48 protein-coding genes (1 of these 48 running past the window's edge) are annotated in these 57,281 nt (G+C 72.0%); 22 read left to right on the forward strand and 26 right to left on the reverse strand.

Going from position 1 to position 57,281, the window contains the following annotated elements:
* Positions 1-14: 14 nt before the first annotated feature.
* From trpD to ACICHK_RS12485, 5 genes are all read right to left on the reverse strand, one after another.
* Positions 15-1,079, reverse strand: a complete 1,065-nt coding sequence (gene trpD / locus ACICHK_RS12465; RefSeq protein ID WP_406836939.1) for an anthranilate phosphoribosyltransferase — start codon at positions 1,077-1,079, stop codon at positions 15-17.
* Between the two features lie 169 nt (positions 1,080-1,248).
* Positions 1,249-2,889: a cytochrome bc complex cytochrome b subunit gene (locus ACICHK_RS12470; RefSeq protein ID WP_406836940.1), complete on the reverse strand. Its 1,641-nt coding sequence runs from the start codon at positions 2,887-2,889 to the stop codon at positions 1,249-1,251.
* Positions 2,886-3,962 (reverse strand): Rieske 2Fe-2S domain-containing protein, encoded by a 1,077-nt coding sequence (locus ACICHK_RS12475; protein WP_406836941.1) that lies wholly within the window; start codon positions 3,960-3,962, stop codon positions 2,886-2,888. The genes ACICHK_RS12470 and ACICHK_RS12475 overlap by 4 nt, the downstream gene beginning before the upstream one ends.
* Positions 3,959-4,768, reverse strand: coding sequence for a c-type cytochrome (locus ACICHK_RS12480; RefSeq protein ID WP_151469674.1), 810 nt, complete (start codon positions 4,766-4,768; stop codon positions 3,959-3,961). Before ACICHK_RS12480 ends, ACICHK_RS12475 begins: the two co-directional genes overlap by 4 nt.
* 64 nt (positions 4,769-4,832) lie before the next feature.
* Positions 4,833-5,453, reverse strand: a complete 621-nt coding sequence (locus ACICHK_RS12485) for a heme-copper oxidase subunit III (RefSeq protein ID WP_103552077.1) — start codon at positions 5,451-5,453, stop codon at positions 4,833-4,835.
* A 202-nt stretch (positions 5,454-5,655) separates the two neighbouring features.
* On the opposite strand from ACICHK_RS12485, the gene ACICHK_RS12490 reads away from it, so the two are divergent.
* Entirely contained in the window at positions 5,656-6,057 is a 402-nt protein-coding gene (locus tag ACICHK_RS12490) for a hypothetical protein (RefSeq protein WP_151469673.1), read from the forward strand.
* A 29-nt stretch (positions 6,058-6,086) separates the two neighbouring features.
* On the opposite strand, the gene ACICHK_RS12495 is transcribed toward ACICHK_RS12490, so the two are convergent.
* The 4 genes from ACICHK_RS12495 to coxB all read right to left on the reverse strand — a co-directional run bounded on the left by ACICHK_RS12495 (position 6,087) and on the right by coxB (position 10,579).
* Positions 6,087-7,355: an Ig-like domain-containing protein gene (locus tag ACICHK_RS12495; protein ID WP_406836942.1), complete on the reverse strand. Its 1,269-nt coding sequence runs from the start codon at positions 7,353-7,355 to the stop codon at positions 6,087-6,089.
* 130 nt (positions 7,356-7,485) lie between these two features.
* Complete coding sequence (locus tag ACICHK_RS12500; RefSeq protein ID WP_103554809.1) at positions 7,486-7,884, reverse strand: cytochrome c oxidase subunit 4; 399 nt, start codon at positions 7,882-7,884, stop codon at positions 7,486-7,488.
* Positions 7,881-9,617, reverse strand: coding sequence for a cytochrome c oxidase subunit I (ctaD, locus tag ACICHK_RS12505; protein WP_151469671.1), 1,737 nt, complete (start codon positions 9,615-9,617; stop codon positions 7,881-7,883). Before ctaD ends, ACICHK_RS12500 begins: the two co-directional genes overlap by 4 nt.
* Entirely contained in the window at positions 9,614-10,579 is a 966-nt protein-coding gene (gene coxB, locus ACICHK_RS12510) for a cytochrome c oxidase subunit II (RefSeq protein ID WP_406836943.1), read from the reverse strand. Before coxB ends, ctaD begins: the two co-directional genes overlap by 4 nt.
* Positions 10,580-10,844: 265 nt before the next feature.
* Between coxB and ACICHK_RS12515 the strand changes: the two genes are divergently transcribed.
* Positions 10,845-12,227: a cysteine desulfurase/sulfurtransferase TusA family protein gene (locus ACICHK_RS12515; protein ID WP_406836944.1), complete on the forward strand. Its 1,383-nt coding sequence runs from the start codon at positions 10,845-10,847 to the stop codon at positions 12,225-12,227.
* Between the two features lie 95 nt (positions 12,228-12,322).
* Here the strand turns inward: ACICHK_RS12515 and ACICHK_RS12520 are convergent, their stop codons facing one another.
* Positions 12,323-13,297, reverse strand: coding sequence for a carbohydrate kinase family protein (locus tag ACICHK_RS12520; protein ID WP_151469668.1), 975 nt, complete (start codon positions 13,295-13,297; stop codon positions 12,323-12,325).
* Positions 13,298-13,430: 133 nt separating this feature from the next.
* Here ACICHK_RS12520 and ACICHK_RS12525 point away from each other — a divergent pair, with 133 nt between their 5' ends.
* Positions 13,431-13,652: a hypothetical protein gene (locus ACICHK_RS12525; RefSeq protein ID WP_406836945.1), complete on the forward strand. Its 222-nt coding sequence runs from the start codon at positions 13,431-13,433 to the stop codon at positions 13,650-13,652.
* A 208-nt stretch (positions 13,653-13,860) separates the two neighbouring features.
* Positions 13,861-15,984 (forward strand): hypothetical protein, encoded by a 2,124-nt coding sequence (locus ACICHK_RS12530; RefSeq protein WP_406836946.1) that lies wholly within the window; start codon positions 13,861-13,863, stop codon positions 15,982-15,984.
* 118 nt (positions 15,985-16,102) lie between these two features.
* On the opposite strand, the gene erpA is transcribed toward ACICHK_RS12530, so the two are convergent.
* The gene (gene erpA / locus ACICHK_RS12535) at positions 16,103-16,459 is read right to left on the reverse strand and encodes an iron-sulfur cluster insertion protein ErpA (RefSeq protein WP_037623995.1); all 357 of its coding nucleotides are present in this window, start codon (positions 16,457-16,459) and stop codon (positions 16,103-16,105) included.
* A 336-nt stretch (positions 16,460-16,795) separates the two neighbouring features.
* Here erpA and nadA point away from each other — a divergent pair, with 336 nt between their 5' ends.
* A complete protein-coding gene (gene nadA, locus ACICHK_RS12540; RefSeq protein WP_151469666.1) occupies positions 16,796-17,980 on the forward strand; it encodes a quinolinate synthase NadA in 1,185 nt (394 codons plus the stop codon).
* Between the two features lie 141 nt (positions 17,981-18,121).
* On the opposite strand, the gene ACICHK_RS12545 is transcribed toward nadA, so the two are convergent.
* The 5 genes from ACICHK_RS12545 to ACICHK_RS12565 all read right to left on the reverse strand — a co-directional run bounded on the left by ACICHK_RS12545 (position 18,122) and on the right by ACICHK_RS12565 (position 25,150).
* Entirely contained in the window at positions 18,122-21,265 is a 3,144-nt protein-coding gene (locus ACICHK_RS12545) for an efflux RND transporter permease subunit (RefSeq protein ID WP_406836947.1), read from the reverse strand.
* Between the two features lie 155 nt (positions 21,266-21,420).
* Positions 21,421-22,098, reverse strand: coding sequence for a response regulator (locus ACICHK_RS12550; RefSeq protein ID WP_406836948.1), 678 nt, complete (start codon positions 22,096-22,098; stop codon positions 21,421-21,423).
* Positions 22,095-23,405, reverse strand: coding sequence for a sensor histidine kinase (locus tag ACICHK_RS12555; RefSeq protein ID WP_406836949.1), 1,311 nt, complete (start codon positions 23,403-23,405; stop codon positions 22,095-22,097). The genes ACICHK_RS12550 and ACICHK_RS12555 overlap by 4 nt, the downstream gene beginning before the upstream one ends.
* Positions 23,406-24,048: 643 nt before the next feature.
* Positions 24,049-24,327, reverse strand: coding sequence for a PspA-associated protein PspAA (pspAA, locus tag ACICHK_RS12560; RefSeq protein ID WP_406836950.1), 279 nt, complete (start codon positions 24,325-24,327; stop codon positions 24,049-24,051).
* A 28-nt stretch (positions 24,328-24,355) separates the two neighbouring features.
* A complete protein-coding gene (locus ACICHK_RS12565) occupies positions 24,356-25,150 on the reverse strand; it encodes a PspA/IM30 family protein (protein ID WP_406841206.1) in 795 nt (264 codons plus the stop codon).
* Between the two features lie 246 nt (positions 25,151-25,396).
* Between ACICHK_RS12565 and ACICHK_RS12570 the strand changes: the two genes are divergently transcribed.
* On the forward strand, positions 25,397-26,023 hold the full coding sequence (locus tag ACICHK_RS12570) for a DUF3043 domain-containing protein (RefSeq protein WP_406836951.1): 627 nt from the start codon (positions 25,397-25,399) through the stop codon (positions 26,021-26,023).
* A gap of 83 nt (positions 26,024-26,106) precedes the next feature.
* Complete coding sequence (locus tag ACICHK_RS12575; RefSeq protein WP_406836952.1) at positions 26,107-26,808, forward strand: class I SAM-dependent methyltransferase; 702 nt, start codon at positions 26,107-26,109, stop codon at positions 26,806-26,808.
* Between the two features lie 118 nt (positions 26,809-26,926).
* Here ACICHK_RS12575 and ACICHK_RS12580 read toward each other — a convergent pair whose 3' ends face one another.
* Positions 26,927-27,139: a hypothetical protein gene (locus tag ACICHK_RS12580; protein ID WP_151469660.1), complete on the reverse strand. Its 213-nt coding sequence runs from the start codon at positions 27,137-27,139 to the stop codon at positions 26,927-26,929.
* Between the two features lie 113 nt (positions 27,140-27,252).
* Between ACICHK_RS12580 and ACICHK_RS12585 the strand changes: the two genes are divergently transcribed.
* Positions 27,253-28,452, forward strand: a complete 1,200-nt coding sequence (locus ACICHK_RS12585; RefSeq protein ID WP_406836953.1) for a bifunctional adenosylcobinamide kinase/adenosylcobinamide-phosphate guanylyltransferase — start codon at positions 27,253-27,255, stop codon at positions 28,450-28,452.
* 90 nt (positions 28,453-28,542) lie between these two features.
* Here the strand turns inward: ACICHK_RS12585 and ACICHK_RS12590 are convergent, their stop codons facing one another.
* On the reverse strand, positions 28,543-29,610 hold the full coding sequence (locus ACICHK_RS12590; protein WP_406836954.1) for a class I SAM-dependent methyltransferase: 1,068 nt from the start codon (positions 29,608-29,610) through the stop codon (positions 28,543-28,545).
* Between the two features lie 122 nt (positions 29,611-29,732).
* Here ACICHK_RS12590 and cobT point away from each other — a divergent pair, with 122 nt between their 5' ends.
* The 3 genes from cobT (at position 29,733) to ACICHK_RS12605 (ending at position 33,595) form a co-directional block, all read left to right on the forward strand.
* Complete coding sequence (cobT, locus tag ACICHK_RS12595; protein WP_406836955.1) at positions 29,733-30,851, forward strand: nicotinate-nucleotide--dimethylbenzimidazole phosphoribosyltransferase; 1,119 nt, start codon at positions 29,733-29,735, stop codon at positions 30,849-30,851.
* A gap of 202 nt (positions 30,852-31,053) precedes the next feature.
* On the forward strand, positions 31,054-32,871 hold the full coding sequence (locus ACICHK_RS12600) for a phosphatidylglycerol lysyltransferase domain-containing protein (protein ID WP_406836956.1): 1,818 nt from the start codon (positions 31,054-31,056) through the stop codon (positions 32,869-32,871).
* 22 nt (positions 32,872-32,893) lie between these two features.
* Complete coding sequence (locus ACICHK_RS12605; RefSeq protein WP_406836957.1) at positions 32,894-33,595, forward strand: hypothetical protein; 702 nt, start codon at positions 32,894-32,896, stop codon at positions 33,593-33,595.
* Here the strand turns inward: ACICHK_RS12605 and ACICHK_RS12610 are convergent.
* Entirely contained in the window at positions 33,532-34,299 is a 768-nt protein-coding gene (locus ACICHK_RS12610; protein ID WP_406836958.1) for a hypothetical protein, read from the reverse strand. The two genes, ACICHK_RS12605 and ACICHK_RS12610, sit on opposite strands and share 64 nt — an antisense overlap.
* Before the next feature lie 60 nt (positions 34,300-34,359).
* Here ACICHK_RS12610 and ACICHK_RS12615 point away from each other — a divergent pair, with 60 nt between their 5' ends.
* Positions 34,360-35,154 (forward strand): adenosylcobinamide-GDP ribazoletransferase, encoded by a 795-nt coding sequence (locus ACICHK_RS12615; RefSeq protein WP_406836959.1) that lies wholly within the window; start codon positions 34,360-34,362, stop codon positions 35,152-35,154.
* Here ACICHK_RS12615 and ACICHK_RS12620 read toward each other — a convergent pair whose 3' ends face one another.
* The 4 genes from ACICHK_RS12620 to ACICHK_RS12635 all read right to left on the reverse strand — a co-directional run bounded on the left by ACICHK_RS12620 (position 35,155) and on the right by ACICHK_RS12635 (position 41,106).
* On the reverse strand, positions 35,155-35,811 hold the full coding sequence (locus ACICHK_RS12620) for a spherulation-specific family 4 protein (RefSeq protein WP_406836960.1): 657 nt from the start codon (positions 35,809-35,811) through the stop codon (positions 35,155-35,157). It lies immediately after the preceding gene.
* Positions 35,808-37,433, reverse strand: coding sequence for a hypothetical protein (locus ACICHK_RS12625; RefSeq protein WP_406836961.1), 1,626 nt, complete (start codon positions 37,431-37,433; stop codon positions 35,808-35,810). Before ACICHK_RS12625 ends, ACICHK_RS12620 begins: the two co-directional genes overlap by 4 nt.
* The gene (gene pelF, locus ACICHK_RS12630; protein WP_151475003.1) at positions 37,430-38,953 is read right to left on the reverse strand and encodes a GT4 family glycosyltransferase PelF; all 1,524 of its coding nucleotides are present in this window, start codon (positions 38,951-38,953) and stop codon (positions 37,430-37,432) included. The genes ACICHK_RS12625 and pelF overlap by 4 nt, the downstream gene beginning before the upstream one ends.
* A gap of 122 nt (positions 38,954-39,075) precedes the next feature.
* Positions 39,076-41,106, reverse strand: coding sequence for a hypothetical protein (locus tag ACICHK_RS12635; protein WP_406836962.1), 2,031 nt, complete (start codon positions 41,104-41,106; stop codon positions 39,076-39,078).
* Positions 41,107-41,449: 343 nt separating this feature from the next.
* Here ACICHK_RS12635 and ACICHK_RS12640 point away from each other — a divergent pair, with 343 nt between their 5' ends.
* The 7 genes from ACICHK_RS12640 to ACICHK_RS12670 all read left to right on the forward strand — a co-directional run bounded on the left by ACICHK_RS12640 (position 41,450) and on the right by ACICHK_RS12670 (position 52,415).
* Positions 41,450-42,976 (forward strand): leucyl aminopeptidase, encoded by a 1,527-nt coding sequence (locus ACICHK_RS12640; RefSeq protein ID WP_406836963.1) that lies wholly within the window; start codon positions 41,450-41,452, stop codon positions 42,974-42,976.
* A 315-nt stretch (positions 42,977-43,291) separates the two neighbouring features.
* Positions 43,292-44,680, forward strand: coding sequence for a dihydrolipoyl dehydrogenase (gene lpdA, locus ACICHK_RS12645; protein WP_151475000.1), 1,389 nt, complete (start codon positions 43,292-43,294; stop codon positions 44,678-44,680).
* 146 nt (positions 44,681-44,826) lie between these two features.
* The gene (gene sucB / locus ACICHK_RS12650) at positions 44,827-46,629 is read left to right on the forward strand and encodes a 2-oxoglutarate dehydrogenase, E2 component, dihydrolipoamide succinyltransferase (protein WP_406836964.1); all 1,803 of its coding nucleotides are present in this window, start codon (positions 44,827-44,829) and stop codon (positions 46,627-46,629) included.
* Positions 46,630-46,947: 318 nt separating this feature from the next.
* Positions 46,948-47,571 carry a GntR family transcriptional regulator gene (locus tag ACICHK_RS12655; protein WP_151473300.1) on the forward strand — a complete coding sequence of 208 codons (624 nt, stop codon included), beginning with the start codon at positions 46,948-46,950 and terminating at the stop codon, positions 47,569-47,571.
* 296 nt (positions 47,572-47,867) lie between these two features.
* A complete protein-coding gene (gene aceE / locus ACICHK_RS12660; protein ID WP_406836965.1) occupies positions 47,868-50,567 on the forward strand; it encodes a pyruvate dehydrogenase (acetyl-transferring), homodimeric type in 2,700 nt (899 codons plus the stop codon).
* A gap of 152 nt (positions 50,568-50,719) precedes the next feature.
* Positions 50,720-51,691: a helix-turn-helix transcriptional regulator gene (locus tag ACICHK_RS12665; protein ID WP_406836966.1), complete on the forward strand. Its 972-nt coding sequence runs from the start codon at positions 50,720-50,722 to the stop codon at positions 51,689-51,691.
* A gap of 202 nt (positions 51,692-51,893) precedes the next feature.
* On the forward strand, positions 51,894-52,415 hold the full coding sequence (locus ACICHK_RS12670; protein WP_406841207.1) for a DUF4240 domain-containing protein: 522 nt from the start codon (positions 51,894-51,896) through the stop codon (positions 52,413-52,415).
* Here ACICHK_RS12670 and ACICHK_RS12675 read toward each other — a convergent pair.
* Both ACICHK_RS12675 and ACICHK_RS12680 read right to left on the reverse strand, forming a co-directional pair.
* Complete coding sequence (locus ACICHK_RS12675) at positions 52,379-52,681, reverse strand: hypothetical protein (RefSeq protein ID WP_406836967.1); 303 nt, start codon at positions 52,679-52,681, stop codon at positions 52,379-52,381. The two genes, ACICHK_RS12670 and ACICHK_RS12675, sit on opposite strands and share 37 nt — an antisense overlap.
* Before the next feature lie 135 nt (positions 52,682-52,816).
* Complete coding sequence (locus ACICHK_RS12680; RefSeq protein WP_406841208.1) at positions 52,817-53,512, reverse strand: peptidoglycan recognition protein; 696 nt, start codon at positions 53,510-53,512, stop codon at positions 52,817-52,819.
* A gap of 437 nt (positions 53,513-53,949) precedes the next feature.
* Here ACICHK_RS12680 and ACICHK_RS12685 point away from each other — a divergent pair, with 437 nt between their 5' ends.
* Positions 53,950-55,134, forward strand: coding sequence for a MarP family serine protease (locus tag ACICHK_RS12685; RefSeq protein ID WP_151473295.1), 1,185 nt, complete (start codon positions 53,950-53,952; stop codon positions 55,132-55,134).
* A 25-nt stretch (positions 55,135-55,159) separates the two neighbouring features.
* On the opposite strand, the gene ACICHK_RS12690 is transcribed toward ACICHK_RS12685, so the two are convergent.
* On the reverse strand, positions 55,160-55,651 hold the full coding sequence (locus tag ACICHK_RS12690) for an N-acetyltransferase family protein (protein WP_406836968.1): 492 nt from the start codon (positions 55,649-55,651) through the stop codon (positions 55,160-55,162).
* Positions 55,652-55,722: 71 nt separating this feature from the next.
* Between ACICHK_RS12690 and ACICHK_RS12695 the strand changes: the two genes are divergently transcribed.
* Positions 55,723-56,640 (forward strand): TIGR01777 family oxidoreductase, encoded by a 918-nt coding sequence (locus tag ACICHK_RS12695; protein WP_406836969.1) that lies wholly within the window; start codon positions 55,723-55,725, stop codon positions 56,638-56,640.
* A 261-nt stretch (positions 56,641-56,901) separates the two neighbouring features.
* A protein-coding gene (locus ACICHK_RS12700) for an NAD(P)/FAD-dependent oxidoreductase (RefSeq protein WP_406836970.1) crosses the window boundary here: on the forward strand, positions 56,902-57,281 show its 5' end (the start). The gene runs 1,012 nt beyond the window's last position; the window shows 380 of its 1,392 coding nt (coding positions 1-380); its start codon is at positions 56,902-56,904; its stop codon lies beyond the right edge, outside the window.

The following is a 57,281-nucleotide window of genomic DNA, read 5'->3' on the forward strand; positions in this document are numbered from 1 at the left end:
GGATCCCGCGTGGATCAGGCGTTGCTGGCGGCCACCCAGCGGTCCAGGGTGCGCCTCGCGGCCCCGGAGTCGATCGACTCGGCCGCCCGCTCCATCTGGTCGCGGAGCTGGCCGGCGAGCGGCGCGCCGGTCGGCGTGAGGGCCACCAGGGCCGCCGCCGAGTTCAGCAGGACCGCGTCCCGCACGGGCCCCTTCTCGCCGTCCAGCAGGCGCCGGGCGACCTCCGCGTTGTACGAGGCGTCGGCGCCGCGCAGGGCCTCCACCGGGACGGTGTCGAGCCCGACGTCGCGCGGGTCGAAGTACTCCTCGGTGACCGAGCCGTCGCGGACCACCCAGACGTGGGAGCCGGCCGTGGTGGTCAGCTCGTCGAGGCCGTCGTCGCCGCGGAAGACCAGCGAGGAGTTGCCGCGCTCGGCGAACACGCCCGCCACGATCGGCGCCATGCGGGGGTCGGCGACGCCGACCGCCTGGGCCTTCACCCGCGCCGGGTTGGTCAGCGGTCCGAGCACGTTGAAGGTGGTCCGGATGCCCAACTGACCGCGCGCCGCCGCGACATGACGCAGCGCCGGGTGGAACTTGACCGCGAAGCAGAAGGTGATCCCGGCCTCCTCGGCCACCTCGGCCACCCGCTTCACCGGCAGTTGGAGATTGACGCCGAGCTTCTCCAGGACGTCCGACGACCCGGAGGCCGAGGACGCGGCCCGGTTGCCGTGCTTGACCACCTTGGCGCCGGTGCCGGCCACCACGATCGAGGACATCGTGGAGATGTTGACGGTCTTCGCGCCGTCGCCGCCCGTCCCGACGATGTCGACGGTGTGTCCGGGCACCTCGATCACGTTGGCGTGCTCGTACATCGCCCGGACGAGTCCGGTGATCTCCTGGACGGTCTCGCCCTTGGCCCGCAGCGCCACCACGAACCCGGCGATCTGGGCGTCGGTCGCCTCGCCGCGCATGATGCGGTCCATCGCCCAGGCCGTGTCGTCCGCGCTCTGGTCGTGGCCCTCGAGCAGGCCGTTCAGTACCGCGGGCCAGGAACGGCCCGCCGCGGTGTCGCCTCCAGCGGGGTTCACAGCGCTCATGGTCGCTCCTGGGTTCGTAGGTCACGCGGTCGCGGGTGACACGGTCGTGGGTGGCACGGGGTGGATCACCCCGCGGCACCGGGTGAGTCCACCCTATCCAGCCCGGGACACGGCAAAGAGCCCCGTCCATGTCATGGACGGGGCTCCTGCCGTGGCGAACAGCCGGGGATCAGTGGTGGCCGTGGCCGCTCGTGATCTCCTTGTACTCCTCGATGGTGGGCTTGGGGATCTGGCCCTCCTCGCCGTAGAAGCCCTCGCTCATCTTGGCGCGCAGCTTCTGCGCGCCCGAGACCTTGCGCTCGACACCGTTCTCGTCGACCGTCGGGCCGATCTCGACCGGCTTGTACTGCTCGTGCGCGGTGAGCGTGTGCAGCGCGTCCTGGCTGAGCGGCTCGTGGACCTCGATGAACTCACCGTGCGGCAGGCGCTTGATGATGCCCGACTCGCGGCCGTGCAGCACCTTGTCCCGGTCCCGGCGCTGGAGGCCGAGGCAGATCCGCTTGGTGGCGAGGAAGGTGAGCACCGGCACGACGAAGAACGCGATGCGCACGAACCAGGTGATCGAGTTGATCGACAGGTGGAAGTGCGTGGCCCAGAGGTCGTTGCCGCCACCGACGAGCAGGACGAAGTACCAGCTGATCCAGGCGGCACCGAACGCGGTCCGGGTCGGGACGTTGCGCGGGCGGTCCAGGATGTGGTGCTCGCGCTTGTCGCCGGTGACCCAGGACTCGATGAACGGGTAGACCGCGATCGCGACCAGGACCAGCGGGAAGATGACCAGCGGGATGAACACGCCCAGGACGAGCGTGTGGCCCCAGAGGTTGATCTCCCAGCCCGGCATGACACGGATCAGGCCCTCGGAGAAGCCCATGTACCAGTCGGGCTGGGCGCCGGTGGACACCTGGTCCGGACGGTAGGGGCCCAGGGCCCAGATCGGGTTGATCGAGGCGATCGCCGCGATGGCCGCGATGACACCGAAGACCAGGAAGAAGAAGCCTCCGGCCTTGGCCATGTAGACCGGCAGCAGCGGCATGCCGACGACGTTGTTGTTCGTCTTGCCGGGGCCCGCGAACTGCGTGTGCTTGTGGTAGAAGACCAGGATCAGGTGGCCGACGACCAGGCCGAGCATGATGCCCGGCAGCAGCAGCACGTGCACCGAGTAGAAGCGGGCCACGAAGTCGCCGCCCGGGAACTCGCCGCCGAACAGGAAGAACGACAGGTACGTGCCCACGATCGGCACGGACAGGATCGCGCCCTCCATGAAGCGGACACCGGTGCCGGAGAGCAGGTCGTCCGGGAGCGAGTAACCGGTGAAGCCGGTGAACATGCCGAGGACGAACAGCAGGAATCCGAAGACCCAGTTGACCTCACGCGGCTTGCGGAACGCACCCGTGAAGAACACGCGCATCATGTGCACGAACATGCCGGCGAGGAAGATCAGCGCGGCCCAGTGGTGGATCTGACGGATCAGCAGACCACCGCGCACATCGAAGGAGATGTGCATGGTCGAGTTGAACGCCTCGGACATCAGCTGGCCCTGCAGCGGGACGTAGCTGCCGTGGTACTCCACCTCGTTCATCGACGGGTGGAAGAACAGGGTCAGGTACACACCCGTGAGGATGATGATGATGAAGCTGTAGAGGCAGACCTCACCCAGCATGAACGACCAGTGGTCGGGGAAGATCTTGCGCATGTTGGACTTGGCCAGGGAGTAGATCCCGAGACGGCCGTCGGCCCAGTCTGCGACCCGCTCACCGGCGGGCGCCTTCTCGCGCGAGGGGCGCGAGTCGGAGGTGGTGGTAGTGCTCATCCGCGCTCCCAGAATGCAGGACCGACGGGCTCCTTGAAGTCACTGAGCGCCTCGAGGTAGCCCTCAGCGTTCACGCCGATCTGCAGCTGCGGCAGGGCGTGACCGGCCGGGCCGAAGATGACCCGGGCACCGTCGGAGAGGTCGAAGGTGGACTGGTGGCACGGGCACAGCGCGTGGTGCGTCTGCTGCTCGTACAGGGAGATCGGGCAGCCGACGTGGGTGCAGATCTTCGAGTACGCCACGATGCCCTGGTAGGACCACTCGAGTTCCTGCTTGTCCTTGATGTCCTCCGGCTGGAGCCGGATGATCATCAGGGCCGCCTTGGCGATCTCCTTCTGGAAGTCCTCGTCGTGCTCCTCCAGGCCCTCGGGCTTGACGAAGGTGAGCGAACCGACGGCCACGTCCGAGGGACGCAGCGGCTCGTTCGTGTTCATGTTGACGAGGAGCTTGCCCTTGGACCACAGCGTGTGGCGCAGCTTCGTGCCGGGCAGCGGGCCGAGGTCGCGCAGCAGCACGACGCCGGAGAGCGGGAACAGGGCCAGCGCGCCGAACATCGTGTTGCGGATCAGCTTGCGGCGGCCGAGCGCGGACTCCTTGGCGCCGTCCTTGAAGTCGGCCAGGACCTTGGCCTTGACCTCGGGCGAGGCCTCGATCGGGTGACGCTCGTCGGCGATCTCCACGTCGGACATCAGGGTGCGGGCCCAGTGGACCGCGCCCGCGCCGATCGAGAACAGCGCCACGCCGAGGGTCATGCCCAGCGCGAAGTTCAGTGCGCTGATGTGCCCGAGCGGGAAGATGTAGACCGACTTGTCGTTCGGGATCGCCACGTACGAGGCGATGAAGCCGACGGTGGCCACCATCGATAGCACGAACAGCATGGCGACCAGGCGCTCGGACCGCTTGGCGGCCCGCTCGTCGATGTCCTGGATGCGGTGCTCGTGGGGCGGCAGCCCCGGGTCCGCGAACGGGTTCTGCTCGTCCGCGACGGCTACCGGACCGTGACCGTGACCGGCGTGGTCGTCGGAGGCCCGCTCAGCGGGCACGTTCTCTTCTGGAATGTCTTGGCTACTCATGACTTCTTGGCCTTTGCGGTCCGAGCGGCGACCCAGACGGCGACGGCGACCAGGGTTCCGAGACCGAAGATCCAGCCGAACAGACCCTCGCTGACCGGCCCGAGGCCGCCCAGCTCGAGACCGCCGGGGCTCTCGGTGTCGTCACCGTTGACCGCGTCGAGGTACGCGATGATGTCCTGCTTGTTCTTCTCCGTCAGCGTGGTGTCGGGGAAGGACGGCATGTTCTGCGGGCCCGTCTGCATGGCCTCGTAGATGTGCTTCGGGTCGACACCCTCCAGGCTCGGCGCGAACTTGCCGTGCGTCAGCGCGCCGCCCTTGCCGGTGAAGTTGTGGCACTGGGCGCAGTTGGTACGGAAGAGTTCACCGCCCTTGGCGATGTCCGCGCCCTCGGGGCTGACCTGGTTCTTGGTCGGGATCGCGGGGCCGGCGCCGAGCGAGGCGATGTAGGCCGCCAGCTGGTCGATCTCGGCCTGCGTGTAGATCACCTTCTTGCGCGGGATCTGAGCGCCCGGCTGCTGGGCCGGCATACGGCCGGTGCCGACCTGGAAGTCGACCGCGGCGGCGCCCACACCCACCAGGCTCGGCCCGTCGGAGCTGCCCTGACCGCCGGTTCCGTGGCAGCTTGCGCAGCCCACGGAGTACAGCTTCTGCCCCTCGGTGATACCGAGGGACTGGGAGGTTTCATCGGCCTGCGCCTTGCCCGCGGGTGCGAACGCGGCGTACAGCCCCCCGGTGGCCGCCAGCGCGAGGAGTAGGACGACGACCGCCGCCAGCGGATGGCGTCGTCGTGCGGAGAGCTTTTTCACGGATTACCCCGGTGTCAGGATCTTCTGCGTCGGTGCTTCTGGATGTTTCGGGCGGTGGGCCCGATTACTTGATCAGGTAGATCGTGGCGAAGAGGCCGATCCAGACGACATCGACGAAGTGCCAGTAGTAGGACACGACGATGGCGGCGGTCGCCTGCTCGTGGGTGAACCTCCGAGCCGCGTAGGTGCGACCGAGGACCAGCAGGAAGGCGATGAGGCCGCCTGTCACATGCAGTCCGTGGAAGCCGGTGGTCAGGTAGAACACCGAGCCGTACGGGTCGGAGGAGAGCGAGAGCCCGTCCTTCGTGACCAGTTCGGTGTATTCGAAGACCTGACCGCCGATGAAGATCGCACCCATGACGAAGGTGACGATGAACCACATCCGGAGCTTCTTCACGTCCCCGCGCTCGGCGGCGAACACGCCGAGCTGGCAGGTCAGGGAGGAGAGCACCAGGATGGTGGTGTTCGTCGCCGAGAACGGAAGGTTCAGGCTGGACGCCATTTCCTTCCAGTGATCCGGCCCGGTCACCGATCGCAGGGTGAAGTACATCGCGAAGAGGGCCGCGAAGAACATCAGCTCGGAACTCAACCAGATGATGGTTCCGACGCTGACGAGGTTCGGCCGATTGACCGACGGGTGCGCGTGCCCGGTTTCTACTGTCGTTGCTGTCGCCACGACCGACATTATGTCGGTCGCTTATCCCGCCCTCACGCCGGGGGGTGCCGTTCGGGGTGTTGACCGGGTGTGTCCAGCCCGTATGGACCATCGAAGCCGTGTCCGAACCGGTGTTGACGAGGTGTTCAAGGGAGTAGCATCCGCGCATCGGGCGGGGACGATCAGCCCGATGCGCATGATGTCCGTACGACGCTGACGTCTCGGAGGAAGAATGCAGCCGACCGCCACGGTGCTGGTCTACAGCGACGACTCCAACACCCGCGCACAGGTGCGGCTCGCCACCGGGCGCAGGCCCGCCCCGGACGTTCCCCTCGTCGAGTTCATCGAGTGCGCGACGCCGGCCGCCGTCATCAGGGAACTCGACAAGGGCGGCATCGACGTCTGCGTGCTGGACGGCGAGGCGGTGCCGATGGGCGGCATGGGGGTGTGCCGGCAGATCAAGGACGAGATCTTCGACTGCCCGCCCGCGCTGGTGCTCATCGGGCGGCCGCAGGACGCCTGGCTGGCCACCTGGAGCCGCGCGGACGCCGCGGTGACCCTGCCGGTCGACCCGGTGGAGTTCGCCGCCTCACTGGCCTCCCTGCTGCGCCGCAGGAACCTTCTGAGCGCCTGAGGAACCCGCGCCCCTCGCGGGGCGCGGTCTCAGGCGCTCTCGGGGCGCAGCCTGGCGCGCTGGGCCGGGTTCGGCAGGTCCGGGGACCCGGCCACCAGCGCGCTGCCCTCGCGCCAGTCCTTCCAGTCCACGTTCCAGTCGCCGAAGCCGTTGCCGAACGCGTCCATGGTCTTGCCGTCGGAGTTGACGACCTTGACTATGTCGCCCTCGTTGAACGTGTTGAAGAACCACTCGGCGTTCTCGGTGCTCATCCCGGTGCAGCCGTGGCTGACGTTGGCGTACCCCTGGGAGCCGGTCGACCAGGGCGCGGCGTGGACGTACTCACCGCTCCAGGTGACCCGGGTCGCGTAGCGCACCTCCAGGTCGTAGGAGTCCGAACTGCCCTCGGCGATGCCGATGCTGGTACCGCGCATCCGTACGAGGGCCTCCTTGCCGAGCACCACCTTGACGCCGTTGCGGGTGTCGAAACCGGGCTTGCCCGTGGTGACGGGGATCTGCTTGATGTCCTGGCCGTTGCGGTAGACCTTCATGGAGTGGGTGGCGGCGTCGGTCAGGGCGATCAGGCTGTCGCCCGTGGTGATCTTCACGGGCTTGGCGTCGCCGCCCCACAGGCGGTCGCCGATCCTGACTCCGGCGAGGTTGCTGTGGGCCGTGAGGGTGGCGTGGGCGGGCCAGTACTCCTTGGGGCGGTAGTGCAGCGTCTTGTCGTCCACCCAGTGCCAGGCACCGTCCACCGCGGGGGTGGAGTCGACCCTGAGGGCACGCTCGACGATCGCGCGGGCCGCCTTGTCCTTGACGGGGTCGCTGAGTTCGGCGGTCACGGGCTGGCCGACGCCGTACCTGCCCGCCTTGGGGCCGAATTCGACGGTCAGCAGCTTCTTCGTCTTCGGCGTGCTGGTGTCGAAGCCGACGACCTTGCGGCCGGGGGCGCCGTCCTCGTCCTCGGTGCTCACGCGCACCGTGTAGTGGGCTCCCGCGGCGAGGGGCGAGGTGCTGTGCCAGCGGCTGCCGTCGGCGGCCAGTTCGCCCGCGACGTAGCGCCCCGAGGCATCCGTGGCGGTCACGTCGGTGATGCGCCCGTCACCCTCGGAGGTGATTTCCAGGGGCTTGTCGGGGTCGACCTTGGTCTGCTTCTTGCTGTCCTCGGCCAGGCCCTTGAACGAGATCTGTCCCGCCGCGTCGTACGGCTTCGCCGAGAGCGGGTGGTCGTCGGAGCCGCAGGCGGCGGCGCCGGCGCCGAGGGCGACCACCAGCGCGGTGCAGCTGACGACCGTGCGGATGCGCGGTGAGTGCTTCATGAGTCCACGCTATGAACGTCCGTCAAGCACGGCGCGCCGGGTGAGCCGAGCGAGGGACACAAGTCATGGCGAACGAGGGAGCCCGGACTCTCCTGACGGAGTGTCCGGGCTCCCGTGTGTTCAGCGCGTGCTACTGGGTGCGGTTCTCACCGTGGTAGTACTCGAAGACCCAGCCCCACAGGCCGAGCATGATGATGGGGGCCGAGAAGTACAGCAGCCACCAGCCGAAGACGACGCCCATGAAGGCGAGCGCGCCACCGACGCCGAGCGCGAGCGGCTGCCAGCTGTGCGGGCTGAAGAAGCCCACCTCGCCGGCCTCGTCCGCGACGTCGGCCTCCTTGTCGTCCTGCGCCATGGCGTCGACCCGCCGGGCCGTGAAGGCCAGGTAGTAGCCGATCATCATGCTCAGGCCGAAGCCCATGAAGAGGGCCGTGGTGCCGGCCGGCTCCTTGGACCAGACGCCGTAGACGACCCCCATGATGAGGATGAACAGCGCCAGCCAGATGAACATCTTGCCTTGGACCTTCACTTGCCGGCCTCCTTTCCACCAGCAGGAAGGGCCGACGAACCGTGACCGGCGTTCTCGAGCTGGTCGAGAGCGGCGATCTCCGGGTGGTGCAGGTCGAAGGCCGGGGATTCACTGCGGATCCGCGGCAGGGTGAGGAAGTTGTGCCGCGGCGGCGGGCAGGAGGTCGCCCACTCCAGCGAACGGCCGTAGCCCCACGGGTCGTCGACCTCGACCTTCTTGCCGTACTTGGCCGTCTTCCACACGTTGTAGAGGAACGGCAGGATCGACAGGCCGAGCAGGAACGAGGAGATCGTCGAGACCGTGTTCAGCGTGGTGAAGCCGTCGGCCGCGAGGTAGTCCGCGTACCGGCGGGGCATGCCCTCGGCACCCAGCCAGTGCTGCACCAGGAACGTGCCGTGGAAGCCCACGAACAGGGTCCAGAAGGTGATCTTGCCGAGACGCTCGTCGAGCATCTTGCCGGTCATCTTCGGCCACCAGAAGTGGAAGCCGGAGAACATCGCGAACACCACGGTGCCGAAGACCACGTAGTGGAAGTGCGCCACCACGAAGTAGGAGTCGGAGACGTGGAAGTCCATCGGCGGGGAGGCCAGGATGACGCCGGTCAGACCACCGAAGGTGAAGGTGATGAGGAAGCCGACGGCCCAGAGCATCGGTGTCTCGAAGGACAGCGAGCCCTTCCACATCGTTCCGATCCAGTTGAAGAACTTCACGCCGGTCGGTACGGCGATGAGGAACGTCATGAAGGAGAAGAACGGGAGCAGCACGCCACCGGTGACGTACATGTGGTGCGCCCACACCGTCACGGACAGACCCGCGATCGCGATGGTCGCGCCGATCAGGCCCATGTAGCCGAACATCGGCTTGCGGGAGAAGACCGGGATGACCTCGGAGATGATGCCGAAGAACGGCAGCGCGATGATGTACACCTCTGGATGGCCGAAGAACCAGAAGAGGTGTTGCCAGAGCAAGGCTCCGCCGTTGGCCGCGTCGAACACGTGCGCACCGAATTTACGGTCCGCCTCCAGGGCGAACAGCGCCGCCGCGAGGACGGGGAAGGCCAGCAGCACCAGAACCGCGGTGAGCAGCACGTTCCACACGAAGATCGGCATGCGGAACATCGTCATGCCCGGAGCGCGCATGCAGATGATCGTGGTGATGAAGTTGACCGCGCCGAGGATCGTGCCGAAGCCGGAGAAGGCCAGACCCATGATCCACATGTCGGCGCCGATGCCCGGTGAGCGGACCGCGTCGGACAGCGGGCTGTAGGCGAACCAGCCGAAGTCGGCCGCACCCTGCGGGGTGAGGAAGCCGCCGACCGCGATCGTCGAGCCGAAGAGGTACAGCCAGTAGGCGAACATGTTCAGCCGCGGGAACGCCACGTCGGGCGCGCCGATCTGCAGCGGCATGATCCAGTTCGTGAAACCGGCGAACAGCGGCGTCGCGAACATCAGCAGCATGATCGTGCCGTGCATCGTGAACGCCTGGTTGAACTGCTCGTTCGACATGATCTGCAGTCCGGGACGTGCCAGTTCGGCACGCATGAGCAGCGCCATGACGCCGCCGACCAGGAAGAACGCGAACGACGTCACCAGATAGAGCGTGCCGATCGTCTTGTGGTCGGTGGTGGTGAGCCACTTGACCACGACGCTGCCGGGCTGCTTGCGCCGCACCGGCAGCTCGTTCTCGTACGAGTCTTCGGCGGCGGCACCCTGGGGTTCGTTGAGGATGCTCACAGGTTGTTCGTCTCCCGGTTCTTCTCGTGGCCCGTCTGCTCAATGCCGGCCGGGACGTAACCGGTCTGTCCCTTCGCCGCGAGCTCCTTGAGGTGGGCCTCGTAGCGCTCGGGAGAGACGACCTTCACGTTGAAGAGCATCCGGGAGTGGTCGACGCCGCACAGCTCGGCGCACTTGCCCAGGAAGGTGCCCTCACGGTTGGGGGTCACCTGGAAGGAGTTGGTGTGTCCCGGGATGACGTCCTGCTTCATGAGGAACGGCACCACCCAGAAGGAGTGGATGACGTCACGCGAAGTGAGGACGAAACGGACCGTCTTGCCCTTGGGGAGCCAGAGGGTCGGACCCGGGTTGCCCGTCTGCGGGTTCTTCGTGGCGGGCGTGCCGACGTCGTAGACACCGCCGGCGTTCGCCGGGAAGTCCTTCTTGAACCGGTCCGGAATGGCGGCCAGGTTCGGGGCGGTCTTGGCGTCCCCGCTGGAACCGGGGACCTCCTCGATGTAGTTGAAGCCCCAGCTCCACTGGAAGCCGACCACGTTGACCGTGACGTCGGGCTTCGGGCTGAGGCTGAGGAGCTTCGTCTCGTCGCGTGCCGTGAAGTAGAAGAGCACCGAGACGATGATGAGCGGAACCACCGTGTACAGCGCCTCGATGGGCATGTTGTACCGGGTCTGCGGAGGAACTTCGACCTTGGTCCGGCTACGCCGGTGGAAGATGACGCTCCACAGGATCAGGCCCCAGACCAGCACGCCCGTGGCGAGCGCGGCCGCCCACGAGCCCTGCCAGAGGGAGAGGATCCGCGGAGCCTGCTCCGTGACCGGGGTGGGCATACCAAGGCGGGGGAAGTCTTCCCAGTTGTACGAGCAACCAGTGGCTGTCGCCAGGACCAGGCCCGCAGTCATTGCCTGCAGCAGCTTCCGCCGCATCGGGCGCCGCGGCGAGCGGTCGGAGCCGTTGGGACTCACGTAGCGCCTTCCCGAGAGTCTCGCCCGCGCTGTTGGCTGCGGCCTTCTCGCTGGTCGGTCGCCGCCCTGCGTCGGGCAGGGGTTTGGATGTTTATGCGGACCAAACCCTACTGGACGCTATTTGGGGTCGCGCGGGGAGGGTGCCCAACGCGCCGCCCGACTCCCCGAAGGAGTGCTGTTTCGCCTGCGAGACCCCCTCAGAGTACCTGGAATGCCCCGGTCCGGATGGCTTCTGACGCCCTCTTGGGCGGGCTAGCGTGGTGGCGTGTCCTACTTCGACGCCGCGTCCGCGGCCCCGCTGCACCCCGTCGCCCGGCAGGCCCTGCAGGCCTCGTTCGACGAGGGGTGGGCCGATCCCGCCCGTCTCTACCGCGAGGGAAGGAGGGCCCGGCTGCTCCTCGACGCGGCGCGCGAGGCGGCGGCCGAGGCGGTGGGCTGCCGTCCCGACGAACTGGTCTTCACCACCTCCGGCACCCGCGCGGTGCACTCCGGGATCGAGGGTGCCCTGGCGGGCCGGCGGCGCGTCGGACACCACCTGATCGTGTCAGCCGTCGAACACTCTTCGGTGCTCCATTCGGCAGACCTCCACGAGGCGTCGGGCGGTGCGGTGACCCGCGTCCGGGTGGACCGCGCCGGAAGGGTGTCCCCTTCCTCCTACGCCGAGGCCCTGGGTCCCGGCACCGCACTGGCCTGCCTCCAGTCCGCCAACCACGAGGTGGGCACGGAGCAACCGGTGGCCGAGGTGGCACGGATGTGCCGGGAGGCGGGGGTGCCCCTGCTGGTGGACGCGGCCCAGTCGCTGGGCTGGGGCCGAGTGGAGGGTGATTGGTCCCTGCTGACGGCAAGTGCCCACAAATGGGGTGGCCCCGCGGGCGTCGGACTGCTCGTCGTGCGCAAAGGGGTGCGGTTCGCGCCCCAAGGGCCCGCGGACGAGCGGGAGTCGGGGCGGGCGGCCGGGTTCGAGAACGTTCCGGCGATCGTCGCCGCGGCGGCTTCGCTGCGCGCCGTCCAGGCGGAGGCGGTGCAGGAGGCGGCACGCCTGCGCGAACTGACGGAGCGGATCCGGGCGCGGGTGCCGGTGCTGGTGCCGGACGTCGAGGTGGTCGGTGACGCGGTCCACCGGCTCCCGGGCATCGTCACCTTCTCCTGTCTCTACGTCGACGGGGAGACCCTGCTGCACGAACTGGACCGCGCGGGGTTCTCGGTCTCCTCGGGCTCGTCCTGCACGAGCAGCACCCTGACTCCCAGCCATGTCCTGAAGGCCATGGGTGTCCTGAGCGAGGGCAATGTGCGGGTGTCACTGCCGCCCGGCACCGGGGAGGAGGACGTCGAGCGCTTCCTGTCGGTCCTCCCGGGCACGGTCTCGGGGGTCCGCGAGAAGCTGGGAGCGCCGACGGCGGTGACGAAGGTGCCCGCGTCCGCCGACGCGCTGGTGGTCGACGCGCTGGGCAGGCGCTGCCCGATCCCCGTCATCGAGCTGGCCAAGGTGATCGGGGACGTGCCCGTCGGCGGCACGGTCCGGGTCCTGTCCGACGACGAGGCGGCCCGTCTCGACATCCCCGCGTGGTGCGAGATGCGGGGTCAGGAGTACGTCGGGGAGGAGCCGGCGGAGCACGGTTCGGCCTACGTCGTGCGCCGGCTGTCGTAGGACCCGTCCCGGACGCCCCGGCCTTCCCCGGACCGGCCGGGGCCCGCCTCCGTCGGACGGAGGCGGGCCCGGTCGGGTACGCGGGTCCGGCGGGTCTAGGAGAGGTGCGCCCGGACCTCGGTGGCGGCCTCGTCGCCGTAGGCCTTGGTGAAGCGGTCCATGAAGTGGGCGCGGCTCAGCTGGTACTCCTGCGTGCCGACCGTCTCGATGACCAGGGTGGCGAGCATGCAGCCGACCTGGGCGGCGCGCTCCAGGGAGACCCCCCAGGCGAGACCGGAGAGGAAGCCCGCGCGGAACGCGTCACCGACGCCCGTCGGGTCCGCCTTGAGCTCCTCCTCGGGGCAGCCGACCTCGATCGGGTCGTGGCCGACGCGCTCGATGCGGACACCGCGCGAGCCGAGGGTGGTCACCCGGTGGCCGACCTTGGCGAGGATCTCCTCGTCGCTCCAGCCCGTCTTGGACTCGATGAGCCCCTTCTCGTACTCGTTCGAGAACAGGTACGTCGCGCCGTCCAGCAGTATCCGGATCTCGTCGCCGTTCATGCGCGCGATCTGCTGCGAGAAGTCGGCGGCGAACGGGATCCCGCGCGAGCGGCACTCCTCGGTGTGGCGGAGCATCCCCTCGGGGTCGTCCGCTCCGATCAGGACGAGGTCGAGACCGCCGACCCGGTCCGCGACGGCCTTGAGCTCGATGAGGCGGGCCTCGCTCATCGCGCCCGTGTAGAAGGAGCCGATCTGGTTGTGGTCGGCGTCCGTGGTGCACACGAAGCGCGCGGTGTGCAGCACCTCGGAGATGCGCACGGAGGCGGTGTCGACGCCGTGCCGGTCCAGCCAGGCGCGGTACTCGTCGAAGTCGGAGCCCGCCGCTCCGACCAGGATCGGGCGGGTACCGAGCTGGCCCATGCCGAACGCGATGTTCGCGCCGACCCCGCCCCGGCGGACATCGAGGTTGTCGACCAGGAAGGAGAGGGAGACCGTGTGCAGCTGATCGGCGACCAGCTGGTCGGCGAAACGGCCGGGGAAGGTCATGAGGTGGTCGGTGGCGATGGAGCCGGTGACTGCGATACGCACGGCTAGGACACGCTCCTGCGAGGGGAGGGGATTGACAGTTAACGCTACCGGGTCCGCACGCGACCCCTGAAGGGCCAAAACTACCCGATAGTAGATCTTTCTTCGTGACGGTGACGGTGCTTACGGTTCCGGTATGACGAACCTCAAAGTCCATGGCTCCGCTCCGCTCGGCCCGGTCGGCGACCTGGAGGACGATCTGGCGTCGCTGCGCGGCGACTGCGCCCGGATGGCCGGTCACTGGTCGGCCCCCGCACCGGTCCCGCCCCTCCACGTCTCCCCCTCCCTCATCCACGGGGTGACCGTTCCGCCCGCCTCGGCGCGGCTGCTGGACGCGATGTCCGACTACGGCGACTGACCTGCGGCACCCGGACGGTGCCGCCGTACGGGTGAGAGCCCCGGCGGCGCCGGACGGGTGAAACGGAGTGCGCCCGCAGGGAACCGTGCGCTCCCCCGCTGCGTCCCATCGCTGTCCCCGGTGAAGGGGATGCGCCATACGACCCAGGAGTGCCCGTCATCGACAGGGCCGGGTCATGGGACAGCAGTGGAGCCGAAGGAGCGATGCGGTGAGCACCGAGCGACCCGACAACGACGCGACCGATCCCGCCAAGGGTCACGCCGAGGGTCCCGCCGAGGAGGCGCCCGGGACCGCTGCCGCGGCTGCCCCGGAGGACACCGCCGCGGGGCCCTCCGGGGACCGGACCGAGGACACCGCCGAGGAGCGGGCCGAGGATCCCGCCGGAGACCGGATCGAGGACCCCGCCGGGGAGGCGCCCGAGTCCGCCGCCGCCGACTCGGGCGAGGGTCCCGCCGGGGACCGGGCCGAGGACGCGGTCGCGGAACCCGTCCGCGGCGAGGCGGAGGACTCCGCCGAGAACCACGCCGAGGGTCCCGCCGAGGAGCGGGCCGACGTTCCCGCCGAGGGGGCGGCCGACGGAACGGTGGAGGGTGCCGCCGACGCGGCCGCTCCCGGCACGCACGACACCGTCGCGGGCTCCGGCGGGGAAGCGGGCGCGAGCTCCGGCGAGGGTTCGTCCGATTCCCCTGCCGCCCCTGCCGTCTCCGAGGGTCCCGTCGGCGCGGGTGCCCCGGAAGGGGCCGACGGGAGCGGTGACGGCGGTCCCGGGGAGGAGTCCGGGGAAGCGCACCCCGAAGTCGCCGTCCTGGGGGCCGGCCCGGGGCCCGTCGAGGGTGACGGGGCAGGTGGGGGCCGGCGGCGGCACAGCCCGGTGCTCCTCGCCTCGGTCGTCGCCGCCGTGCTGCTCGTCGGGGGCGGCGGCGCGTACGTGGCCTCGACGGCGTCCGGCAGCGCCCGTTCCGCCGCGCCCGGCGCCGAGGACACCGCCCCGCCGCGGCTGGTCCTCGACGGCTACACCGCGAGCACCGGGGGCACGGGCGGTACGGCCGGCATCGCGCCCGGCGAGCCCGACCCCTACGGCACGACCTACCACGCGAAGGGCGCACTCCCCTCCGGTCCGGGCTCGGCGCACGTGCGGTGGGCCGAGGGCAGGGTGACCCGGGCCGAGGTGACCCGGCTCGCGAAGGCCCTGGGCCTGGCGGGCACGCCCCGGCTCGCCGGGGACGCCTGGACGGTCGGCTCCGTCAAGGACGGAACCGAGCCGAATCTGCGGGTCACCGCGGACGCGCCGGGGACCTGGACCTTCGCCTCCGCCCTGCCGGGAGGGGACAACTGCGTCAAGGTCACGACGTGCGCGCCCGGCGACTCCGGCTCCCCCGCCGGTTCCGCGCAGGACCCGGTGAGCGAGGCGACGGCGAGGAAGGCGGCCGCGCCCGTGCTGAAAGCGGTCGGCCAGGACGGCGCGAAGCTGGACGCGAGCCAGCTGATGGGCCGGGTGCGGGTGGTGAACGCCGATCCGGTGGTGGGCGGACTGCCCACCTACGGGTGGACGACCGGCCTGCGGATCGGCGCGTCCGGTCATGTCGTCGGCGGCAGCGGCCAGTTGAAGACGACGGTGGAGGGCGACGCGTACCCGGTCGTCGGCGCGCGGAAGACGCTGGACGAGATGAACGGGTCGGCGGCGGCGGGCGGCGACCGGCGCATGGGCATCGGCGGCTGCGCCAGCCCCGTACCGCTGAAGGACCGGGACGAGATGCCGTGCGAGCACCCCTCCCCGGCGGAGCCGCAGTCGGTGACGGTGGAGAAGGCCACCTTCGGACTGGCGGCCCAGCGCGCGAACGGGCGCCAGGCGCTGGTGCCGTCCTGGCTGTTCGAGGTGCGGTCACCGGGCGCGCGGGACACGTACACCGTGACGCGTCCGGCGGTCGATCCGGCGTTCCTGGCCTCGCCGCAGTCCCCGGCGGCGCCGAGCACGGAGCCGACGGTGCCGGTGCCGTCCGGGCAGGTGTCGCCGCCGGCCGCCGCGCACGGCGTCGCCGTCCAGGGCTACACGGCCGACGGCAGGGACCTGAAGGTCTACTTCACGGGTGGTGTGTGCGCCGACTACACCGTCTCGGCCCACGAGACCTCCGACAAGGTCACCGTCACCGTGACGGAGAAGCCCTGGAAGAACAAGGTCTGCATCATGATCGCCAAGATCTACGAGAGGACCGTGCGCCTGGACGCGCCGCTCGGCGACCGTGAGGTCGTGGGCAGCGACGGCGAGGCGATCCACCACGGACGCTTCGGCGTCCCCGAGACCTCCACGGCGACATCGGCGGACCCGCGCTAGCGGAGGGCCGGCCCCGGACACGCGAAGGCGGCGTCCCCCTGCAGGGGGACGCCGCCTTCGTCCGTACTCCGCGCGCACTCGCCTTCGCCACGAGCCGTGGCCCCGGCGCCGGGGCGGACTAGCTGAAGGAGTCGCCGCAGGCGCAGGAGCCCGTCGCGTTCGGGTTGTCGATCGTGAAGCCCTGCTTCTCGATGGTGTCGACGAAGTCGATCGAGGCGCCGCCCAGGTACGGGGCGCTCATGCGGTCGGTGACGACCTTCACACCGTCGAAGTCCTTCACGACGTCGCCGTCGAGCGAGCGCTCGTCGAAGAAGAGCTGGTACCGCAGGCCGGAGCAGCCGCCGGGCTGAACGGCGACGCGCAGCGCCAGGTCCTCGCGGCCTTCCTGGTCGAGCAGGGCCTTGACCTTGGCCGCGGCGGCGTCGGACAGGATGATGCCGTCGTTCACGGTGGTGGTCTCGTCCGATACGGACATCTGCTTCTCTCCCGGGTTGTACGGAGACTGCTTGCCGCAGGTTGCAACCGGCGGGGCCGCGGATTCATTCCGGGCCGAGCTCATGTCTTCTGCCTTCTCTCTTCATGCTCGCACATGCGCCCGCGCACGAACACCGGCCTGTGGACAACCGCACGGACACCCGGATGTCACCCGCCGGAGAGGCGACCGGGATTCACGTCACATGGACGCTATGGCCATCGTCAACGTGACGTGAAGCGGTTATGATAGATAGCGTCAAAGAGACGAAAAGGCATCGTACCGCCGGACCGCTCCCACCGGAGCCCGGCGACCCGCAGAACAGAAAGGGTGCGTGTCGTGACCACCGCCCAGACCCAGGAGCTCGACGTACAGCCGACGCCCCTCGCCCTGCTGCTGCTCGGCCGCCAGGCCGACCCGAAGAGCGAGCGGGGCGTCGAGTGCCCCGGCGACCTGCCCTCGCCGTCCGACCCGGACCTGGTCGAGCGCGCGCGGGCGGCCAAGGAGAAGCTCGGCGACAAGGTCTTCGTGCTCGGCCACCACTACCAGCGCGACGAGGTCATCCAGTTCGCTGACGTCACGGGTGACTCCTTCAAGCTGGCCCGTGACGCGGCGGCCCGTCCGGAGGCCGAGTACATCGTCTTCTGCGGCGTGCACTTCATGGCCGAGTCCGCCGACATCCTCACCGGCGACGCCCAGAAGGTCGTCCTGCCGGACCTCGCCGCGGGCTGCTCGATGGCCGACATGGCCACCGCCGAGCAGGTCGCCGAGTGCTGGGACGTCCTGACCGAGGCCGGCATCGCCGAGCGGGTCGTGCCCGTCTCGTACATGAACTCCTCCGCGGACATCAAGGCGTTCACCGGCAAGCACGGCGGCACGATCTGCACGTCGTCGAACGCCCAGCGGGCCCTGGAGTGGGCCTTCGAGCAGGGTTCGCAGGTGCTGTTCCTGCCCGACCAGCACCTCGGCCGCAACACCGCCGTCCGCGACATGGGCATGTCCCTGGACGACTGCGTGGTCTACAACCCGCACAAGCCGAACGGCGGGCTGACCGTCGAGGAGCTGCGCGGCGCGAAGATGATCCTGTGGCGCGGTCACTGCTCGGTGCACGGCCGCTTCAGCGTGGACTCGGTGAACGACGTGCGCGAGCGCATACCGGGCGTCAACGTCCTCGTGCACCCCGAGTGCAAGCACGAGGTCGTCGCGGCGGCGGACTACGTCGGCTCCACGGAGTACATCATCAAGGCCCTGGAGGCCGCCCCGGCCGGCTCGAAGTGGGCGATCGGCACGGAGCTGAACCTCGTACGGCGGCTGGCGAACCGGTTCGCGCCCGAGGGCAAGGAGATCGTCTTCCTCGACAAGACGGTCTGCTTCTGCTCGACGATGAACCGCATCGACCTGCCCCACCTGGTGTGGACCCTGGAGTCCCTCGCCGAGGGCAACCTCGTCAACCGCATCGAGGTCGACAAGGAGACCGAGGCGTTCGCGAAGCTGGCGCTGGAGCGGATGCTGGCGCTGCCGTAGCCGCCGCCCCGCCGTACGCGACATCGAAGAGGCGTCCCTCGCTCCGAGGGACGCCTCTTCGCCGTTCCGGGGGCCCGGAAAGCGCACGGCCCCCGTCCCGGCGTGTGGACGCCGGGACGGGGGCCGCTTCCTGGAACCGGATCAGACTCCGGCCGGCTCCGGGGACTTGTCCTCGTCGCCGACGGCACCGGTGTCGGGGCCCGCGCCGGCGCCGGACTTCGCCTCACGCTTCGCCGCCCGCTTCCCGGCCCGGCGCTCCTTGCGCAGTTCGAGCATCGCGTAGAGCGTCGGGACGAGCAGCAGCGTCAGCAGCGTCGACGTGATGAGGCCGCCGATCACGACCACCGCGAGCGGCTGCGCGATGAAGCCGCCCTCACCGGTGACGCCCAGCGCCATCGGCAGCAGCGCGAAGATCGTCGCCAGTGCCGTCATCAGGATCGGGCGGAGCCGGTGCCGGCCACCCTCGATCACGGCCTCGACCACGCCGTGGCCCTGCGCCCGGTACTGGTTGACGAGGTCGATCAGCACGATCGCGTTCGTCACCACGATGCCGATGAGCATCAGCATGCCGATCATCGCGGGGACACCCATCGGGGTGCCCGTGACGACGAGCAGGCCGATCGCGCCGGTCGCCGCGAACGGGATCGACACGAGCAGGATCAGCGGCTGGACCAGCGAACGGAACGTCGCCACCAGCAGCATGAAGACGATCGCGATCGCCGCGAGCATCGCCAGGCCCAGGTTCTTGAACGCGTCGTCCTGGTCCGAGGAGACACCGCCGATCGACGCCGTGGCGCCGGCGGGCAGCTTCAGCTTCTTGAGCTTCGCCGTGAGGTCCGCGCTGACCGCGCCGGTGTTGTCGCCGGCCGGCTTGGCGGTGATCGTGGCGGCGCGCTGCCCGTCGATCCGGGTCATCGAGACCGGTCCGTCGACCAGCTCCACGTCCGCGATGTCGCCGAGCTTCACCGCGCCGAGCCGCAGCGCGCGCAGCTCCGCGATCGTGGTGACCGGCTTCGCGGACCTGATGACGACGTCACGCTCGGCGTCGTCCAGGACCGCCTTGCCGGCGGTCGTGCCGCGGACCGCCTGGGTGACGGCCGCACCGAGGGTCGCGTCGTCGAAACCGGCCGCCGCGGCCTTGGAGTCGGCCCGCACCGAGATGCGCGGCACGCTCTGGGAGAGGTCGCTGCTGACGTCGGTGACGTCGTCGAGCCTGTCGACCTCGGCCTGGACCTGGCCGGCCGCCTTGCGCAGCACGTCCGCGTCCGCCGCCTTCACGACGACCTTGAGGTCCTGGCTGCCGAAGGCGTCGCCGGCCGCGACCGTGGTGGTGCCGAGACCGGAGAGCTCGCCGAGCCCCTTCTCGATGCGCTTCTGGACGTCCTTCGAGGACGCGGAGTCCTCCAGCATGACCTGGTACGACGCCTGGTTGGTGTCCGTGCCGCCGCCGAAGGCCGCCATGAAGCCGGAGGAACCGATGGTGACCTGGTAGTCCTTGACGCCCTCGACGCCGTCGAGCAGCTTCTCGATCTTCTTCGCCTGCGCGTCGGTCGCGGCCAGGCTGGTACCCGGCTTCAGCGCCTGCTTGACGGTGAGGACCTCCTGCTCGCCCTGGTCGAAGAAGTTCGTCTTCAGCAGGGGCGCCATGCCGAACGTGCCGACGAGGACCACGGCCGCGATCAGCAGGCTGGTCAGCCGGCGACGGGTCGCGAAGCGCAGGACGGGGACGTAGAGACGCTGGAGGCGGCTGTTCTCCTCCTTCTCCTCGGCCTTGCGACGGGCCTCCTCGGCGTCCGCCGGGGTGCCCTTGGGTGCGCGCAGGAACCAGTACGAGAGCACGGGGACGACCGTCAGCGAGACGAGCAGGGACGCGAGGAGCGCCGCCGTGACCGTCAGGCTGAAGGAGCCGAACAGCTCGCCGACCATGCCGCCGGTGAGCCCGATCGGCAGGAAGACGGCGACCGTGGTGAGCGTCGAGGAGGTGACCGCCCCGGCCACCTCGCGCACCGCGGTGAGGATCGCCTCCTGGCGCTCCTCACCGTACCCGAGGTGCCGCTTGATGTTCTCCAGGACGACGATCGAGTCGTCGACGACCCGGCCGATCGCGATGGTGAGCGCGCCCAGCGTCAGCATGTTGAGCGACAGGTCACGGGTCCACAGCACGATCAGGGCCAGCACCACGGACAGCGGGATGGACACCGCGGTGACCAGCGTCGAGCGGACCGACGCCAGGAAGAGCAGGATGACCAGGACCGCGAAGAGCAGACCGAGGGCGCCCTCGGTGGTCAGCCCGTGGATGGACTTGGAGACCGCGGGGCCCTGGTCGCTGACGACGGTGATCGCCGATCCCTTGCCCAGGTCGGCCCGCAGGCCGGGCAGCTTGTCCTTGACCGCGTCGGAGATGGCGACGGCGCTGCCGTCGTGGGCCATGGTGACGGTCACGGCGAGGCTCGGGCGGCCGTCGGTGCGCGTGATGGAGTCGGCCGCGGCCTGCGTCTGCGCGACGGTGGCGACGCTTCCGAGGCGCACCGGCTTCTTGCCGGGCGCTCCGGTGACCATCAGGTCCTGGATCTGGCGCAGCGAGGTGAAGCCGCCGCCGACCCGCACGGTGCGGTTGCTGCCAGCCTCGTCGAAGGAACCGGCCGGGACGGTCGCGCCGCCCGCCTGGAGCGCCTGGCCGAGGGCGGCCGGGGTGAGGCCGGCCTTCGCCAGCTTCCCGTCGTCGGGGGTGACGGTGACCTGGAGGTCCCGCACGCCGGCGACGTCGACCCGGCCGACGCCGTCGATGCCCTCGAGGGCGGGGACGACGGTGCGGTCGAGCCGGTCGGCGAGCGCCTGCTGGTCCTGGCCGGAGGTGACGGCGAGGACGACGGTCGGCATGTCGTCGGTCGAACCGGCGATGACCTGCGGGTCGACCGAGTCCGGCAGCTGGGCGCGGGCCCGGTTGACGGCCTGCTGGACGTCGGCGACGAGCTGCTTGGTGTCGTTGCCGTAGTCGAAGGACGCCATGATCACGGCGTTGCCCTCGCTCGCGGTGGAGGTGACACCGGTGATGCCGTCGACGGCCTGGAGGCTGTTCTCGACGGGCTCGACGACCTGCTTCTCGACCACGTCGGGAGACGCACCCTGGTACGGCGCGAGCACCGACACCATGGGCAGTTCGATGGTGGGCAGCAACTGCTGCTTGAGCTGGGGGATCGCTATCGCCCCGAAGACGAGCGCGATGATCGACATCAGCCCTATGAGGGCCCGTTGCGCGAGGCTGAATCTGGACAGCCAGGACATGGGTGGTGGGTCTCTCTTCCGTGGTTCGAGCGGAACGCGGGGGACGGGGAACCCCCCACGCCACACCCTGGGCCATGGACGGGCGGTGATCCGTAACCCCTGAGTCCATTTCCTGGCCCGGGACCTACTCCAGGCGCAGTACGCACAGGTGACGCTCAGTCCACCCTCGGGCGGACCAGCCCCGACTCGTACGCGATGACCACCAGCTGGGCCCGGTCGCGGGCGCCGAGCTTGGCCATGGCCCGGTTGACGTGCGTCTTCACCGTGAGCGGACTCACTTCGAGGCGCTCGGCGATCTCGTCGTTGGAGTGCCCGGCGGCGACCTGGACGAGCACCTCGCGCTCGCGCCCGGTGAGCGCGTCGAGCCGCTCGGAGCGGCCGGCACCGGGCCCGTCGTCGTCACCCTGCGCGAGGAACCGGGCGATGAGGCCCTTGGTCGCCGCCGGGGACAGCAGCGCCTCGCCGCCCGCGGCGACGCGGATGGCGTTCAGCAGTTCCTCGGGCTCAGCTCCCTTGCCGAGGAACCCGGACGCCCCGGCCCGCAGCGACTGCACCACGTACTCGTCGACCTCGAAGGTCGTCAGCATCACGACCCGCACGTGCGCGAGAGCCGGGTCGGCGGTGATCATCCGGGTGGCGGCGAGGCCGTCGGTGCCCGGCATCCTGATGTCCATCAGCACCACGTCGGCCCGCTCGTCCCGGGTCACCGCCACGGCCTGGGCGCCGTCGGAGGCCTCTCCCACGACCTCCATGTCGGGCTCCGAGTCGACGAGCACGCGAAAGGCGCTGCGCAGCAGCGCCTGGTCGTCGGCGAGCACGACACGGATCGTCATACGGGGTCTCCCAGGGCCGGCGCGTGGTTCTTGACCGGAAGGATCGCATGGACGCGGAACCCGCCTCCGTAGCGGGGACCGGCCGTGCAGCTCCCGCCGATCGCGGTGACGCGCTCGCGCATGCCGAGCAGTCCGTGGCCGCCGCCCTCCTGCGGTCCGGCGTCCTGCCCCGGACCGTGCCCGTACTCCGGACCGTGCCCGTACTCCGGGCCGTCCTCCGGTCCCGGGCCGTCCTCCGGTCCGGGACCGGTGTCCCGTCCCGGGCCGTTGTCGAGGACCGTCACCTCCACCACCGGCCCGACGCGGACGACGCTGACCTCGGCCTTCGCTCCCGGGCCCGCGTGCTTGCGCACATTGGTCAGGGCCTCCTGGATCACCCGGTACGCGACGAGGTCGGCGGCCGCGGGCAGCACCGTGCCGGAGTCGGAGCGGGCCACCTCGACGGGGAGCCCCGCGTTGCGGAAGGTGTCCGCAAGCTCGTCGAGCCGGGCCAGCCCGGGGGCGGGCTCGGTCGGGGCCTCGGGGTCGCCGGACTGGCGCAGCAGCCCCACGGTGGCGCGCAGTTCGTTCAGCGCGGACCGGCTGGCCTCCCGTACGTGGGCGAGCGCCTCCTTGGCCTGGTCGGGGCGCTTGTCCATGACGTGGGCCGCGACTCCGGCCTGCACGTTGACGAGGGCGATGTGGTGGGCGACGACGTCGTGCAGGTCGCGGGCGATCCGCAGCCGCTCCTCGGCGACGCGGCGGCGCGCCTCCTCCTCGCGGGTGCGTTCGGCCCGCAGCGCGCGTTCCTTGATCGCGTGCACGAAGGCGCGCCGGCTGCGGACGGCGTCGCCGGCCGCCGCGGCCATCCCGGTCCACGCGAAGACGCCGAGGTTGTCCTGGGCGTACCAGGGCAGCGGACCGGCGAGCATGGCGACCGCCGTCAGGACCGTCATGGTGAGGAGGCCGACGCGCCAGGTCGTGGGGCGGTCGGTGGACGAGGCCACGGTGTAGAGGGCGACGACGGCGGACATGGCCACCGGGGCGCGGGGGTCGGCGGTCACCAGTTCCACCAGGGAGACGGCGACGGTCGCCGCGAGGACCTTCATCGGGGCGCGGCGGCGGAAGACCAGGACCGCGGCCGCGAGGACCATCAGGGCGAGGCTGAGCACGTCCGGGGTGCGGGCGCTCCAGGTCGTACCGTCGGAGCCGTGCGGATCGACGAAGGACCCGGCCACCATGGCGACGAGGACGCCGGCCGCGACGGCGGCGTCCAGGGCGAGGCGGTGGTCCCGCAGCCAGTCCCTCATGCGCTCCAGGGTGCTCATCCGGTCCACGGTACGGGGCCCTGCCGGGCTCGGAACCGGGTGGTACGGCACGACTGTGCGGGGCCGCCTCCCGGCGGGGGGCACGGGGGTGACTGCGTCCCGGTGTCGCGCCCGGCAAGACGGTCCCCGGTGGAACCGACACCTTGGAGCCACGCTCGGAACGCGCGAAGAACGCGACGCGGTCCGGCCCTCGTCCGGCACCGGTGCCACCGGCACGGGGGCCCTGCCGGGCTCGGGGCGGGCGGTGCGGCACGGGTGTGCGGGGCCGCCTCCTGCGGGGCGTGGGCCGGTGCCGCGTCCCGGGGGGACGCGATCGAGGAGCGGGCGGCCGGGCCGGGCCCTCCCGGCGGGTGCGAGTCCCCGGTGCGAAGTCCTGCCGGGCTCGGGGGCGGGTGGTGCGGGGACGGCTGCGCGCGGGGTGGTGCCTCGTCCGGGGGCGTGCTCGAGGTGTGGGGGCCGGGTCGTGACCTCCCCCACGGGTGCGGGGCCCGGGTGCGAAGTCCTGCCGTGCTCGGGGGTGGGTGGTGGCGGTTTCGGGCCGCTCGCTCGTTGTCGCGGCGGCCGGCCGCGTACTTCCCCGGGGCGCGGTGTCCGGGCTTCCGGGGCGTGGGCCCGGAAGCGCGGGAACCGTGCAGGTGCGGCGTCAGCCGGGGATCAGGCCGTCGTCGCTCAGCATCTCGCGGACCTCTTCGAGCGTGGCGTCCGGAGACGGGAGGATCAGCTCCGACGGCTCCAGCGAGTCGTCGGGAAGCGGCGTCCCGGCAGCGCGCACCGCGTCCAGGAGGGCTCCCAGGGTGCGGCGGAAGCCGGCCTCGTCGCCCTTCTCCACCTCGGTGAGCAGTTCGTCGTCCAGCTTGTTCAGGGTGGTGAGCCGGCCGTCGTCCAGCCTCACCTGCCCCTCCCCCATGATCCGTACGATCATGTCGCCTCCTCGGGCCCGGGCCCGTCGGTCACTGCTTGTCGAAGCGCGGGGTGTCCTGGGTCTGCGACGGCTGGGCCTGGCCCGTGCCGCCCTCGATCGCCTGCTGCTGCGCCGAGGAGCCGCCGGCCAGCTCGGCCTTCATGCGCTGCAGCTCCAGCTCCACGTCCGAACCGCCGGAGATGCGGTCCAGCTCGCTCTGGATGTCGTCCTTCGCCAGCCCGGACGGGTCGTCGAGGGCTCCGGAGGCGAGCAGCTCGTCGATCGCGCCGGCCCGCGCCTGGAGCTGCGCGGTCTTGTCCTCGGCGCGCTGGATGGCGAGCCCCACGTCGCCCATCTCCTCGGAGATGCCGGTGAAGGCCTCGCCGATCCGGGTCTGGGCCTGGGCCGCCGTGTACGTCGCCTTGATCGTCTCCTTCTTCGTGCGGAAGGCGTCGACCTTGGCCTGCAGACGCTGGGCGGCGAGGGTGAGCTTCTCCTCCTCGCCCTGCAGGGTCTGGTGCTGCGTCTCCAGGTCGGTGACCTGCTGCTGGAGCGCGGCGCGGCGCGACAGCGCCTCACGGGCGAGGTCCTCGCGGCCGAGCGCGAGGGCCTTGCGGCCCTGGTCCTCCAGCTTGGAGGACTGGTTCTGGAGCTGGTTCAGCTGCAGTTCGAGGCGCTTGCGGCTGGTCGCCACGTCGGCGACACCGCGCCGGACCTTCTGGAGCAGCTCCAGCTGCTTCTGGTAGGAGTAATCGAGGGTCTCGCGCGGGTCCTCGGCCCGGTCAAGGGCCTTGTTCGCCTTCGCGCGGAAGATCATCCCCATACGCTTCATGACACCGCTCATGGGCTTCGCGCGCCCCCTTCTGACGGACTCCAGCTCCAGGTTCTGCAACAGGACCCACAGTACGGGCCCCGCATCCATTACCGCACTGTTCGGGGACGGATGCGCTCATCCCCAAGGACGACTGCGCCCGCCACCGCTCCGGCGTAAGGAGTAGGTGGCACCCGGGGTGCACCCCTGAGCGACGTCCCCACTGTCCCCCTACAGACGCGCGGTGTTGCCGGATCGTTCCCCACTCGGCGGACGTCCATGCTCGCGGACCCCGTACCCTTGGGTTTTGTGTTCCGTAGCCGTGCGAAGGATGAGAAGGCCCCCGCCGACAAGGCGCCGGTGACCCTCTCCAAAGAGACCCGTGATCCGCAGGCCCCCAAGGGCCGCCCCACGCCCAAGCGCAGTGAGGCCCAGACCCAGCGCCGCAGCGTCGCCCAGACGCCGACGACGCGCAAGGAGGCGGCCAAGCGCCAGCGCGACGACCGCCGCGCGGCGATGGAGCGCCAGCGCCAGGCGCTGGCCAGTGGTGACGAGCGCTATCTGCCCGTGCGCGACAAGGGCAAGGTGCGCCGGTTCGCGCGCGACTACGTGGACTCGCGGCTCTGCATCGCCGAGCTCTTCCTGCCGCTGGCCGTGATCATCCTCATGCTGAGCGTGGTCCCGTCCGCCGTCCTCAAGAACGTCGCCCTGCTGCTCTGGCTGGTCGTCATCGTGATGATCGTGGTCGACTCGGTCGTCATCGCGATCCGCCTGAGGAAGCAGCTCAACACGCGCTTCCCGGACGAGAACACCAAGGGTGCGGTCCGTTACGCGCTGATGCGCACGCTCCAGATGCGTCGACTCCGGCTGCCGAAGCCGCAGGTCAAGCGCGGAGAGCGGCCCTGAGCACCACGTCGTTCTCCGGGGGCGCGGCGGATGCCTGGCTGAGCAGGCTGGGCGGGCTGCGGGATGTCGTACGACAGGAACTGGTGGCCCGGCAGCTCGACGAGCAGATAGCCGGGCGGTATCCGGTGGGGCAGCGCCTGCGGGTGCTGGACGTCGGGGCGGGCCAGGGCACGCAGGCCCTGCGCCTCGCGCGGGCCGGTCATCAGGTGACCGCGCTGGAGCGGGACGCCACGATGATGTCCGTGGTCCGTGAGGCGCTGGCCGCCGAGCCCGAGGGCATCCGGAGCCGGGTGCGCCTCATCGAGGGCGACGGGCACGAGACCGGTGTGCACTTCCTGCCGGGCAGCTTCGACGTGGTGCTGTGCCACGGCGTCCTGATGTACGTCGAGGAGCCGGACGCCCTGGTGGCGGGGCTGGCGCGGATGCTGGCCCCGGGCGGGCTGCTCTCGCTGCTGGTGCGCAACGCGGACGCGCTGGCCATGCGGCCCGGGATCGGCGGGGACTGGACGGCGGCGCTGGCCTCGTTCGACACGACCGCGTACACCAACCGGCTCGGCCTCGACGTCCGCGCCGACCGGCTCGACACGCTGACCGCCACGCTCGCCGGGATCGGTGCTCCGCTGCACGCCTGGTACGGGGTGCGCGTCTTCACGGACACGGCGTCCGACGGCGCGCCGGTGCCGCCGGACGTGGAGACGCTGCTGGCCGCGGAGGAGCGGGCCGGCCGGACGGACCCCTACCGCCAGGTGGCGGCCCTTCTGCATCTGTGCGGCGTACGGGGCTGACGCCCGGCCGCCGCACGCCCGGACCGCCCCGGGCCGCCGGACCGCCGATGTCGCCCGCACGGGTGCCGTGGCGGGCGGCGACGGGTTGCCGGGGCGAGCCCCGGCAACCCCTGCCGGCCTACTCCGACTCGGCGTGCAGGCTCATCGGGCCGTAAATCTGCGTGCCGTCCTCGAAGAGGAAGACCTGGTCCGCGCCGCCCGCCACAAGGTCCTTCCACACCTCACCGATCCAGGACTCGGCATCGCCCTGGGTGGTGAACTCCTCGGGCTGCACCGCGGGTTCGACCTCTGTCCCGTCGGACTTCTCGAACCGCCACGTCCATGCCGCCATGTACGCCTCCAAGGTGTGAGCACACTGCACAGCGGAAGCCGGACAAGATCCGTCTCCCGTCCGAAGCCTAGCCGGACGCGCAAGACGTGCGGGGACACGGAAAAATCGGCGGCGTGGAACTGACTCTGCTCGGCACCGGTGCCCCCGCGGGCCTGCCCCGCCCCGAATGTCCCTGCGCCGCCTGCGCGACCGCGCTCGGCGAGAGGGCGCGGGCGGCCACCGCGCTGCTCGTGGACGGAACGCTGCTGCTCGACCTCACCCCCGGCGCCGCGTTCGCGGCGGCCCGCGCCGGGCACTCACTGGGCGGCGTACGGCAGGTACTGCTCTCCCATCCGCACGACGGACCCGCGCTGGAGGTGCCGGCCGGGCTGCCCCAGCCCGGCCGGGTGCCCGACGGGCGGGAGTTGGCGCTGCTGACGGGTCACCGGGTGCGGGCGGTGCCGATGGACGCGCCCGGCACGGGGTACGCGGTGACCGGTCCGGCCGGGCAGCGGTTGCTGTACCTGCCGCCGGGCGCGGCACCGGCGGGCCTGGACGAGAACGACGGCGCGTACCACATGGTGCTCCTGGACGTGGTGGGACGTCCCGACGCCCTGGCGAGGCTGCGCGCGGCCGGCGCGGTCGACCCGACGACGGACGTGATCGCGGTGCACCTCGACCACGACGTGCCCCCGGGGCCCGAACTGGACAGACGGCTCGCCGCGGCGGGCGCGCGGGCCGTGCCCGACGGGACGACGCTCGACGTGGGCGTCTACGAGGACGTGCCCGACGTACCGCGCCGGACGCTGGTGCTCGGCGGAGCGCGTTCGGGCAAGTCGGTGGAGGCGGAACGGCGGATGGAGTCCTTCCCCGACGTCCTGTACGTCGCCACGGGAGGAACCCGCGGCGGGGACTCCGAATGGGCGCAGCGCGTCAGCGCCCACCGTGAGCGGCGGCCCGGATCCTGGCGGACCGTCGAGACCTGTGACCTGGTTCCCCTCCTCGCGGAGGAAGGACCGCCCCTGCTCGTCGACTGTCTCTCGCTGTGGCTGACGGACGCCATGGACGCGGTGAACGCCTGGGACGACGCCGAGTGGTCCGGGGGCGGCGAGCGTGCCCTGCGCGCCCGCGTGGAGGAACTGGTCGCCGCGGTCCGGGGGACCCGCCGCACGCTTGTCGCCGTCTCCAACGAGGTCGGCTCGGGCATCGTGCCGGCCACCGCGTCCGGGCGCCGCTACCGCGACGAACTCGGGCGGCTGAACGCGGCGTTCGCCGGGGAGTGCGAGCACGTGCTGCTGGTGGTGGCGGGACAGGCCCTGGCGCTGCGGGGGTGAATCCGGGCCCGCTCCCCGCCGGTGCGCCGCGGGCCGCCGGACGCGGGGCGGGCGGGACGCGGGTGCCGGTGCGGGGCGTGGAGCGAGGGCTCAGGTCTCCTTGCGGGCGACGACGCGGTACGCGTTCGAGAAGCGGGTGCGGCACAGCAGGGGGGCCAGGAGCCGGTCCAGTGCGGCGGTCGAGGCGAGGAGCGGGGCGGACGCCCGGCCGAGGGCCAGCCGCGCGGTGCGCTGGAGGGGGGTCGGCGGCGCCGGACGCCAGGGGGCGTCGGGACCGGGGAGGGCGCGCCCGAGTGCCAGGGCGAGGGCACCGGAGAGGTCGTGGGGGACGTGCGGTTCGCGCCGGTCCGTCGCGACGACCGCGCAGCCGAGGGACTCGAGTTCGCCGAGCAGGTTGGACAGCGGCATGAGGTGCAGATGGCGCGGCTGGCCGTACGCGGGCCACCACTTGCCGAGCAGCGCGCCGAACGGGCAGTCGGGGTCGGGCACTTCGGCCAGGAGGTGTCCGCCGGGTCTCAGCACCTGCAGCGCGGCACGCAGTTCCTCGCGCGGTTCGGGCGTGTGCTCCAGGTGGTGGAACATGCTCACCACGTCGTAGCGGGCGCGCAGCCGCTCACCGATCACCGGATCGGTGAGCCGTCCGACGTGTGCCTCCTCCACGCGCCCCGCCGCCCGCGCCCTCTCCACGCGCCGCGTCGCGTCGAGGCCGTCGAAGGAGGTGTACGGGTGGACCTCCTTGGCCGCCGCCGGGAAGCGACCGTGTCCGGTGCCGACGTCGAGCCAGCTCTCCGGCTCCGCGAAGGGCAGCAGGGCGCGGGCCGCCGCGCGGTGGCGTCCGGCTCCGCCGGGGGCGTCGAGGAGCCGTTCGGCGAGGCCGTCGTGGGCGTCCTCGCCCGGGTCCCGGTGGTAGAAGGCCAGCCCCTCGGGGGTGAGCCGGGGGTTCTGGAAGGCGTGGGCGCAGTCCCCGCATTCGTCGACGACGAAGGTTCCCGGCTTGCGCTGCCGCAGGTCCGGCGTCCGCAGCCGGGTGCGCAGGCGCTTCGAGCCGCACCAGGGGCAGTCGGCCCGGCGCGGTTCGTGGAACCGGGCGGTGCCCTGGGCGAGATCCGCCGCGTAGGCGGCGCGGCGTTCGGCGGTCGGCTGCGGTGCGGGCGGCATGGAGGCTCCTGTCGGGGACGAGCAGTATGACAATCCGACACAAACGGTACGTAGGTGAAGAGGATCCGGAGTGCAACGACGTGGCGCGGACGTGTTCGATCAGTGCCGGTACTGTTCGGCGAATGAGCTCGCTTAATCTCGACGACTTCACCGATCTGATCGAGCGTCCCGACGGAGGCGTACGCCGTGACGCCGAGGCGCACCGGGAGCGCCGGATCGTTCCGCCCGGGGCGCTGGGCCGCCTGGACGACCTGGGTGAATGGCTGGCGGCGGCGCAGTCCGCGGTGCCGGTACGGCCGATCGAGCACCCGCGTGCCGTGCTGTTCGCGGGCGACCACGGGGTCGCCGCCCTCGACGTGTCGGCACGCCCCGCGGGCGGTGCCGGCCGGCTGGTGCGGGCGGTCCTGGAGGGCGCGAGCCCCGCGTCGGTGCTGGCCCGGGGGTTCGGCGTGCCGGTGCGCGTGGTCGACATGTCGCTGGAGGCCGATCCCGGAGGGCTGCCCGACGAGGTCGTACGGCACCGGGTCCGGAGCGGTTCGGGGCGGATCGACGTCGAGGACGCGATGACCCTGGAGGAGGCGGAGGCCGCGTTCCGGGCCGGCATGGCCGTCGCGGACGAGGAGGCCGACTCCGGCACGGATCTGGTGGTGCTCGGCGACATCAGCGTGGGCGGGACCACGGCGGCGGCCGTCCTGGTCGCGGCGCTGTGCGGGACCGACGCGTCCGTCGTGACCGGGCGGGGCGGACAGCCCATCGACGACCTGGCGTGGATGCGCAAGTGCGCCGCGGTGCGCGACGCCCTGCGGCGGGCCCGGCCGGTGCTCGGGGATCAGCTGCAGCTGCTCGCGACGGTGGGCGGGGCCGATCTGACGGCGACGACCGGCTTCCTGCTGCAGAGCGCGGTGCGGAAGATGCCGGTGATCCTCGACGGGGTCGTGTCGGCCGCGTGCGCGCTGGTCGGCCAGCGGGTCGCCTTCCGGGCGCCGGACTGGTGGCTGGCGGGGCAGCGCAGCGGGGAGCCGGCGCAGGCGAAGGCGCTGGACCGGATGTCCCTCGAACCGCTGCTCGACCACGGGGTGACGGTGGGCGAGGGGGCGGGGGCGCTGCTCGCGCTGCCGTTGGTGCGGGCCGCTGCGCGTCTTGCGGCGGAGCTGCCGGAGGCTCCCGCTCCGGAGCCGGAGGAAGTCCCGGCCGAGTCCGACGAGCCCGACGCCGAGCCCGGCTCCGATTCCGAGGTGTAGCCCCCGGGGCGGGTTCCGGGCTCGGGTCGGGCGGGCACAGGCTTTTTCGCCCCCTCCGCCCCTACCCGTCCCGTACCCGGGGGCTCCGCCCCCGGACCCCCGCTCCTCAAACGCCGGAGGGGCTGGATCTTGCCGGGGCCGGAACGTTCCCCGGCCCGGGCTGGAACGGTGGTGGGTGTTGTGACCCATATCATCGCGACTCATGGGAGATGCCCGGATTGTCGCTGTTCAGGAACGGGTTCCGGTCCGCCGGGGTGACGGGGACCGGCGGTCCACGGCCGCCTCGCGGCGGTCCGCCGCCTTCGCCGTGTGGTACCTGCGCGCGGTCACGTTCATCAACTTCCTGAGCGCCGCCTGGGTGTCGCTCGGACAGGACGTACGACGGCACAACACCGAGAACTACTTCACGCCCTATCTGCTGACCGCGGGCTTCGCCTCCGGCGTGTTCACGATGTTCCTGGCCACCACGATGCGGCGGCGCAAGCGGGCCGCGTGGATCCTCAACTCCGTGCTCGGCGGGCTGTTCCTGCTGCTGTTCGGCGTCGCGATGGCGTTCCCCGAGATCCGCCAGTACGCGCAGAACTGGGTCTCGCTCGCGCTGACCGCCGCCTTCGTGGGCTCCCTGGCCGTAGGCCGCCGGGAGTTCTACGCCAAGGGCGACCGGTCGAACCCGAAGCTCGCGGCGGCCGTCGCCGTCGGCGGGCTGCTGGCCGCCTCGCTGCTCGCCGCGCTGCTGGTCACCGTCACCAACGACGCGCACGACGCCCACCGTTCGACCTTCCTGGACCGCTGGCGCTACGGCACCCTGCGGCTCGTCTCGGTCGCCGCCGACGACTCCCACTACCCCGGCATCGCGACACCGAACTGGGTCAACGTCTCGATCAACGTGCTCAGCACCCTGCTGGTGCTCGCCGTCCTCTACGCGGCCTTCCGCTCCCGGCGCGCCGTCGACCCGCTCACCGAGGACGACGAGAAGCGGCTGCGCGAACTGCTGGAGCGCAACGGCGACCGGGACTCGCTCGGCTACTTCTCGCTGCGCCGGGAGAAGAGCGTGGTCTGGTCGCCCACCGGCAAGGCGGCGGTGGCGTACCGGGTGGTGGGCGGGGTCTCCCTGGCGAGCGGCGACCCCATCGGCGACCCCGAGGCGTGGCCCGGCGCCATCGAGCCCTGGCTCGCCGAGGCCCGTGAGCACGGCTGGATCCCGGCGGTGATGGGCGCGGGCGAGGAGGCGGGCACGGTCTACTCCCGGCACGGCTTCGACGCCCTGGAGCTGGGCGACGAAGCCCTCGTCGAGACGGCCGAGTTCACCCTCGAGGGGCGGGCCATGCGGACCGTCCGGCAGGCCTACAACCGGGTCGGGCGGGCCGGGTACCGGGTGCGCATCCGGCGGCACGAGGACATCCCGGCCGCCGAGATGGCGTATCTGCTCCGGCGCGCGGACGACTGGCGCGACGGCGCGACCGAACGCGGTTTCAGCATGGCGCTCGGACGGCTCGGCGACCCCGAGGACGGCCGGTGCGTGATGCTCGAATGCACCGACTCCCAAGGCGAGTTGAGGGCGGTGCTGTCCTTCGTGCCGTGGGGCCCGAGCGGGCTCTCCCTCGATCTGATGCGGCGCGACCGCGACGCGGAGAACGGGCTCATGGAGTTCATGGTGATCGAACTCCTGCGGCGCGCCCGGGAGATCGGGATCACCCAGGTCTCGCTCAACTTCGCGATGTTCCGCTCGGTCTTCGAACGTGGGGCGCGTCTCGGCGCGGGTCCGGTGCTGCGGCTGTGGCGGTCGCTGCTCAGCTTCTTCTCCCGCTGGTGGCAGATCGAGTCGCTGTACCGGGCCAACGCCAAGTACCGGCCCATCTGGGAACCGCGGTTCCTGCTCTTCGAGAAGAGCGCGGACCTGCTGCGCATCGGGGTCGCGTCCGCGCGGGCCGAGGGGTTCCTGGAGGCTCCGGGCCTGCCGAAGTGGCTGCACCGCAGGCACCTGGAGTCGCACAGACGGGACCGGCGGGGGCCGGCGTGAGGAGAGCCGTGGGGACGACCGGATGAGCGCACTCGCCCGCTGGGCCCGCGCCGAGTGGGGGCTGCTGTACGCCACCGTGCGCCGGGCCCTGCGGGCGAACGGGTGGCGGGCCGTCCCGATGACGCTCGGCGCGGTGTGTCTGACGGCCGCCCTCCAGTTCGTCCAGAACCAGTCCTGGGGCTACCGGCTGGTGCAGGACACGGGCTCCGTCCGGGCCGAGGACCCGCTGCGGCTCGCCCTGCTGCGCACCCCGCTCTCCTTGTTCGTCCCGGCGCTGGACCTGCCGGTGTGGGGCGCGCTCGCGCAGATCCTGGTCGTCTTCGGGATCGCCGAGATCTGTCTGGGCTGGTGGCGCACGCTCGTGATCGCGTACGTCGCCACACTGGCCGGGACCCTGTACGCCCGCGTCGGCATCGCGCTCGGCCCGCACCGGCCGCTGGGGCTGCCCGGGGCGGACGCGCTGGTCGTCGACACCGGCCCGTCGGCGGCGGTGGTGGGCCTCGCCGTGTTCCTGGGCTGGCGCCACCGGGCGTACGCGACGGCGGGGGTCGTGATCGGGGCCATGGTGACCGAGGTGATCGTCAAGGACAACCTGGCGGGCAAGGAGCACCTGGCGGCGATCGCCGCGGTGCTGGCGTTGTGCGCGCTCTCCGCGGCGCGTCACCGGCGGTCGGACAGGGAGCGGTCGGGCGCCGGGTCGGGTTTGCCGCCGATCCACTCCTGAACCCTGCGGGTCCGGACCGCCCAGCGGCGGTCGTGACGGTAGGCGCGCAGCCTGGACCGGGCGCGGGCGCGCGGCCGGCGCCGGTAGAAGCGCCTGGCCCACGGCGAGGCGGGCTTGGCCAGTCTGACGGCGCCGACGAGGGCGATGAAGGGGACGATCACCCCGAAGACCGCCGTGCGGGCCTTGCCCTTGCTCAGGGCGAGCAGCACGAAGAGGAAGTTCAGGACGATGGTCACGATCGCGCTCGCGCGGTCCTGCGCCTCCTGGTCGCTGACGTCGTTGACGCCGAGCGGCGAGAAGCCGCTGAGCATCAGGCCGAGGAGGGCCGCCGTGATCACCACGACCTCGACGCTCTTGCGCCCGTCCTCGGTCCAGTAGACGTCGTCGAGGTGCAGGATCAGCGCGAACTCGTCGAGCACGAGGCCCGTTCCGACGCCGAACACCACGGCGCTCACGCAGGGCCAGAATCCGTAGCGGCTGCCGGCGACCGCGCCGAAGCCGCCGATCACCGTGAGCACCACCCCGGGCACCACGTGGTGGATGTGCAGATCACCGGCCTTGACGTTGCCGAAGGGGCCCTTGCCGGCACGGATCAGCCGCACGATGACACGGGTGACCACGAAGGTCACGACGAACGAGGCCAGCGCCAGGAACAGGGGGAGCTTCCCCGGCTCGACGAGGTTCCGATACAGCCAATGACCCATATGCGAACTTTATCCAGCACCGCCGTATCCGCCCTCCGGGCGTCCGGGTACCCTGCGCCGATGTCCAAGACCGCCTCCGGGGCCTCGCTGCCCGACAGCCTCCGCTTCGCCTTCGGCACCCTCACCGTGCTCCCGGTGAAGGTGACCCGCTGGGACCGTGACGCGGCACGCGGCGGCATGCTGTGCGCCCCCCTGGCCGGCCTGGTGGTCGGGGCGGGCGCGGCACTGGCGGGCGTGGCGCTGCTGGCCATGGGGTCGGGTCCGCTGCTCGCGGCCGTGGCCACCGCCGCCGTACCGGCCGCGCTCACCCGGGGCCTGCACCTCGACGGGCTCGCCGACACCGCGGACGGGCTGGGCAGCGGCAAGCCCGCCGAGGACGCGCTGCGGATCATGAAGCAGTCGGACATCGGCCCGTTCGGGGTGATCACCCTCCTGTTCGTCCTGCTCGCCCAGGTGGCCGGACTCGCCCAGGCGTACGAGGCCTCGTGGGGCCGGGGCGTCCTCGCCGCCGTCGTCCCGGCGGCCGCGGCCCGCCTGGCGCTCACGCTCGCCGCCCGCGCCGCGGTGCCCGCGGCCCGCCCCGGAGGACTGGGCGCGGCGGTCGCGGGCACCGTGCCGGTGCGCGGCGCCCTGCTGGTGGCGGCGGCCGTGACCGGCGCCGCGGCGGGCGCCGGCGCCCTCGTCGGGAGCCATGACGCCGTGCGCGCCGCGGTGGCGGTGGGCCTCGCCCTGCTGGCCGCCGAACTGCTGCTGCGGCACTGCGTCCGCCGCTTCGGCGGTGTCACCGGCGATGTGTTCGGCAGCCTGGCGGAGACGGCGGCGACGACCGCGCTCGTGGTCCTCTCGCTGGGCTGATCACCGCGCTCCCGGGGCGGGGGCGAGGCCGTTCGGCAGGGTGCCCCAGGGGTGGTCCCCCGTGCCGGGGACCGCGCAGTGCAGCGCGGCCCCCCGTTCCCCGGCCAGCGCCGCCGCGTCGGCGTCGGCCGGAGCGGCGTGGACGAGGTGGCACAGACGCACGTCGGTGCCCTTCCACGGCGGCGGGGGCTTCCTCCGGTAGGCGGCCCAGGTGCCCTCGAAGGTGACGAGGACGTCGGCGACGCGGGCGTACGAGGGGTGCGGTGCCGTGCCGTGGTTGAGGACGAGGGTGCCGCGGCCGAGGCCCCGGACCGCGGTCGCGAGCCGCCGGTAGTAAGCGAACTCGCCCTCCGCCGCGGCCGCCTGGTCCAGGAACACGCCGTCGGTGCCGAACCAGTCCCGGTGCCGGTCCAGTTCGCCGAGGACGTCCGCGAGCGGCCTGCGCCCGTACGCCGTGTCGACGTACCCGAGGACCCGCACGCCCGCCGCGCGCAGCCGTCCGGCGACCGCCGCGAACCCCGGGTCGGGGCGCTCGCCCGGCCCGCTGGCGGGGTTCAGCACGACGCCGTACAGCCGGGGCGCCGCGGCGACGAGAGCGTCCCACTCGGCCGGACGGACGGCGGGGTGTTCGTAGTACGGGACGAGGAGGTCCTTCACCGGTGGGCCGTCACCTTTCCGGTCCGGGCGCAGACCAGCACGGTCTGGGCGCCCGCCGCCGCGCCGTACACGATCAGGCCCACCCAGCGCGAGTCGCCCGTGTGCGTCGCCAGCGCCGCCGTCTGGGCGAGCGCGGCGGCGCAGACGACGGCGGCCGTGCCGGTGACGGCGCCGAAGGACTGGAGCAGCAGCCCGGTCCACATGACCACGCCCAGCAGGAGCAGTCCGCCGATCCGGACCCCGTCCGCCGCCGCGGGCGCGTGCGGCCACAGCGCGGAGGCGCCGAGTCCGAGCACGAGCAGCGCGGCGAGGTAGCCGGTGAGGCACTTCAGGAGCGCGCCCGTGGCGGCCCGCCGGAACCTCCTCGCCGAAGTGCTGGAGCGCAGCCCGGCGAGGCTCCCGCTGCGGAACCGGAAGAGCAGCCACTCGGCGGGGCCCATGCTGAGGGTGAGCGCGACCGCGGCCGGCGCGGCGACCGCCGTACGGGCCCCCGTCAGGACGTCTCCGAGCGCCGCGTACAGCACGAGGACACCGCTGCCGAGCCCGAAGAGGGCGTACCCGAGGGTCCCGGCGTGCCGGCGCGGGGCGGACCGGCGGGCGCGCAGCCGCGCGAGGGCCGCGCCGAGGCGGCCCGGGGCGGTCCCGGGCTTCCCCCCGTCCGGCCGGCCCGCGGAGGCCGCCCGCGGCTCACCGTCCCGCCCGGACGGCTCGCCGCCCCGGGCGTTCGCCCGCCGCAGCAGCGCGAGCAGTCCCGCGCCCCAGCTCCCCTTCCCCAGCTCGCGTACGACGGGAGCCACCTCGAGGAGTCCGAGCAGGGCGACCGCCGCCAGGGAGCCGAGGAGCAGGGCCACGCGCGCCGGGTCGGGAACCGGGTGGAACACGGTGACGACCGCGCCCGCCGTCATGGGCGCCAGGGCGGCGAGCAGCGTGCGTTCCCTGCCCATGACCAGCAGGACGGTGGCCGCGCCCAGATAGCCGGACTGCCCGGCGGCGAAGGCGACGGCGCCCCGGCCGGCCGATCCCGCCGCGGCGAGGGCCACCAGGGAGCCGAGCAGGACACCGGCCGGGGTCCCGACGAGCAGCGCGCGGCGGGCGGCCGTGCGGTCACCGAGCCCCGTCCAGGTGTACGCGCGGTGCGCGAGCCCCTGGTTCCAGGTCCAGCCGCACAGCGCTCCGGCGAGCATCGGAACGGTGCCGGCCGGAAGCCCGAACGCGCCCCTGGGCCCCGCGAGGAGCGGCGCGGCGAGGACGTAGCCGAGGCCGGGGAGGGCGAAGACGACGCCCCGCAGGAGACAGCCGATCAGGCCGGTGCGCCAGGGGTCGTGGGCCGGTCCCTCCGGTTCGGGATAGCCCCGGTCGACCCGCTCGAACAGCGCCTCGGCGAGGGCGAAGGAGTCGGCGACGCCGTACCGTTCGCGGATCTGGTCGTCCGAGAGGCCGTCGGACTCCAGGAGCGCGGCCACCTCGTCGGGGTGGACGGCGGCGGTCACGGACTCCCCCAGCTCCGCGGCGAGTTCGTCGATCGGGTCGGGCTTCCCCCAGCTCGTCGGGCGACGCTGGCTCGGCACCAGGGGGCGGGTGGCCCCGTGGGTCCCGGGCTGCGTGCGCAGGGAGCCGCTCACCAGCCGGTCCCGTCCGTGGCGACGGCCTGGTACCAGGGGTCGCGCAGTTCGAGGGTCCAGTCGGCGACGGTCTCCACGGCGGGCTCGTACACCGCGGACCGGTCCGCCAGTTCCTGGTAGACCGTCCTGAACGCGTCGACGGAACGGCGCAGCGTGAACCGGTCGATGACCCGCTGGCGGGACAGCTCGCCGAGGTCCAGACGCCGTTCCTCGTCCCGCAGCAGGGCGAGGGCGGCGGCGGCCATCTTCTCCGGTTCGCGCGGCGGGACGACGATGCCGGTGTCGCCGACCGCCTCCCGGACCCCGCCCACGTCCGTGGAGACCGTCGTACGGCCGCAGGACATGGCCTCGATGATCGAGAACGGGAAGCCCTCCGAGATGGAGGACAGCATGACGACGTGGCCGGCCGCGTAGGCGCGCCACACCTCGGTGATCCGGCCCTCGAAGGTCAGCCCGTCGGTGACGCCCAGTTCGGCGGCGAGCTTCTCCAGGCGGGTGCGGTACGCCTCCCCGCCGGGCGGCACGGGGCCGAACAGCCGCAGCCGGGTGTCGGGCAGTTCGGCGCGCACCATGGCGTACGCGCGAAGGAGCGTCTCCAGGTCCTTGATGGGGTCGATCCGGCCGCACCAGGTGAGGGTGGGCACGGCGGGTTCGGGTCCCGCGTGCGGGAAGGCGTGCGGGTCGACGCCGTTGTAGACCGTGCGGATCCGGTCCCCGTCGGCGCCGCCGCGCTCCTCCCAGCGGCGGTTGTACTGGTTGCAGGGGGTGATGAGGTCGGCGGCGCGGTAGCCGAGGGAGTTCAGCTCGCGGTAGAAGCCGAGCATGAACGCCTTGACGGGCCAGCGCTGTTCGGCGCCGCGGTAGCCGAGGTAGCGCTCGCGCAGATAGATGCCGTGCTCGGTGAGCAGGAACGGGACCCCGTCCAGGTGGTGCGCGACGAGGGCGGGCAGCGTGGCGAGCCCGCTGCTGACCGCGTGGGCGACGCAGTCCTCGGGGAGCCGGACGCCGAGCGGGCGCAGCGCGTGCTCCAGCAGGTCCGTCGCCACGAGCGCGTCGTGCACGGTGGGCCGGGCGGCCGCCGTCGGCAGGTGCGGCATGGTCCAGATCCACATCAGCGAGCGCAGCGCCGCCTCGCCGCTCAGGGCGGCGGACAGGCGTCCGTCGCGGGCGAGGACGGCCAGCTCGTACAGGGCGTCGCCGAAGTCCTCGGGCGAGTCGGGGTCGAGGAAGGAGAGCAGGAAGCGTTCGTAGATCTCGGCGAAGCGGCGCTGGGCGCGGCCGATCGGCGGGCGGGCGCGGCCGGGGCGCGGTCCCCAGGTCGGCACCCGGGTGTGCCGGTAGACGTTGGGCGGCAGTTCCCAGGCCACGGGTTCGCGGCCGCTGCCGGTGAGCGAGACGATGTGGAAGTCGACCTCCGGCATGCCCTTGACCAGCTGGTCGCACCAGGTGCTGACCCCGCCGTGGACATGTGGGTAGGTGCCTTCGGTGAGCATGGTGACATGACGGCCGGTGCGCATCATGCGTGGTTCCCCCCTGGGACTGTTTCTTCCGGAGAGCCCCCCGGCTCCCCGCCGCACGGCTCACGAGCGCACCCCGGCCGGGACCGGCCGGGGTGCGCGTCTGCTGCCGCGGTGCCGCGCGCCTAGGCGGGCAGGTTCAGCTTGACCGCCGACTGAAGGAGCTCGGGCTTGGTCCAGTCGTTGCGCTGTCCCGCGTACGGCGTGCCGAACGGGGTGGTGCCGACCACGAGCTGCTTCGTGGTCCCCTCGGGCACGGTCACCGGGATCTGCGTCCCGGACGGGGCCGTGACGGTGACCTTGTTGCCGATGCGGTAGGCCGTGACCCTGCCGCTCGCCAGGGCCGTCTGCCAGTCGGTACGGCGCTGCAGCTCCGTGCCGATGGCGCTCTGACGGGGGTTCTGCAGCGGGGTGTTGTCGGCGTAGATCGCCTTGTAGCCGTCGAGCACCTTGTCCAGGACCGGGTAGAGGATGCGGCCCTCGGCCAGGTTGGACTGGTGGACGTAGTGCGGACGCGGGTCGTTGCCGATGGCGTGCCCGAGCGCGGTGCGCGCCTCGGCCGGGACGATGTGGTCGGCGTAGCCGGTGGCCGTGTTCAGCGGGGCCGGCAGGCAGGTGGACGTCGCGTTGTTCTCGCACACCCCGCTGCCGCCGTCGGCCTTCGAGGTGTAGATGTAGTTGTACTCGTCGGCCATCTCCTCGGGCGTGCCGGTGTTGTAGTAGATGTTCATCGGGTAGCGGGGGACGGTCATCACGCCGTTGCCGACCGAACGCTGCTCGGGCTCGCGGGAGTTGTCGGACCCGGTCCACCTGACGCCGTTGTCGGCCATGGCGCGCGCGAGGTTCGGGTTGTCGACGGGCTGCTGGGGCAGCGTCTTGAGGCCCGAGTGCTCGCCGGTCACCAGCTCGGTGCGGTCGGTGGAGAGGCCGTGCGAGGCCGCCCACTTGTTGTTGTCCGAGATCTGCGCGGAGATCTCGGACCGGCTCACCCACTTCGTGGTGCCGTCGGTGTTCTTCGCGCAGGTCCAGGGGACGGTCGTGGTGTCCTGGACGCAGCCGAGGAACGGGTGCGTGTAGGTGTGGTTCATCCAGCGGAACTTGGCCTTGTCGGCGAGCAGCTGGTCCGTGAGGGCGTCGGTGCCGCCGTTCTCGGACTTCCACTGCTCGCCCGCGCCCCCGTTGAAGACCATGTCGAGCGTGAACCCGTGGTCGGCCTCCCACTGGGCGGCGTAGACGGCGTCGGCCGCGGTCATGCGGATCGGCGCGGTGGTGTCCTCGCCGTCGCCGCCCGCGCAGTCGATGTCGCCGGGGGTGCAGTCGCGCTCGGAGTCCCAGCGGGCGTCGGGCGCGAAGACGTCGTCGACGTGGACGGAGAAGTAGTTCCTGGCCTGTCCGAGGTGCACGCCCTGGGTGAGCCACTCGACGATGCCGCGCGCCAGGACCTTGAACTGCTGCTGGTACTGGTTGTACGCGAAGGTCACCACGAGTTCGCGGCGCCCGTCGTGCTCGTACTGCCCGAGCATCGAACCGCCGCTGGGCGCGTTCAGGTAGCTGGTGAACCCGTCCCTCGGGTGGGCCGCGTAGCCGTAGGTCTCCTGCACGGCCGGGTCGTTGTCCTCGAAGGTCAGCGGTCCGTCGAGGTAGCGGAACGGGCCGGCCGTGCCCGCCGCGGTGATCTGCGTGGTCGCTCCGTCCAGCACGCCGGACCAGCCGCCGTTCTGGTCGGTGTAGTCGAGACCGACCTCGGGGTGGGCCCAGGTGTAGGCGTCGACCTGCGGGATGCCGAATGTCTTCTCGTAGGCCTCCAGGGCGGTCTGTTCGGCCGAACCCGCGCCGAAGGGCGACTCGTTCGGCAGGACGACGCCCTGGTACTTGGCGCGCGGGACGCCGTTCACCGTGTCGCTCAGGAACGTCGCGTTGATGGTCGGGCGGTTCGCGTCGCCCAGGTTGACCGTGGTGTACGGGACACCGGAGTTCTTCAGCTCCGCGGTGATGGCTCCGACCTGGCCCGCGCCGTTGTCCACGACGAGGACCTTGAGGTCGATCCGCGGCGTGACCGCCGCGGACGCACCGGGTGCCCCCATGCCCAGCGCCAGAAGTCCGGCGGCCCCCAGGACGGCAGCCGTCCCTCTCCACCGATGCAGGCTCTGTGCCATATGTAGCTTTCTCCCCCTCGAGCATCCCCCACGGGTGGAAACCATGGGGAATCTGTGGAAATCGTGCAAATCAGTGGACGGCGTGCCCACTGACCACGATGAGTGTGTCTCAGGTCACCGGGAGTGAGGGGCGGGAATCCGGGACGGCGCCACCTGTGGGTGAACGTCCGCAGGAATGAGCGAAACCCGGCCCCGAGCGTAGGCTCGTCCCGGGTACTCGCCCGGCCTGTCACGGGCCCCGGCGAGGACCGCCCCCGAGGACGGATCTAGGGTCGGCCGTCGGGCCCGGTCGACCCACCCCTCTCGGCCAAAGAACCTCAATGGAAGCGGAGATCTCACCACCGTGACTGCTCTCACTCTCAGCACCGCCGCGGCGTCCGGTCTGCGGGCCGACGCGATCGTCGTCGGTGTCGCGAAGGGCCCCAAGGGTCCGGTCGTCGCACCGGGCGCCGAGGCCGTTGACAACGCGTACGACGGCGGGCTCGCCGGAATCCTGGAGACCCTCGGGGCCTCGGGGGCCGAGGGCGAGGTGACCAAGCTGCCCGCGCCGTCCGGATTCAAGGCTCCCGTCGTGGTGGCCGTCGGCCTGGGAGCGGTTCCCGCGGACGAGGCCGGCTTCGACGCCGAGGCACTGCGCCGCGCGGCCGGTGTCGCCGCCCGCGCGCTCGCCGGCGCCAAGAAGGCCGCGTTCGCGCTGCCGGTCTCGGACGCCGCCGACGCCGGTGCCGTCGCCGAGGGCGCCCGCCTGGGCGCGTACGGCTTCGACGCCTACAAGGAGGCGGGCCGCAGCGAGGCCGCCAAGGACCGCAAGGGTCCGCTCGGCGAGGTGACCGTCCTCGGCGGCAAGCCCCGGGACGCGGCGTACAAGGCGGCCGTCGCGCGCGCCACCGCCGTGACCGAGGAGCTCAACCGCGCCCGCGACCTCGTCAACACCCCGCCGAACGACCTCAACCCGGAGTCCTTCGCCGCCGTCGCCACCGCGGCCGGCAAGGAGCACGGCATCAAGGTGCAGGTGCTCGACGAGAAGGCCCTCACCAAGGGCGGCTACGGCGGCATCCTCGGCGTCGGCGCCGGCTCGGCCGCCGGTCCCCGCCTGGTGAAGCTGTCGTACACCTCCTCGAAGGCGAAGAAGCACCTCGCCTTCGTCGGCAAGGGCATCACCTACGACTCGGGCGGCATCTCGCTCAAGCCCGCCGGGCACAACGAGACGATGAAGTGCGACATGGCCGGCGCCGCCGCGGTCTTCGCCGCCGTGGTCACCGCCGCGCGCCTTGGCCTGGAGGTCAACGTCACCGGCTGGCTCGCGCTCGCCGAGAACATGCCCTCCGGCTCCGCCACCCGTCCGGGTGACGTGCTGCGCATGTACAGCGGCAAGACCGTCGAGGTGCTGAACACCGACGCCGAGGGCCGCCTGGTCCTCGCGGACGCGCTGTGGAAGGCGTCCGAGGAGAAGCCGGACGCGATCGTCGACGTGGCGACGCTGACCGGCGCGATGGTGCTGGCGCTCGGCAACCGCACCTTCGGCGTGATGGCCAACGACGACGCGTTCCGTGCCGCGATCGTCGAGGCCGCCGAGGAGGTCGGCGAGGAGTCCTGGCCGATGCCGCTGCCCGAGCACCTGCGCAAGGGCATGGACTCCCCCACCGCCGACATCGCCAACATGGGCGAGCGCATGGGCGGCGGCCTGGTCGCCGGCCTGTTCCTGCGCGAGTTCGTGGGCGAGGGCATCACCTGGGCGCACCTGGACATCGCGGGCCCCGCGTTCAACGAGGCCGGCCCGTTCGGCTACACCCCCAAGGGCGGCACCGGTTCCGCGGTCCGCACCCTGGTCCGCCTCGCCGAGCTGACGGCGGCCGGCGACCTGGGCTGAGCCCCCGTACGGCACACGGCCCCGGGCGTCCGCGCGCCCGGGGCCGCTCGTGTGGCCGAACGGAGGTTTCGCCCTCGACGAAATCCGCAGGTTCACCCGGCTCCGCACCCCGTCGACGTGATGGATCAGACGCCCCACACACCGGCCCGGCGTCTCGCTCGCCCCCGACAAGTGCGAAGATGGGTTCTCGGCAGGACAGGGCCCCCACCACAGGGCCGTAGAAAGAGCGGCCGGACACCAGCCGACCGACCGGTCAACCACCCGTAAGGGACGAAGGTGCCCGGCGTAACGGCGCACATGCATGGAGGACGTGACGTGGCGAACGACGCCAGCACCGTTTTCGACCTAGTGATCCTCGGCGGCGGTAGCGGCGGTTACGCCGCGGCGCTGCGCGGAGCGCAGCTGGGCCTGGACGTCGCCCTGATCGAGAAGGACAAGGTCGGCGGTACCTGCCTGCACCGTGGGTGCATCCCCACGAAGGCCCTGCTGCACGCGGGCGAGATCGCCGACCAGGCCCGCGAGAGCGCGCAGTTCGGCGTCAAGGCCACCTTCGAGGGCATCGACGTACCCGCCGTCCACAAGTACAAGGACGGGGTCATCTCCGGTCTGTACAAGGGTCTGCAGGGTCTCATCGCGTCCCGCAAGGTGACGTACATCGAGGGTGAGGGCCGCCTGTCCTCCCCGACCTCCGTCGACGTGAACGGCCAGCGGATCCAGGGCCGCCACGTGCTCCTCGCGACCGGCTCCGTGCCGAAGTCGCTGCCGGGCCTGGAGATCGACGGCAACCGCATCATCTCCTCGGACCACGCGCTCGTCCTGGACCGCGTGCCGCAGTCCGCGATCATCCTGGGCGGCGGCGTCATCGGCGTCGAGTTCGCCTCGGCGTGGAAGTCCTTCGGTGCCGAGGTGACCGTCATCGAGGGCCTCAAGCACCTCGTCCCGGTCGAGGACGAGAACTCCTCCAAGCTCCTCGAGCGCGCGTTCCGCAAGCGCGGCATCAAGTTCAACCTGGGCACCTTCTTCTCGAAGGCCGAGTACACCGAGACCGGTGTCAAGGTCACCCTCGCCGACGGCAAGGAGTTCGAGGCCGAGGTCCTGCTCGTCGCCGTCGGCCGCGGCCCGGTCTCGGCCGGTCTCGGCTACGAGGAGCAGGGCATCGCGATGGACCGCGGCTACGTCCTGGTCGACGAGTACATGCGCACGAACGTCCCCACCGTCTCCGCCGTCGGCGACCTCGTCCCGACGCTCCAGCTCGCGCACGTCGGCTTCGCCGAGGGCATGCTGGTCGCGGAGCGGCTGGCCGGTCTGAAGACCGTCCCGATCGACTACGACGGCGTCCCGCGCGTGACGTACTGCCACCCCGAGGTCGCCTCCGTGGGCATCACCGAGGCCAAGGCCAAGGAGATCTACGGCGCGGACAAGGTCGTCGCCCTGAAGTACAGCCTCGCGGGCAACGGCAAGAGCAAGATCCTCAACACCTCGGGCGAGATCAAGCTCGTCCAGGTGAAGGACGGTGCCGTGGTCGGCGTCCACATGGTCGGCGACCGCATGGGCGAGCAGGTCGGCGAAGCCCAGCTGATCTACAACTGGGAAGCGCTGCCCGCCGAGGTCGCCCAGCTCATCCACGCCCACCCGACGCAGAACGAGGCGCTCGGCGAGGCCCACCTCGCGCTCGCGGGCAAGCCGCTGCACGCGCACGACTGACCCGGTCCGGCCGGGGCCTTCCCCGGCCACCGGCCGTCCCAGTCACCGCGTCGAGCAGGGCGCGACGACGACCACAGACTTCCGCACTTCCCCCGGCCCTCGATCCCGGTCGGGCGGGGGAGACCCAATAAGGAGCAACAGAAACCATGCCGGTTTCCGTAACCCTTCCGGCCCTCGGTGAGAGCGTCACCGAGGGCACCGTCACCCGCTGGCTGAAGGCCGAGGGCGAGCGCGTCGAGGCCGACGAGCCGCTGCTGGAGGTGTCGACGGACAAGGTCGACACCGAGATCCCCTCCCCCGCCGCCGGCATCCTCGCGTCCATCAAGGTCGCCGAGGACGAGACCGTCGAGGTCGGCGCCGAGCTGGCCGTCATCGACGACGGCACGGGCGCGCCCGCCGCCGCCCCGGCCCCCGCCGCCGCCGAGGCTCCGGCCCCGGCCGCCGCTCCGGCCGCCCCCGCCCCCGTCGCCGAGGCCCCCGCGGCCGAGGCCCCGGCCCCGGCCGCTCCGGCCGCCGCCCCGGCCGGTGGCGCCTCCGGTACCGACGTCGTGCTGCCCGCGCTGGGCGAGTCGGTCACCGAGGGCACCGTCACCCGCTGGCTGAAGCAGGTCGGCGAGGAGGTCGCGGAGGACGAGCCCCTGCTCGAGGTCTCCACGGACAAGGTCGACACCGAGATCCCCGCGCCGGTCGCCGGCGTGCTGCTGGAGATCGTCGTCGGCGAGGACGAGACCGCGGAGGTCGGCGCGAAGCTGGCCGTCATCGGCGCTCCCGGCGCGGCTCCGGCCGCCGCCGCCCCGGCCGCCCCTGCTGCCCCCGCCGCGGCTCCGGCCCCGGCTCCGGCCGCCCCCGCCGCTCCGGCCCCGGCTGCTCCGGCCGCCCCGGCCGCCGCCGCCCCGGCCCCGGTCCAGCCCGCCGCTCCGGCCGCGCCCGCCGCCCCGGCCCCCGCGCCGGTGGCCGCGCCCGCCCCCGTCACCCCGGCTCCGGCGCCCGCCGCCACCGCCGGTGACGACGGCGCGTACGTGACCCCGCTGGTGCGCAAGCTCGCCGCCGAGAACGGCGTCGACCTGGCCGCCGTCAAGGGCACCGGCGTCGGCGGCCGCATCCGCAAGCAGGACGTCGTCGCCGCCGCCGAGGCTGCGAAGGCCGCCGCCGCGGTCCAGGCTCCGGCCGCCGCCGCTGCCGCCGCCCCGGCCGCCGCCAAGAAGGCCCCGGTCCTGGAGGTCTCGCCGCTGCGCGGCCAGACCGTCAAGATGCCCCGCATCCGCAAGGTCATCGGCGACAACATGGTGAAGGCCCTGCACGAGCAGGCGCAGCTGTCCTCGGTCGTCGAGGTCGACATCACCCGCCTGATGAAGCTCCGCGCGCAGGCGAAGGACTCCTTCGCGGCCCGCGAGGGCGTCAAGCTCTCCCCGATGCCGTTCTTCGTGAAGGCGGCGGCCCAGGCGCTGAAGGCCCACCCGGTCATCAACGCCCGGATCAACGAGGCCGAGGGCACGATCACCTACTTCGACTCCGAGAACGTCGGTATCGCGGTGGACTCGGAGAAGGGCCTGATGACCCCGGTCATCAAGGGCGCGGGCGACCTGAACATCGCCGGCATCGCCAAGGCCACCGCCGACCTGGCGGGCAAGGTCCGCGCCAACAAGATCACCCCGGACGAGCTGTCCGGCGCGACCTTCACCATCTCCAACACCGGCTCGCGCGGCGCGCTGTTCGACACGATCATCGTGCCGCCGAACCAGGTCGCGATCCTGGGCATCGGCGCCACGGTCAAGCGTCCGGCCGTCATCGAGACGGAGGAGGGCACCGTCATCGGCGTCCGCGACATGACGTACCTGACGCTCTCCTACGACCACCGTCTGGTGGACGGCGCCGACGCCGCCCGCTACCTGACCGCGGTCAAGGCGATCCTGGAGGCGGGCGAGTTCGAGGTCGAGCTCGGCCTGTAACCCGCACCGCTCGTACGCGGAACGCTGACGCGGCACCCCCGCCCGGGACACCGGGCGGGGGTGCCGCGTTTCGTCGGGTCCGGACTCCCGCGGCCGCCGTTCTTCCGCCGGCGCTCGCGTTCCGCGATCACATCGGCGGTACGAATCCGGACTTCACCTGGTACGGGCCCGTACGGCCGGGAACACTCTGACAGCGTGTAAGTCTCGTCTCACCTGCGGAAAGCGCCGCCATGCGCCCGACACCGACGGAGCCACGGCCTTATTGTCTAAAGGTCAAACGCCCACGAGGGTTTCGCCGCCCCTCCCAAAGGAGCTTTCATGACCGCGCCCGTCGTCCACTCGCTGCGCGAACAGATCCGCGAGCACATCGTGGAGGGGATCGTCAGCGGGCGCTGGAAGCCGGGCGAGCGGATCGTGGAGCGGCGGATCGCCACCGAGCTGGAGGTCAGCCAGACCCCGGTGCGCGAGGCGCTGCGCGAGCTGGAGTCGCTGCGGCTGATCGAGTCGGCGCCGAACAAGGGCGTCCGGGTGCGGAACCTGACGGCCGCCGACCTGGAGGAGAGCTACCCCGTACGAGCCGGTCTGGAGGCCATCGCGGCGGAGCTGGCGGCGGGGAAGCTGGCGGAGGACTGCTCGGCCCTGGAGCCGCACGTGACGGCGCTGTACGAGGCCGACCGGCTGGCCGACGGGACCGGCCAGGTGCGGCACACCGTGGCCTTCCACCGCGAGCTGGTCCGGGCGGCCGGGAACTCCGTCCTGCTGCACACCTGGGAGGGCCTGGGCATCGAGGTCTTCACGGCCCTGTCCATCCGCTGGCTCGGGACCGTGCAGCAGTCGTACGCGGAGGAGCACGAGGCCCTCGTGGACGCCTTCCGGCGCCGCGACCCGCTGATCGCCGACCTCGTCAAGGCCCACGTCCTCGGCTGCGCCCCGCGCCCCTGAGGGACGTCCCGACGGCGTCGGCGCAGGGGAGCACACCCGCGCTCAACCGTGCTCCCACCTGCGAGAACCGTCGATTTTCACGGCACCCGGTGCCTGGCTTCAAGGCACCGGGTGCCGACTTTCCGATCTGAAGAGGATTTCCCCCGGAATCCTTTGATCGATCATCGATCAGGGGGTTACAGTCCTCGACGGGCTCCCACAAGAGCCCTTCGCCCTGTCCTGCCATAGACCAAGGGCACATCCCGAAAACCCCTTGCCGATGAGGGAACCCCCCTCCGCATCCGGAAGGCGGCGCAATGACCGACCCCACCGCAATCCAGCCGAGCGAGCTCGACCAGCTCCCGGACCGCGACCCCGAGGAGACCGCCGAGTGGCAGGCCTCCCTGGACGCCGTCACCCAGGCGGCCGGGCCGCATCGTGCCGCGTACCTGATGCGCCGCACGCTGGAGCGCGCCGAGGGCAACGGTCTCGCGCTGCCCAAGCTGCTCGAGACGGACTACGTCAACACCATCCCCACCGCCGCCGAGCCCGTCGTCGACGGCGACGAGGCGATGGAGGCCCGGATCACCGCGTGGAACCGCTGGAACGCGGCCGCGATGGTGACCCGGGGCGCGAAGCACGGCGTCGGCGGCCACATCGCCACCTTCGCCTCCGCGGCCTGGCTCTATGAGACCGGCTTCAACCACTTCTTCAAGGGCAAGGAGGGTGACGGGTCCGGCGACCAGCTCTACATCCAGGGCCACGCCTCCCCCGGCATCTACGCCCGCGCCTTCCTCGACGGCCGGCTCACCGAGCAGCACCTGGACAACTTCCGCCAGGAGTCGGGCGGCAACGGCCTCCCGTCGTACCCGCACCCGCGCCGGCTGCCCTGGCTGTGGGAGTTCCCGACCGTCTCCATGGGTCTCGGCCCGCTGTCGGCGATCTACCAGGCCCGCTTCAACCGCTACCTCACCAACCGCGGCATCAAGGACGTCTCCGCCTCGCACGTGTGGGCGTTCCTCGGTGACGGCGAGATGGACGAGCCGGAGTCGACCGCGGCACTCGCACTCGCCTCCCGCGAGGGCCTGGACAACCTGACCTTCGTCATCAACTGCAACCTGCAGCGCCTCGACGGCCCGGTCCGCGCGAACTTCAAGATCGTGCAGGAGCTGGAGGCGCAGTTCCGCGGCGCCGGCTGGAACGTCGTGAAGTCGCTGTGGGGCTCGGCCTGGGACGAGCTGTTCCAGCTCGACACCACGGGCGCGCTCGTCCGCCGCCTGCGCCAGGTGCCCGACGCTCAGGTGCAGACGTACCAGACCCGCGACGCGGCCTACATCCGCCAGGACTTCTTCGGCGCCGACCCGGCGCTCGCCGAGATGGCGAAGCTGCTGAGCGACGACAAGATCCTGGAGTGCTTCCACCTCTCCCGCGGCGGCCACGAGTCGCGCAAGGTGTACGCGGCCTACCGCGCCGCCCTCGCCCACAAGGGCGCGCCGACCGTGATCCTGGCCCAGACGGTCAAGGGCCACACCCTCGGCCCGGGCTTCGCGTCGAAGAACGCCAACCACCAGATGAAGAAGCTGTCCACGGACGAGTTCAAGCAGATGCGTGACCTGCTCGAACTGCCCATCTCCGACAGCCAGTTCGTCGACGGCGTGGTGCCCTACGGCCACCCCGGCGCCGACTCCCCCGAGGTCCGCTACCTCCAGGAGCGCCGCGCGGCCCTCGGCGGCCCGGCCCCGGCCCGCCGCACGCACGCCCTGGCCCCGCTGCCGGCCCCCGCCGACAAGACCTTCGCGTCCTTCGACAAGGGCTCCGGCTCGCAGAACGTGGCGACGACCATGGCGTTCGTCCGCCTGGTCAAGGACCTGGTCCGCGACAAGCAGACCGGCCGCCGCTGGGTGCCGATCGTCCCGGACGAGGCCCGTACCTTCGGTATGGAGTCGCTCTTCCCCTCGCTCGGCATCTACTCGCCCAAGGGCCAGACGTACGAGCCGGTCGACCGCGACCAGCTGATGTACTACAAGGAGGCCAAGGACGGCCAGATCCTCAACGAGGGGATCACCGAGGCCGGCTCCATGGCGGACTTCATCGCCGCGTCCACCGCGTACTCCACGCACGGCGAGGCGATGATCCCCTTCTACATCTTCTACTCGATGTTCGGCTGGCAGCGCACCGCCGACCAGATGTGGCAGCTCGGCGACCAGCTCGGCCGCGGCTTCCTGGTCGGCGCCACGGCCGGCCGCACGACCCTGACCGGTGAGGGCCTGCAGCACGCCGACGGCCACTCCCCCGTCATCGCGGCGACCAACCCGGCCGCGCTGTCGTACGACCCGGCGTTCGCGTACGAGATCGCGGCGATCGTCAAGGACGGTCTGCGCCGGATGTACGGCGAGGCGGCCCCGGGCGAGGACCAGGACGTCTTCTACTACCTGACCGTCTACAACGAGCCGATGCCGCAGCCCGCCAAGCCGGCCGGCGTCGACGAGGGCATCGTCAAGGGCCTGTACCGCTTCAACACGGCGGAGTCGGCGGGCCTGGAGGTGGCCGCGGCGAACGCCCCGCGCATCCAGCTGATCGGCTCCGGAACGGCGATCCACTGGACCCTCGCGGCCCAGAAGCTGCTCGCCGAGGAGTGGGGCGTGGCCGCCGACGTGTGGTCCGCGACCTCCTGGACCGAGCTGCGCCGCGACGCGCTGGAGGCCGACGCGGCCCTGCTGCGCGGCGAGGAGCGGGTGCCGTTCGTCCGCCGGGCGCTGCAGGGCGCCGAGGGCCCGGTGCTCGCGGTCTCCGACTACATGCGCCAGGTCCCGGACCAGATCGCGCAGTGGGTCGAGCAGGACTGGTCCTCGCTCGGTGCCGACGGCTTCGGCCTCTCCGACACCCGTGACGCGGCCCGCCGCCACTTCGGCGTGGACGCGCAGTCGATCGTCGTCGCCGCGCTGGCGCAGCTCGCCCGCCGCGGCGAGGTCAAGGCCTCGGCGGTGAAGGAGGCCCGGGAGCGCTACGGCCTGTAGCACCCGGGGGTGAACCCGGAGAGGGGGTACGGCGCTCGCCGTACCCCCTCTCGGCTTTCCCGGTCCCTCCGGCCTCTCCCGTCCCTTCGGCGGGCCTCGCGGGGCCGGCCGGGGGCCCGCCGGTTGTCGGTGGCGCCCGGCATCATGAACCCATGCGTGCCGCTCGTCTGATCAAGATGGTGCTGCTGCTCCAGACCCGCGCGTCGATGACCGCCGCCGAGCTGGCGCGGGAGCTGGAGGTGTCCGAGCGCACGGTCTCCCGGGACGCGCAGGCGCTGTCGGAGGCGGGGATCCCGGTCTACGCGGACCGGGGCCGGGCCGGCGGCTACCGCCTGGTCGGCGGGTACCGCACGCGGCTGACGGGACTGGCGCGCGGCGAGGCCGAGGCGCTGTTCCTGAGCGGGGTGCCGGGGGCGCTGCGCGACATGGGCCTCCAGGACACGGCGTCGGCGGCCCGGCTGAAGGTGTCGGCGGCGCTGCTGCCCTCCGTGCGGGACGCCCCGCGTTCGGCGGCGCAGCGCTTCCACCTGGACGCGCCCGCCTGGTTCAGCGAGCCGCGGGCCCCCGAGCTGCTGCCCGCGCTCGCGGACGCGGTGTGGGACGACCGCCCGGTCCTCGCGCGCTACCGGCGCGGGGAGTCGGAGGTGGAGCGGACGCTCGAACCGTACGGGCTCGTCCTGAAGGCCGGGCTCTGGTACCTGTGCGCGCGGGTCGCGGACGCGGGGGCCTTCCGGGTGTACCGGATCGACCGCTTCACCGCCGTCGAACCGGGCGCGGAGCGGTTCCGGCGGGACGAGGGGTTCGACCTGCCGGCGTTCTGGGCGGAGCGGGCCGAGGAGTTCGCCCGGTCCGTGCTGCGGTCCGAGGTCGTCGTACGGCTGTCCCCGGAGGGTGTGCGACAGCTGCCGTACGCCCTCGGCCCCGCGTCCGCGCAGGAGGGGCTCGGCACGTCCGGGGCCCCCGACGGACGGGGCTGGGTGACCCTCACCCTGCCGGTCGAGTCCGAGGAGGTCGCCCGGGTGCAGCTGCGGGGACTCGGGCCCGAGGTGGAGGTGCTCGCCCCGGCGGAGCTGCGCGAGCGCTGCGCCGAGGACGCGGCCGGGGCGGCGGCGCTCTACCGGTGACGGCCGGCGGACGGCCGGGGGCGGGTGGCGGACGACCGGGGGCGGGTGGCCGCGGGCCCTCGGACCGGCTCGTGGGATCGTCCACCGCCGCCGCCTCGGAAACCGTACGGGCCCGGTGGTTTTACCTTCGGCATGTGCATGCATAACAATCTGCGCCACTCCACGTGCGCCCCTCCCGCCCAGGCCCGATGCTGGACCCGTGATGGACGAGACGGAGTTCTGGCAGCTGGTGGACACGACCCGCGAGACTGCCGGGGGCGACCCGGAGGAACAGGCGGATCTGCTCGTCGAGCGGCTCGTCCAGCTGGACCCGGACTCCGTCCTGGACTTCGCCCGGCACTTCGAGTCCCGCTACAACCGCGCGTACCGCTGGGATCTGTGGGGCGCGGCCTGGGTGCTGCTCGACGGGGCCAGCGACGACGCCTTCGACTTCTTCCGGTGCTGGCTGATCGGCCAGGGCCGGGACGTCTTCGAGGGGGCGATGCACGACCCCGACACGCTCGCCGAGCTCCTGGACGACTTCGACGAGGAGATCGACGGCGACGGCGAGGAGCTGGGGTACGCGGCCGACGAGGCCTACGAGCAGCTGACCGGCACCGTCGCGCCCGCCCTGGGCATCCCGGCCGCGGCCGCCGAGCCCGAGGGGACGCCCCTCGAATTCGAGAACGAGTCCGTCATCGCGGAGCGCTACCCCAAGCTGTGGGACCGGTTCAGGGAGGACTGACGGGCCGGGTCCCCGGTGGCGTACGCCCGCGGCCCGTCCGCGCGCGCCGTGTGGTGCCGCGGGGCCGCGTTGGCCTGGTCCAGTGCCGACGCCGTGACCGCCGCCGGGCCCAGCACGACCGTCACCACGGCGCACACCACCGCCCACGGACCGCGCGCCGCCGTCCCCCGGCCGGCCGCCGGTCCCGGTGACCGCGCGCCCGCCGTGCGCCCCGCGTGCGCTCCGCTTCCCGCGCGGCGCGCGGACTCCGTCCGACTGATCCTCATGGTCCCCGCCTCCGGTCGGTGCGTACGTACGACGCCTTGCGACGACGTACGGCGACCGTAGGACGCGCTGCTCTGGGAAGTCTGTGAGCGGCCGGGGGTCTGCCTGTGACCGCCGGTGCCGGGGGCGCCGGGAGGTCAGCGGCCCTGGTAGCGGGCCGCCAGGTCGCGGATCTCCGGGATGCGGTCGCTGAGGGCGGCGCCCGGGCAGCTGGTCATGAAGGCCGCGTCGTGGCCGGAGACGGTGGCGAGCACGGCGGCGGTGCCCGCGGAGTAGCGGCTGAGGCTGTTGCTGGAGACGAGGCGGACGGTGCCCCGGGGGTCCACGCCGGCGAGCCCGAGCTTCCAGGCCACGAGACGGGCGATCGCGTCGGTCATCGCCCTCGGCACCGCCGATCCCGCCGTGAACGTGCCGATCGCGGCGATCCCGGCGGTGCGGTGGTTGAAGCCCTGGGTGTGCGCCCCGGTGACGGGCCGGTCGACCCCGCCCGCCCGGCCCTCGTAGATCGTGCCGCAGCGGTCGACGAGGAAGTTGTAGCCGATGTCGTCCCAGTCCTTGGCGCCGGTCTGGCCCGTGTACACGTCGCGGATGATGCGGGGCGTGTCGGCGCAGTCGTAGCCGTTCGGCGAGTCGGTGTGGTGGATGAAGACCGCCACGACGCGGTCGTCGTAGCGGGGCGGCGGCTGCTCGCGCGCGCTCGAGGTGTCGAGCCACTTCGAGCGCGGCACGACGGGCGGCCGGGCGACGGGGCGGGGGACCGTGATCCGGGCCACGGCCGACGGCCGCGGGGCGGGGGGACGGGCCGCCGGGCGGTCCACCTTGACCGTGCCCATCACCAGCGCCAGGACGGCGAGCAGGCCGGGCACGCACCCGAGGAGGACGAGGAGCGGTCTCGGCCACCCGACCGGCGCACGCCGGCGCACGCCGGGGGGCACGGGGGCACTGGCCTTCCGCCCCGGGCCGGTGCGGTCCTCGCGGGCCGGAGCCGCCGGACGTCCGTGGTGCCCGTGCCGGGCGGGGCGGGACACCCGCCCCCCGCCGCTCCGTATTCGAGGCCCCCGCCGCTTCCGGAAGACACGCATGGAGCCACCCTGACCCGGATCCGCGCGGGCCGCGATGTGGGTTGTGCCACCTGGTGGAACCATCGTGCGTGTCCGGGACGTTTTTACGGGTCCACGGGTGTATGGCCGTTTCCACGGCACCGAACGCGCGTGGCTGATCACTGGGCCCGCCCGACGCGTACTAAGGGGCCCTAGAGAAAGGCGGCTCCGTGGACGTGCTCGACCTCCTGCTGATGCTGGTCATCCTGGTCTACGCGGCGTCCGGGTACCGCCGCGGCCTGGTGGCCGGCTGTGTCTCGCTGGCCGGCTTCGTGGGCGGCGCCGTCATCGGCGTATGGGTGCTGCCGTGGATGATGGAGCTGGTCACGGCGGGGACACCGGCGGCGACGGTGACGGCGGTGCTCACGGTGCTGGTGCCCGCCGTGGTGGGCCACGAGCTGGCCGGACGGCTGGCGCTGAAGCTGCGCCGCGAGCTGGACCAGGGGCCGCTGCGGGTGGCCGACGGTGTCGGCGGAGCCGCGGCGAACACGCTGGCCGTGCTGCTGGTGGCCTGGGTGGCGGCGAGCGTCCTGGGCGCGTCCTCCTCGACGGTGGTGACGCAGTCGATCCGCAACTCGGCGCTGCTGGGCGCCGTGCAGAACTCGATGCCGGAGACCACGCCGACCTGGTTCTCGCGCGCCACCTCCGCCCTCACGGAGGCGGGCTTCCCGCAGGTCTTCAACCCGTTCGAGAACGAACCGACGGCCGGTGTCGCCAAGCCCTCCGGGGACAGCGTGACACCGGCCGCGACGAACGCCGCCAAGCTGAGCACCGTGAAGGTCGAGGGCAGCTCGGGCACCCAGGGCCGGGAGGGCAGCGGCTTCGTCTACGCGCCCCACCGCGTGATGACCAACGCGCACGTGGTGGCGGGCATCGACCGGCCGACCGTGCGGGTGGGCGGGGTCGGCCGCCCCTACCAGGCGCGGGTGGTCCTCTTCGACCCGCAGAAGGACGTCGCCGTCCTGTACGTGCCGGCCCTGCGCGCCCCCGTCCTCCACTTCGACGGGGTCGCCTCGCGCGGCGACTCCGCGGTGGTCGCGGGCTACCCCCAGGACGGCGGCCTCGACCTCCAGGCGGCCACCGTCGCGAGCCGCATCAACGCGACGGGCCAGAACATCTACAACACCGGCACGGTCACCCGCGAGATCTACTCGATCCGCTCGACGGTCCGCCCCGGCAACTCCGGCGGCCCGCTCCTGACCACCGACGGCGAGGTGTACGGCGTGGTCTTCGCCCGTTCGACCTCGGACGACGAGACGGGGTACGTCCTGACGGCGCACGAGGTCGCGGGCGACGCCCGCAAGGCGGCGCACGCCACGGCACGCGTGGACACCGGCGACCTCGTCACGTCCTGACCCGGGCGGCCGGTGCCGGTTCCGGTCAGAGCGGACGCCCCATCAGGACGTCGTCCACGTAGACGTCGTCCAGCAGGAACTCCCCGGGCAGGACCCCCTCGACGACGAACCCCTCGGACTCGTAGAGCGCCCGCGCCGGGGCGTTGTGGCCGAGGACCCGCAGGGTGATGCGCCGGGCGCCCTGGCGGCGGCCCTCCTCGCACACCGCCCGCAGCAGCGCGCGGCCCACCCCGGCGCCCCGGGCGTCCTCGGCGACGGCCAGTCCGAGGATCTGGCGGACGTGCGCGTTGCAGGCCAGCGAGGTCGGGAAGCCCAGCTTGATGTATCCCACCAGACGGCCGTCGAGCTCGGCGACGAGATGGTTCCGGGGGCCGAAGCGCTCGTTGTAGAAGGGCTCGTACGGCGGTCTGGGACGCGGCATGACCGCGTGCAGCGTGGACCAGGTGTCCCGGTCGAGCCGGCCGAGCGCGTCCTCGTCGTCCAGGGTGGCGGTACGTATCCGCGGAGCAGCTGACATGCCGGTCACTCTACGGCCGCCGCGCTGCGGTCCTTCCGTGAAGTCCGCGGCGGCGCGGGCAGGATGGACCCATGAGCGACTCACCGCTGCCCCCGGGTTCCCGCATCGTGATCGCCGGCGCGTCCGGCCTGATCGGCTCCGCGCTGGCGCGCTCCCTGAGCGCCGAGGGCCACGAGGTGGTCCGGCTCGTGCGCCGTGAGCCGCGTTCGCCGGACGAGATCCGATGGGATCCGCAGCGGCAGCGGATCGACGCGGTGGGGCTCATCGGCTGTGCCGCGGTCGTCAATCTGGCGGGGGCCCCGGTGGCGGGACGGCCCTGGACGCGTGCGTACAAGCGGATGATCCGGGACAGCCGGGTGCTGGGGACGGCGACGCTCGCGGAGGCGGTGGCGTCGCTGGACGAACCGCCGCGGGTCTTCGTCAACGGGAGCGCGATCGGGTTCTACGGCGACACGGGGGACCGCGCGGTGGACGAGTCCGCTCCTCCCGGGGCCGGGTTCCTTCCGTCCGTCTGCGTGGAGTGGGAGGAGGCGGCCGCTCCCGCGCAGGAGGCGGGGGTGCGCACGGTGTTCGCCAGGACCGGGCTCGTGGTGGCCCGCGAGGGCGGGGCCTGGGGCCGGCTGATCCCGCTGTTCCGGGCGGGCCTCGGCGGACGGATGGGGAACGGACGCCAGTACTGGAGCTACATCGCGCTGCACGACGAGGTGGCCGCGATCCGGCACCTCGTCGACACGGAGTCCCTGTCCGGGCCGGTGAACCTGACCGCGCCCGACCCGCTCACCAACGGCGAGATCACCGACGCCATGGGCCGCGTCCTGCACCGCCCCACCCTGCTCACCGCCCCCTCCCCGCTCCTGCGCCTCGCCCTCGGTGACATGGCCGAGGACGTCCTGGGCAGCCAGCGCGTCCTGCCCACCCGTCTCCTGGAATCGGGCTTCACCTTCGCGTTCCCCTCGATCGAGGGAGCGCTGCGGGCGGCACTGGGCTGAGGGACGTCTCCCGGCGGGCGAGGGACCCCGGGACGTCTCCGCGCCCCGGACGGGCGGGCCGCCCGGGGCGCGGGTGCCGGCCCGGCGGGTCCGACCGCCCCCGCCGATCGGGTACATGCACCCCCCATGCCCCCGTGCACGGCCGTCGCGCGACTTCCACCCCGTGGCCGGACCTCGCACCCTCGATCCGAACTCGGGCATTCCAGAAGCGTGTTGGGGGCATGACGTCCCCACCGGCCGCGCAACCTCGAGGAGGGGCACGTGCTAGAGCCCGCACGCCACACCGCGCACACGGCACAGATCGCGCAGGACGTCGACGTCGTCGTCGTGGGAGCCGGTGTCGCCGGCCTCGCGGCCGCACGACATCTGACCGGGGCGGGTCTGACGACCGCCGTCCTGGAGGCCGCCCCCCATGTGGGCGGCCGCATGTCCACGGAGAAGGTCGACGGCTTCCGGCTGGACCGGCTCGGCCGGCTCCTGTCCACCTCGTACCCGGAACTGCGCCACACCCCGGGCCTGGGCGCCCTCGTCCTGTGCCCGTTCTCGCCGGGCGTGCTGCTGCACAGCGACGGCCACCGCCACCACACCGGCACGCCCGGCACTCCCCGGAGCGCGAGGGGCGCACTCACCACGGCGCGCGC

Source organism: Streptomyces sp. AHU1 (genome assembly GCF_045343905.1).
Taxonomy (GTDB): domain Bacteria; phylum Actinomycetota; class Actinomycetes; order Streptomycetales; family Streptomycetaceae; genus Streptomyces; species Streptomyces triticiradicis.

Excerpts from the sequence above, each read along its gene's own strand:
- trpD (WP_406836939.1), bottom strand. The coding sequence starts at position 1,079 with ATGAGCGCTGTGAACCCCGCTGGAGGCGACACCGCGGCGGGCCGTTCC.
- ACICHK_RS12470 (WP_406836940.1), bottom strand. The coding sequence starts at position 2,889 with ATGAGCACTACCACCACCTCCGACTCGCGCCCCTCGCGCGAGAAGGCG.
- ACICHK_RS12475 (WP_406836941.1), bottom strand. The coding sequence starts at position 3,962 with ATGAGTAGCCAAGACATTCCAGAAGAGAACGTGCCCGCTGAGCGGGCC.
- ACICHK_RS12485 (WP_103552077.1), bottom strand. The coding sequence starts at position 5,453 with ATGTCGGTCGTGGCGACAGCAACGACAGTAGAAACCGGGCACGCGCAC.
- ACICHK_RS12490 (WP_151469673.1), top strand. The coding sequence starts at position 5,656 with ATGCAGCCGACCGCCACGGTGCTGGTCTACAGCGACGACTCCAACACC.
- ACICHK_RS12495 (WP_406836942.1), bottom strand. The coding sequence starts at position 7,355 with ATGAAGCACTCACCGCGCATCCGCACGGTCGTCAGCTGCACCGCGCTG.
- ACICHK_RS12525 (WP_406836945.1), top strand. The coding sequence starts at position 13,431 with ATGACGAACCTCAAAGTCCATGGCTCCGCTCCGCTCGGCCCGGTCGGC.
- erpA (WP_037623995.1), bottom strand. The coding sequence starts at position 16,459 with ATGTCCGTATCGGACGAGACCACCACCGTGAACGACGGCATCATCCTG.
- ACICHK_RS12545 (WP_406836947.1), bottom strand. The coding sequence starts at position 21,265 with ATGTCCTGGCTGTCCAGATTCAGCCTCGCGCAACGGGCCCTCATAGGG.
- ACICHK_RS12550 (WP_406836948.1), bottom strand. The coding sequence starts at position 22,098 with ATGACGATCCGTGTCGTGCTCGCCGACGACCAGGCGCTGCTGCGCAGC.
- ACICHK_RS12555 (WP_406836949.1), bottom strand. The coding sequence starts at position 23,405 with ATGAGCACCCTGGAGCGCATGAGGGACTGGCTGCGGGACCACCGCCTC.
- pspAA (WP_406836950.1), bottom strand. The coding sequence starts at position 24,327 with ATGATCGTACGGATCATGGGGGAGGGGCAGGTGAGGCTGGACGACGGC.
- ACICHK_RS12565 (WP_406841206.1), bottom strand. The coding sequence starts at position 25,150 with ATGAGCGGTGTCATGAAGCGTATGGGGATGATCTTCCGCGCGAAGGCG.
- ACICHK_RS12570 (WP_406836951.1), top strand. The coding sequence starts at position 25,397 with ATGCTCGCGGACCCCGTACCCTTGGGTTTTGTGTTCCGTAGCCGTGCG.
- ACICHK_RS12580 (WP_151469660.1), bottom strand. The coding sequence starts at position 27,139 with ATGGCGGCATGGACGTGGCGGTTCGAGAAGTCCGACGGGACAGAGGTC.
- ACICHK_RS12590 (WP_406836954.1), bottom strand. The coding sequence starts at position 29,610 with ATGCCGCCCGCACCGCAGCCGACCGCCGAACGCCGCGCCGCCTACGCG.
- cobT (WP_406836955.1), top strand. The coding sequence starts at position 29,733 with ATGAGCTCGCTTAATCTCGACGACTTCACCGATCTGATCGAGCGTCCC.
- ACICHK_RS12600 (WP_406836956.1), top strand. The coding sequence starts at position 31,054 with ATGGGAGATGCCCGGATTGTCGCTGTTCAGGAACGGGTTCCGGTCCGC.
- ACICHK_RS12605 (WP_406836957.1), top strand. The coding sequence starts at position 32,894 with ATGAGCGCACTCGCCCGCTGGGCCCGCGCCGAGTGGGGGCTGCTGTAC.
- ACICHK_RS12610 (WP_406836958.1), bottom strand. The coding sequence starts at position 34,299 with ATGGGTCATTGGCTGTATCGGAACCTCGTCGAGCCGGGGAAGCTCCCC.
- ACICHK_RS12615 (WP_406836959.1), top strand. The coding sequence starts at position 34,360 with ATGTCCAAGACCGCCTCCGGGGCCTCGCTGCCCGACAGCCTCCGCTTC.
- pelF (WP_151475003.1), bottom strand. The coding sequence starts at position 38,953 with ATGATGCGCACCGGCCGTCATGTCACCATGCTCACCGAAGGCACCTAC.
- ACICHK_RS12635 (WP_406836962.1), bottom strand. The coding sequence starts at position 41,106 with ATGGCACAGAGCCTGCATCGGTGGAGAGGGACGGCTGCCGTCCTGGGG.
- sucB (WP_406836964.1), top strand. The coding sequence starts at position 44,827 with ATGCCGGTTTCCGTAACCCTTCCGGCCCTCGGTGAGAGCGTCACCGAG.
- ACICHK_RS12655 (WP_151473300.1), top strand. The coding sequence starts at position 46,948 with ATGACCGCGCCCGTCGTCCACTCGCTGCGCGAACAGATCCGCGAGCAC.
- aceE (WP_406836965.1), top strand. The coding sequence starts at position 47,868 with ATGACCGACCCCACCGCAATCCAGCCGAGCGAGCTCGACCAGCTCCCG.
- ACICHK_RS12665 (WP_406836966.1), top strand. The coding sequence starts at position 50,720 with ATGCGTGCCGCTCGTCTGATCAAGATGGTGCTGCTGCTCCAGACCCGC.
- ACICHK_RS12670 (WP_406841207.1), top strand. The coding sequence starts at position 51,894 with ATGGACGAGACGGAGTTCTGGCAGCTGGTGGACACGACCCGCGAGACT.
- ACICHK_RS12675 (WP_406836967.1), bottom strand. The coding sequence starts at position 52,681 with ATGAGGATCAGTCGGACGGAGTCCGCGCGCCGCGCGGGAAGCGGAGCG.
- ACICHK_RS12680 (WP_406841208.1), bottom strand. The coding sequence starts at position 53,512 with ATGGGCACGGTCAAGGTGGACCGCCCGGCGGCCCGTCCCCCCGCCCCG.
- ACICHK_RS12690 (WP_406836968.1), bottom strand. The coding sequence starts at position 55,651 with ATGTCAGCTGCTCCGCGGATACGTACCGCCACCCTGGACGACGAGGAC.
- ACICHK_RS12695 (WP_406836969.1), top strand. The coding sequence starts at position 55,723 with ATGAGCGACTCACCGCTGCCCCCGGGTTCCCGCATCGTGATCGCCGGC.